48 protein-coding genes and 2 pseudogenes (1 of these 50 running past the window's edge) are annotated in these 57,671 nt (G+C 62.5%); 28 read left to right on the plus strand and 22 right to left on the minus strand.

Annotation, left to right across the window (positions count from 1 at the left end; translation table 11 throughout):
• The first annotated feature begins 115 nt into the window (after window positions 1-115).
• From F4Y38_07905 to F4Y38_07915, 3 genes are all read left to right on the plus strand, one after another.
• Window positions 116-529 (plus strand): hypothetical protein, encoded by a 414-nt coding sequence (locus tag F4Y38_07905; GenBank protein ID MXY49213.1) that lies wholly within the window; start codon window positions 116-118, stop codon window positions 527-529.
• A gap of 85 nt (window positions 530-614) precedes the next feature.
• Window positions 615-1,460, plus strand: coding sequence for a radical SAM protein (locus F4Y38_07910; GenBank protein MXY49214.1), 846 nt, complete (start codon window positions 615-617; stop codon window positions 1,458-1,460).
• Between the two features lie 174 nt (window positions 1,461-1,634).
• The gene (locus tag F4Y38_07915; GenBank protein ID MXY49215.1) at window positions 1,635-2,057 is read left to right on the plus strand and encodes a PaaI family thioesterase; all 423 of its coding nucleotides are present in this window, start codon (window positions 1,635-1,637) and stop codon (window positions 2,055-2,057) included.
• Between the two features lie 77 nt (window positions 2,058-2,134).
• Here F4Y38_07915 and solA read toward each other — a convergent pair whose 3' ends face one another.
• Window positions 2,135-3,274, minus strand: a complete 1,140-nt coding sequence (gene solA, locus F4Y38_07920; protein MXY49216.1) for an N-methyl-L-tryptophan oxidase — start codon at window positions 3,272-3,274, stop codon at window positions 2,135-2,137.
• Window positions 3,275-3,504: 230 nt separating this feature from the next.
• On the opposite strand from solA, the gene purB reads away from it, so the two are divergent.
• Both purB and F4Y38_07930 read left to right on the plus strand, forming a co-directional pair.
• On the plus strand, window positions 3,505-4,941 hold the full coding sequence (gene purB / locus F4Y38_07925) for an adenylosuccinate lyase (protein MXY49217.1): 1,437 nt from the start codon (window positions 3,505-3,507) through the stop codon (window positions 4,939-4,941).
• A gap of 112 nt (window positions 4,942-5,053) precedes the next feature.
• On the plus strand, window positions 5,054-6,658 hold the full coding sequence (locus F4Y38_07930; protein MXY49218.1) for a sodium:solute symporter family protein: 1,605 nt from the start codon (window positions 5,054-5,056) through the stop codon (window positions 6,656-6,658).
• A gap of 186 nt (window positions 6,659-6,844) precedes the next feature.
• Here the strand turns inward: F4Y38_07930 and F4Y38_07935 are convergent, their stop codons facing one another.
• A complete protein-coding gene (locus F4Y38_07935; protein ID MXY49219.1) occupies window positions 6,845-7,240 on the minus strand; it encodes a rhodanese-like domain-containing protein in 396 nt (131 codons plus the stop codon).
• A 277-nt stretch (window positions 7,241-7,517) separates the two neighbouring features.
• On the opposite strand from F4Y38_07935, the gene F4Y38_07940 reads away from it, so the two are divergent.
• Window positions 7,518-9,023, plus strand: coding sequence for an SLC13 family permease (locus F4Y38_07940; GenBank protein ID MXY49220.1), 1,506 nt, complete (start codon window positions 7,518-7,520; stop codon window positions 9,021-9,023).
• Window positions 9,024-9,026: 3 nt separating this feature from the next.
• A complete protein-coding gene (locus F4Y38_07945) occupies window positions 9,027-11,450 on the plus strand; it encodes an FtsX-like permease family protein (protein ID MXY49221.1) in 2,424 nt (807 codons plus the stop codon).
• A 56-nt stretch (window positions 11,451-11,506) separates the two neighbouring features.
• Here the strand turns inward: F4Y38_07945 and F4Y38_07950 are convergent, their stop codons facing one another.
• Entirely contained in the window at window positions 11,507-12,514 is a 1,008-nt protein-coding gene (locus F4Y38_07950; GenBank protein MXY49222.1) for a cobalamin-independent methionine synthase II family protein, read from the minus strand.
• A 169-nt stretch (window positions 12,515-12,683) separates the two neighbouring features.
• Between F4Y38_07950 and F4Y38_07955 the strand changes: the two genes are divergently transcribed.
• From F4Y38_07955 to F4Y38_07980, 6 genes are all read left to right on the plus strand, one after another.
• Window positions 12,684-15,059, plus strand: a complete 2,376-nt coding sequence (locus tag F4Y38_07955; protein ID MXY49223.1) for an FtsX-like permease family protein — start codon at window positions 12,684-12,686, stop codon at window positions 15,057-15,059.
• 69 nt (window positions 15,060-15,128) lie between these two features.
• The gene (locus F4Y38_07960) at window positions 15,129-16,517 is read left to right on the plus strand and encodes an NAD(P)/FAD-dependent oxidoreductase (protein ID MXY49224.1); all 1,389 of its coding nucleotides are present in this window, start codon (window positions 15,129-15,131) and stop codon (window positions 16,515-16,517) included.
• Window positions 16,514-18,907, plus strand: a complete 2,394-nt coding sequence (locus tag F4Y38_07965; protein MXY49225.1) for an FtsX-like permease family protein — start codon at window positions 16,514-16,516, stop codon at window positions 18,905-18,907. The genes F4Y38_07960 and F4Y38_07965 overlap by 4 nt, the downstream gene beginning before the upstream one ends.
• A gap of 94 nt (window positions 18,908-19,001) precedes the next feature.
• Complete coding sequence (locus F4Y38_07970) at window positions 19,002-19,769, plus strand: methyltransferase domain-containing protein (protein MXY49226.1); 768 nt, start codon at window positions 19,002-19,004, stop codon at window positions 19,767-19,769.
• A gap of 102 nt (window positions 19,770-19,871) precedes the next feature.
• A complete protein-coding gene (locus tag F4Y38_07975) occupies window positions 19,872-20,282 on the plus strand; it encodes an ankyrin repeat domain-containing protein (GenBank protein ID MXY49227.1) in 411 nt (136 codons plus the stop codon).
• A gap of 15 nt (window positions 20,283-20,297) precedes the next feature.
• Window positions 20,298-20,660, plus strand: a complete 363-nt coding sequence (locus F4Y38_07980) for a chromosome partitioning protein ParB (protein MXY49228.1) — start codon at window positions 20,298-20,300, stop codon at window positions 20,658-20,660.
• 24 nt (window positions 20,661-20,684) lie between these two features.
• Here the strand turns inward: F4Y38_07980 and F4Y38_07985 are convergent, their stop codons facing one another.
• The 3 genes from F4Y38_07985 to F4Y38_07995 all read right to left on the minus strand — a co-directional run bounded on the left by F4Y38_07985 (window position 20,685) and on the right by F4Y38_07995 (window position 23,747).
• A complete protein-coding gene (locus F4Y38_07985) occupies window positions 20,685-22,223 on the minus strand; it encodes a Fic family protein (protein ID MXY49229.1) in 1,539 nt (512 codons plus the stop codon).
• A gap of 120 nt (window positions 22,224-22,343) precedes the next feature.
• Window positions 22,344-23,426 carry a Gfo/Idh/MocA family oxidoreductase gene (locus tag F4Y38_07990; GenBank protein MXY49230.1) on the minus strand — a complete coding sequence of 361 codons (1,083 nt, stop codon included), beginning with the start codon at window positions 23,424-23,426 and terminating at the stop codon, window positions 22,344-22,346.
• A gap of 21 nt (window positions 23,427-23,447) precedes the next feature.
• Window positions 23,448-23,747, minus strand: coding sequence for a hypothetical protein (locus F4Y38_07995; GenBank protein MXY49231.1), 300 nt, complete (start codon window positions 23,745-23,747; stop codon window positions 23,448-23,450).
• 1,481 nt (window positions 23,748-25,228) lie between these two features.
• On the opposite strand from F4Y38_07995, the pseudogene F4Y38_08000 reads away from it, so the two are divergent.
• Window positions 25,229-25,309 (plus strand): annotated as a pseudogene (locus F4Y38_08000) (collagen-like protein).
• 113 nt (window positions 25,310-25,422) lie between these two features.
• Here the strand turns inward: F4Y38_08000 and F4Y38_08005 are convergent.
• From F4Y38_08005 to F4Y38_08020, 4 genes are read right to left on the minus strand one after another with little or no spacing between them, the layout of a single operon-like run.
• On the minus strand, window positions 25,423-25,803 hold the full coding sequence (locus F4Y38_08005) for a nitrile hydratase accessory protein (protein ID MXY49232.1): 381 nt from the start codon (window positions 25,801-25,803) through the stop codon (window positions 25,423-25,425).
• Window positions 25,800-26,471, minus strand: coding sequence for a nitrile hydratase subunit beta (gene nthB, locus F4Y38_08010; protein MXY49233.1), 672 nt, complete (start codon window positions 26,469-26,471; stop codon window positions 25,800-25,802). Before nthB ends, F4Y38_08005 begins: the two co-directional genes overlap by 4 nt.
• Window positions 26,468-27,103 (minus strand): nitrile hydratase subunit alpha, encoded by a 636-nt coding sequence (gene nthA, locus F4Y38_08015; GenBank protein ID MXY49234.1) that lies wholly within the window; start codon window positions 27,101-27,103, stop codon window positions 26,468-26,470. The genes nthB and nthA overlap by 4 nt, the downstream gene beginning before the upstream one ends.
• A gap of 49 nt (window positions 27,104-27,152) precedes the next feature.
• Window positions 27,153-28,490 carry a 2-oxo acid dehydrogenase subunit E2 gene (locus F4Y38_08020; GenBank protein MXY49235.1) on the minus strand — a complete coding sequence of 446 codons (1,338 nt, stop codon included), beginning with the start codon at window positions 28,488-28,490 and terminating at the stop codon, window positions 27,153-27,155.
• A 329-nt stretch (window positions 28,491-28,819) separates the two neighbouring features.
• Here F4Y38_08020 and F4Y38_08025 point away from each other — a divergent pair, with 329 nt between their 5' ends.
• The 5 genes from F4Y38_08025 to F4Y38_08045 all read left to right on the plus strand — a co-directional run bounded on the left by F4Y38_08025 (window position 28,820) and on the right by F4Y38_08045 (window position 32,230).
• On the plus strand, window positions 28,820-29,110 hold the full coding sequence (locus tag F4Y38_08025) for a hypothetical protein (GenBank protein ID MXY49236.1): 291 nt from the start codon (window positions 28,820-28,822) through the stop codon (window positions 29,108-29,110).
• 64 nt (window positions 29,111-29,174) lie between these two features.
• Window positions 29,175-29,786 carry a nucleotidyltransferase family protein gene (locus F4Y38_08030; GenBank protein MXY49237.1) on the plus strand — a complete coding sequence of 204 codons (612 nt, stop codon included), beginning with the start codon at window positions 29,175-29,177 and terminating at the stop codon, window positions 29,784-29,786.
• Window positions 29,698-30,771, plus strand: a complete 1,074-nt coding sequence (locus F4Y38_08035; protein ID MXY49238.1) for a D-glycerate dehydrogenase — start codon at window positions 29,698-29,700, stop codon at window positions 30,769-30,771. Before F4Y38_08030 ends, F4Y38_08035 begins: the two co-directional genes overlap by 89 nt.
• Window positions 30,772-30,790: 19 nt before the next feature.
• On the plus strand, window positions 30,791-31,636 hold the full coding sequence (locus tag F4Y38_08040; GenBank protein MXY49239.1) for a fumarylacetoacetate hydrolase family protein: 846 nt from the start codon (window positions 30,791-30,793) through the stop codon (window positions 31,634-31,636).
• Window positions 31,637-31,645: 9 nt separating this feature from the next.
• Window positions 31,646-32,230, plus strand: coding sequence for a pentapeptide repeat-containing protein (locus F4Y38_08045; protein ID MXY49240.1), 585 nt, complete (start codon window positions 31,646-31,648; stop codon window positions 32,228-32,230).
• Window positions 32,231-32,292: 62 nt separating this feature from the next.
• Here F4Y38_08045 and rfbA read toward each other — a convergent pair whose 3' ends face one another.
• Genes rfbA through F4Y38_08060 form a run of 3 tightly spaced genes read right to left on the minus strand, consistent with a single transcriptional unit; the run spans window position 32,293 to window position 36,264 of the window.
• The gene (gene rfbA, locus F4Y38_08050; protein MXY49241.1) at window positions 32,293-33,183 is read right to left on the minus strand and encodes a glucose-1-phosphate thymidylyltransferase RfbA; all 891 of its coding nucleotides are present in this window, start codon (window positions 33,181-33,183) and stop codon (window positions 32,293-32,295) included.
• A 30-nt stretch (window positions 33,184-33,213) separates the two neighbouring features.
• Window positions 33,214-34,263, minus strand: a complete 1,050-nt coding sequence (locus tag F4Y38_08055) for an exo-alpha-sialidase (protein MXY49242.1) — start codon at window positions 34,261-34,263, stop codon at window positions 33,214-33,216.
• 45 nt (window positions 34,264-34,308) lie between these two features.
• Complete coding sequence (locus F4Y38_08060; GenBank protein MXY49243.1) at window positions 34,309-36,264, minus strand: hypothetical protein; 1,956 nt, start codon at window positions 36,262-36,264, stop codon at window positions 34,309-34,311.
• Between the two features lie 209 nt (window positions 36,265-36,473).
• Between F4Y38_08060 and F4Y38_08065 the strand changes: the two genes are divergently transcribed.
• On the plus strand, window positions 36,474-37,316 hold the full coding sequence (locus tag F4Y38_08065; protein MXY49244.1) for an RNA methyltransferase: 843 nt from the start codon (window positions 36,474-36,476) through the stop codon (window positions 37,314-37,316).
• A 7-nt stretch (window positions 37,317-37,323) separates the two neighbouring features.
• Here F4Y38_08065 and F4Y38_08070 read toward each other — a convergent pair whose 3' ends face one another.
• Window positions 37,324-38,271, minus strand: a complete 948-nt coding sequence (locus tag F4Y38_08070) for a formylglycine-generating enzyme family protein (protein ID MXY49245.1) — start codon at window positions 38,269-38,271, stop codon at window positions 37,324-37,326.
• A gap of 189 nt (window positions 38,272-38,460) precedes the next feature.
• Between F4Y38_08070 and F4Y38_08075 the strand changes: the two genes are divergently transcribed.
• The gene (locus F4Y38_08075; protein MXY49246.1) at window positions 38,461-39,612 is read left to right on the plus strand and encodes a N(4)-(beta-N-acetylglucosaminyl)-L-asparaginase; all 1,152 of its coding nucleotides are present in this window, start codon (window positions 38,461-38,463) and stop codon (window positions 39,610-39,612) included.
• A 63-nt stretch (window positions 39,613-39,675) separates the two neighbouring features.
• A complete protein-coding gene (locus tag F4Y38_08080; protein ID MXY49247.1) occupies window positions 39,676-40,491 on the plus strand; it encodes a proline hydroxylase in 816 nt (271 codons plus the stop codon).
• A 55-nt stretch (window positions 40,492-40,546) separates the two neighbouring features.
• On the opposite strand, the gene F4Y38_08085 is transcribed toward F4Y38_08080, so the two are convergent.
• Both F4Y38_08085 and F4Y38_08090 read right to left on the minus strand, forming a co-directional pair.
• A complete protein-coding gene (locus F4Y38_08085; protein MXY49248.1) occupies window positions 40,547-41,533 on the minus strand; it encodes a TIM barrel protein in 987 nt (328 codons plus the stop codon).
• 95 nt (window positions 41,534-41,628) lie between these two features.
• Window positions 41,629-42,930 (minus strand): annotated as a pseudogene (locus tag F4Y38_08090) (AmpG family muropeptide MFS transporter).
• Between the two features lie 280 nt (window positions 42,931-43,210).
• Here F4Y38_08090 and F4Y38_08095 point away from each other — a divergent pair.
• Genes F4Y38_08095 through F4Y38_08105 form a run of 3 tightly spaced genes read left to right on the plus strand, consistent with a single transcriptional unit; the run spans window position 43,211 to window position 44,903 of the window.
• Window positions 43,211-43,765 (plus strand): cytochrome c, encoded by a 555-nt coding sequence (locus F4Y38_08095; protein MXY49249.1) that lies wholly within the window; start codon window positions 43,211-43,213, stop codon window positions 43,763-43,765.
• Between the two features lie 8 nt (window positions 43,766-43,773).
• Window positions 43,774-44,223, plus strand: coding sequence for a copper chaperone PCu(A)C (locus tag F4Y38_08100; protein ID MXY49250.1), 450 nt, complete (start codon window positions 43,774-43,776; stop codon window positions 44,221-44,223).
• A gap of 38 nt (window positions 44,224-44,261) precedes the next feature.
• The gene (locus F4Y38_08105) at window positions 44,262-44,903 is read left to right on the plus strand and encodes an SCO family protein (GenBank protein MXY49251.1); all 642 of its coding nucleotides are present in this window, start codon (window positions 44,262-44,264) and stop codon (window positions 44,901-44,903) included.
• Window positions 44,904-44,961: 58 nt separating this feature from the next.
• Here F4Y38_08105 and F4Y38_08110 read toward each other — a convergent pair whose 3' ends face one another.
• The 6 genes from F4Y38_08110 to F4Y38_08135 form a co-directional block, all read right to left on the minus strand.
• Complete coding sequence (locus tag F4Y38_08110) at window positions 44,962-47,364, minus strand: FtsX-like permease family protein (GenBank protein ID MXY49252.1); 2,403 nt, start codon at window positions 47,362-47,364, stop codon at window positions 44,962-44,964.
• A 7-nt stretch (window positions 47,365-47,371) separates the two neighbouring features.
• A complete protein-coding gene (locus tag F4Y38_08115) occupies window positions 47,372-48,478 on the minus strand; it encodes an exo-alpha-sialidase (protein ID MXY49253.1) in 1,107 nt (368 codons plus the stop codon).
• Between the two features lie 144 nt (window positions 48,479-48,622).
• Complete coding sequence (locus F4Y38_08120; GenBank protein MXY49254.1) at window positions 48,623-50,608, minus strand: phospho-sugar mutase; 1,986 nt, start codon at window positions 50,606-50,608, stop codon at window positions 48,623-48,625.
• A 152-nt stretch (window positions 50,609-50,760) separates the two neighbouring features.
• Window positions 50,761-52,716 (minus strand): hypothetical protein, encoded by a 1,956-nt coding sequence (locus F4Y38_08125; protein MXY49255.1) that lies wholly within the window; start codon window positions 52,714-52,716, stop codon window positions 50,761-50,763.
• A complete protein-coding gene (locus tag F4Y38_08130; GenBank protein MXY49256.1) occupies window positions 52,713-54,182 on the minus strand; it encodes a carboxypeptidase M32 in 1,470 nt (489 codons plus the stop codon). The genes F4Y38_08125 and F4Y38_08130 overlap by 4 nt, the downstream gene beginning before the upstream one ends.
• 81 nt (window positions 54,183-54,263) lie before the next feature.
• The gene (locus F4Y38_08135) at window positions 54,264-55,601 is read right to left on the minus strand and encodes an ATP-grasp domain-containing protein (protein MXY49257.1); all 1,338 of its coding nucleotides are present in this window, start codon (window positions 55,599-55,601) and stop codon (window positions 54,264-54,266) included.
• A gap of 239 nt (window positions 55,602-55,840) precedes the next feature.
• Here F4Y38_08135 and F4Y38_08140 point away from each other — a divergent pair, with 239 nt between their 5' ends.
• The 3 genes from F4Y38_08140 to F4Y38_08150 all read left to right on the plus strand — a co-directional run.
• Window positions 55,841-56,113, plus strand: a complete 273-nt coding sequence (locus F4Y38_08140; protein MXY49258.1) for an HU family DNA-binding protein — start codon at window positions 55,841-55,843, stop codon at window positions 56,111-56,113.
• A gap of 204 nt (window positions 56,114-56,317) precedes the next feature.
• On the plus strand, window positions 56,318-56,977 hold the full coding sequence (locus F4Y38_08145; protein ID MXY49259.1) for a hypothetical protein: 660 nt from the start codon (window positions 56,318-56,320) through the stop codon (window positions 56,975-56,977).
• An 11-nt stretch (window positions 56,978-56,988) separates the two neighbouring features.
• On the plus strand, window positions 56,989-57,671 hold the 5' portion of the coding sequence (locus F4Y38_08150) for a hypothetical protein (GenBank protein MXY49260.1). Its footprint extends 685 nt past the window's final position; only the first 683 of its 1,368 coding nucleotides appear in the window; the start codon lies at window positions 56,989-56,991; its stop codon lies beyond the right edge, outside the window.

The following is a 57,671-nucleotide window of genomic DNA, read 5'->3' on the forward strand; positions in this document are numbered from 1 at the left end:
CCCCCACCTTTTTTTTAATTAAACGGCCCCCCCCGTTTACAACCCCGCTTATTCGGTGCGCCCGGTCCTTTTTTTAATATAGCCCGGGACGGGGCGGGGAGAGCTGGGCGGGGAGGTGATCGTCCAGACCTATTCGCAGGGCCATCACAGCGTCGCCAGCGCGCAGGCGCACGACTACGCGTCCTTTTACGCCCGGGAAATCAACGACCGCAAGGAACTGGGTTATCCGCCGTTCGGTCGCATGGTCGGGATCCTGTTCCAGGGGGAACGGGACGAATACGTGATGCGGGAGGCGCGCCGGTTCGCCGAGCTCATGCGGAAACAACCGGGAGGGATCAATATCCTGGGGCCCGCGCCCCCGGTGATTGCCCGGGTGCGCAACCAGTACCGCTGGCAGATCATCGCGCGGAGCAGCCATTCCGCGCGCCTGCGCGACGCCGTGCGGCAAGCCCGGATGCACTGGGAGCGCGCCGCCGACAGCCGGCGCGTTCATTTGAAAGTCGACGTGGATCCCGTGGGGCTGGTGTGATCGGAACTGGTCCGGCGGGAAGCCCCGGCGTAACGGGAAGCTCCGGCATAATGGGAAGCCCCTGCCGGCGGAGGGTGAAGGGCAGATGGCAACCAGTGTACGCGAAATAACCTGCAAGACGATCCTGACCCGAACGGGCGGCTTCCTGGAAGGCTATACCCACACCCTGCAGCCCTACGTCGGCTGCGTGTACCGGTGCCCCTACTGCTACGTGCAGGCCCTGCCCGTCCACCTCTACCACGGAGGGGCCTGGGGCGACTACGTGGACGTCAAGATCAACGCGCCCGAACGGCTCGAGGTCGAAATGGCCCGTCTGAAGAAGCGGGGCAAACCGGTGCGGATCTTCCTGAGTTCCGCCACGGACCCCTACCAGGGCGCCGAGTCCAAATACCGGATCACGCGCCAGTGCCTGGAGGTGTTCGCCGGCCTGCATCCGGACCGGCTCGTCGTGCAGACCCGAAGCCCCATGGTCCGCCGGGACTTCGACGTGTTGAAGCGTATCGAAGGGGTCGAATTGAACCTGACGCTCGAAACCCACGACGAGACCGTCCGCCGAAACCTCACGCCCCATGCCCCCACCGTGGCCTCGCGGCTCAAGACCCTCGACGCCGCCATGGAAACCGGGCTACCGGTCCGGGTCACGATCAGTCCCATGCTGCCCAACGACCCGGATACCTTCGTGGAAACGCTCCGGGACCGCTGCCACTCCGTGGTCGTGGATACGTATTTCGACGGGGACGGATCGGGCGGCATGCGGACCGAACGCCTCCAGGTGCAGGAGATGTACGAGCGGTTCGGTTACGGGGAATGGTACCGCCTCGGCGCCCATCACGCCTTGGTGGACGCGCTGGCGGCTTCCCTCGGCGCCGAACGCGTCGTGTACAGCAAGGAAGGGTTCAACCGGGCGGTCCGGGCCGCATCGACGGCCTGATCCGCATGGACCGCTCGATCCGGCCGGAACGTGACGGCAGGGTGGTCCGCATCGTCCGGGCCGCCGGCCGATCCACATTGTGATGGACAGACGAGGGTGTTCTGGTTATCATCTAACCTGCGATTTCGACTTCGTCACGTTCCCGCAGGAAGCTAAAGCAGGCCACCCCGACCCATGCCCAAGGTAACCGTAGCCGAGTTGCAGGACTTCATAGATGGCGTGCCCTACGTCCATGATCTCGGATTGCGGATCGTCGAGGTGGAGGACGGGATCTGCCGCGGCCGTCTGCCCTACCAACCCAGGTTCGCCCAGTCCTACAACCTCGTGCACGGCGGGGTGACGGCCTCCCTGGCCGATACCATGGCGTACATGGCCCACGCCACGCTGAACGGGATCACGCGGGACACGGTGACCACCAACCTGACGGTCACCTACCTCCATGCCGCCAGCGAGGAAGCCCTCAACGCCGAGGCCCGCGTCATCAAGAACGGCCGCAAGGTCCTTTACGGCGAAGTGGTGATCACCAACGACGCCGGGACCCGGGTCGCCCATGCCACGGTCACCTATCTCAGGCTGGATTACGAGCCGCGGAAGTAGGCGCCGCGACTGCATTACGAGCCGGGCGGACAGGCGCCGTTGCTACATTACGAACCGGTCGGACAGGCATCAACGCCTTACGCGAACCGGGCCAGTCCGTGCAGGGCGATGTCGTGCGAAGTTTCCCCCGTGGTGGCCAGGTCGGCCATGATCTCACCGATAACGCTGCAGAACTTGAACCCGTGGCCGGAGCAGGGCGAGGCGACGAATACGTTCTCATACTCCGGATGGGCGTCCAGGATGAAGTGGCCGTCGGCGGTGTTGGTGAAGGCGCAGACCTGCAGGCTCGTGGTGGGGCCCGACCCGTCGGGGAAGTAGCGTTCGGTGAATGACCGGAGCACGGCTTCGTCGCGGGGGTGGGTGGACCGGCCGATGCGGTCCATGTCGACATGCTCGTCCAGGTGATGATAGCGGCCGACCTTGAACCCCGGTACCCCGTGTACGGGTAGTCCGTAGTACCGGCCCTCGGCAACCTGGAGATTGAACACCGGGAACCGGTCCGGCTGAAAAAGTTCGAGTCGCTTCGGCTGAAACCAGCCCAGGACCTGGCGTTCCGGCTGTACCAGCCCATCCAGAGGTTTCACCACCTTGCCGATCCACGCGCCCGCGGTGATCACCAGCCGTTCCGCCGTGTAGGTCGATTTACCGGTCTTTACCGTGATGCCACGCCCGTCGGACGTCCAGTCCAGCACTGGTTCGCATCCGTGGATCTCGGCGCCCGTTTCCTGGGCCGCTACCACGTGGGCGACAATGCAGCGCTCGGGAAGGAGATAGCCGCCGTCCGTTTGAAACACGGCCATGATGTCCTCCGGCAACCGGTAGCCCGGAAACCGCCGGTTCACTTCCGCGCCCGTGAGAATCTCGTGGGGCAGGCCGTGCTCCTCGCAGGACGCCTTCGAGCCCTGGAAGACCCAGTCGTCCGCGGGGCCCGCGTCCAGCGCCCCCGTGATATGCAGCAGCCGCTCACTCGCCCTGTCCTCGATCTCACGCCACAACGCGTAGGCGCGCCGGAGCAGCGGTACGTAGGAAGGGTGTTCGGAGTAAGCCAGGCGGATGATGCGCGTCTGACCGTGGGAAGATCCGAGGTCGTGGGGGATGTTGAACTGTTCGAGTCCCAGTACCCGACAACCGCGGCGGGCAAGGTGCCAGGCCGTGGCGCTGCCCATGCCGCCCACGCCGATCACGATGACGTCGTATGAGGAGGATGGATGGGTCACGGATCAGACGCTCCAGGGCACACGCGCGGAGTCACGAAGGTGGGCTGAATATAGAGGCCGGTGCGTACCGAATCAAGTGGATCAAGGTCCACGAAACGACGGTTTCACCTGCCGCCGGGATAAAGAGCCTTGCCGATTCCCGTGGTCGTAAAGTATACTGAAACCGCAGGAACGCGAAGGGAATGCGAAGGGAATGCGAGAACAGGCAGGTTCCGGATTCGGGGCGACTTATGTCTCTGCGATCACTATCTCCCCTGGACGGCCGATATGGCGACCGGCTGCAGGGCCTTTCCTCCTACTTCTCCGAATGGGCGCTGATCAAGTACCGGCTGCACGTGGAGATCGAATGGCTGATCACCATGGCGGAGCGGCCCGAGATCGGGCACTTGCGCGCCTTTTCCGAAGAAGAGACCGGTTTCCTGCGGTCGCTGGTCCTGGATTTCACCGACGCGCAGGCCGAGCGGATCAAGGAAATCGAGCAGGAGACCCGCCATGACGTCAAGGCGGTGGAGTACTACGTACGGGAAGCCATTGCCGGGACCTCCGTGGAGGACGTCACCGAATCGGTCCATTTCTGTTGTACTTCCGAAGACATCAACAACCTCGCCTACGCCCTTATGCTCAGGGACGGGATCCAGCAGGAGTGGCTGCCCGGGAGCCAGGACCTGATCTCCGTCGCGGCCGCCCTCGTTGGCGAAACGGCGGACATACCGATGCTAAGCCACACCCACGGGCAGTCCGCCACGCCCACCACCGTCGGCAAGGAACTCGCCGTGTTCGTCGCCCGCTGGCGGCGCCAGCTCGACCAGGTCGCCCATAGTGAATACCTCGGCAAGTTCAACGGGGCGGTGGGAAACTACAACGCCCACCTCGTCGTGTATCCCGATGTGCCGTGGGAGGCCGTCGCGCGGCACTTCGTCGAGGACCGCCTCGGACTGACCTTCAATCCGATCACCATACAGATCGAGCCACACGACTACCTGGCGGAGCTTTTTCACCGGCTGATGCGCTTCAATACCGTGTTGCTCGACTTCGACCGGGACATGTGGTCGTACATTTCCCTGGGCTACTTTCGCCAGAAGGTGGTGGGGACCGAGACGGGTTCCTCGGTCATGCCCCACAAGGTGAACCCCATCGATTTCGAAAATTCAGAGGCCAACGTGGGCGTCAGCAACGCGCTGCTCGAACACCTGGCCGGGAAGCTGCAGATCTCGCGGCAGCAGCGCGACCTGAGCGACTCCTCCGCCCTGCGGAACGTCGGCGTGGCCATCGGCCACTCGCTGCTGGCGATCCATTCGGCCATCCAGGGCATGGGCCGCGTGGACGTGGATCGGGACGTGGTGAGCGCCGACCTCGACGGGGCCTGGGAGGTGCTGGCGGAAGCGGTGCAGATGGTCATGCGCAAGGCCGGCCACGAGAACCCCTACGAGCGGATGAAGGCGCTGACCCGGGGACAGGTCATTACGCAGGAGATCATGGAGGACCTGATCCGCGACCTGGACCTGCCGGACGACGACAAGCTTCGCCTGCTCGCCCTGACGCCCCCGGACTACGTCGGTCTCGCGCCGGTACTGGCCCGGCACATCGCCCGGGAGGGCGAGGACATCGTACCGGAAGGCGCGGCAGGCAAACAGGATGCTCCGGGCGCCGACGGAGAAGACGCCTGATCCCGATGCGCGTCTGTGAAACGTGCGCCCGCGAAATGCGCGTCTTCGAAACGCGCGCCTGCGAAAGCGATTCCTCAAGGTAATCCAGAACCCATCTCGGCTCCACCAATCCATGCCGTCTCTCCCCACGAATTTCGGTACCCTGGACTGGCTGATCGTCGCCGTGTACATGGCGGCCACCGTCGGCGTAGGCCTGTACATGAACCGGTACATCCGGGACATGGGGGACTACATCGTGGCGGGCCGGTCGCTCAAGTCGCGCCTGGCCGTGGCGACCATGATCGGGAGCGAGCTCGGGCTGGTGACGGTCATGTACTCGGCCCAGAAGGGGTTCACGGGCGGGTTCGCCGCCTTCCACATCGCGGTGATCGCCGGCGTCGTGACCTTCATCGTGGGCATGACGGGCTTCATCGTGGTGCCCCTGCGCCGCCTCGGCGTGATGACCATCCCGGAGTTCTATGAAAAGCGGTTCAGCCGGGGCGTGCGGGTCTTCGGCGGCCTGCTCCTCGCCTTCGCCGGCATCCTGAACATGGGCCTGTTCCTCAAGGCGGGCGCCCTGTTCGTGACGGGGCTGACCGGGCTGACCGATCCGGGCTCCGTCGCCGTGGTCATGACCGTCATGCTCGCGCTGGTGATCGCCTACACCATCATGGGCGGCATGGTCTCGGTGGTGATCACCGACTACATCCAGTTCGTGGTTCTCTCCTTCGGCATGATCCTCACCTGCGGCATGGCGGTATACGCCCTCGGCTGGCCGACCATCGTCGAAACCGTGGCTTCCGTCCACGGCGAGTCCGGCTTCAACCCCCTGCTCGAAGGCAGAGGCTTCGGCCCCTCCTACATCATGTGGATGATCTTCACGGCGGGCCTAGTATCCTGCGCCGTGTGGCAGACCTCGGTCATGCGCGCCTGCGCCGCCGAAAGCGTGGAAGTGGTGCGCCGGCTGTACCGGTGGTCTTCCATCGGCTTTCTCATCCGGTTCATGATCCCCCAGTTCCTCGGCATCTGCGCCCTCACGTTTTTCTTCAACAACCCCGAGTTCCGCGGGTTCTTCTTCGATGAAACCGGGTCGCCCACGGCCGACCCCACGATGACGCTGCAGGCCATGCCCCTCTTCCTGTCGCAGATACTGCCCACCGGCATCATCGGCCTCGTCGGCGCGGGGCTTCTGGCCGCCTTCATGTCGACCCACGACAGCTACCTGCTCTGCTGGGCGTCGGTGCTGACCCACGATGTCGTGGCACCCGCCACGAACGAGCGCCTGACCACCCGGTGGCGCCTGGCGCTGTCGCGCGTCTTCATCCTGGTGATCGGCTTGTTCCTTCTTGTATGGGGGCTCTGGTACGACCTGGGGCAGGACCTGTGGGACTACATGGCCGTGAGCGGCGCCATCTACTTCACCGGCGCCTTCACGCTGTTGCTGGCTGGACTGTACTGGAAACGGGCGAGCACTGTGGGAGCCTACCTGGCGCTTATCGCGGGCATCGGCGCCGTGGCGGGCCTCGGACCCGTGAACCAGGCGCTGGGGCTGGGCATGTACAAGAGTGACGAGATCGGGCTGGCCATCACCGCGCTGGCCCTGGTCCTCATGTTCGCCGGGTCGCTGGTGTTTCCGGATCGCCCCGACCGTCCGGACGGCTTGGACCGATTAGCCCGTCTTGAGCACCCGGCCCGCACGGACAATCCGGCTCGCCCGGCCCGGAAGGAGGAGACGTGATGGAATTCTGGAGCACGCTCTGGGCGGTGGTGTTTGTGCTTTGCCTACTGCTGTTCGCGGTAGTGGCCGTGTATGTCAGCGTAGGCGCCTTGGGAGATATCAGGGCGCTGTTTCGGAGGATGGGGAGGCGGGATGAAGAGGCGTAGACCATCCGGCCAGGCTGAGTGATACCTCAAAGGGGGTGTGCTAACCGCAGCCGCAGACCAGCGCCTTGCCCTCGGTGGCCTGCAGGCCTTCGGTTTCGTAGCCGTCTCTGATCCACCAGTCCAGACCGCCCATGAGTTCCTTCACGTTGAAACCCAGTCGCGCCATGTTGAGCGCGCCCTTGGTCGACGCGTTGCACCCGATGCCGTCGCAATAGGTCACGTAAAGGGTGCTTTTGTCCAGGTGGCCCGTGGTCTCCGGATCCATGGTCCGGTGAGGTATATTGACGGCACCGGGGATATGGCGTTCCGCATAGGCTTCCTCGGACCGTGCGTCCACTAAGACGACGTCCTTGCCCAGGGTGATGGATTCCCACAGGTCATAGGAATCGGTCTCGTATTTCAGCTTGTTCTCATAGTGTGCGATCTGGTCTTTCATGGGTCCTCCAGTAGGCTTGGGCCGTGGGGCCGGTTTTCCGACTTTCCAAAAATAGAAGTATCAAAATAGTCCCGGCACTACCAGTCTGCAAGCATTTCCGCCTGCCATCCTGGTCGGGCGGACAGGTCGTTCCAGCATGTCATATTTCTTGACTAATCTTCGTGATCGTTCCTTTAGTAACCCATGCTTGCCGTGCAGGCATGTCCGTTCCTTCGGTGTGCCCTCACCATCGATTCCTTAGTCGTTCAAGTCCACTTAGACATGGAGGCGGTCTAAGATTACCGCGAATACCAAAACCCTCAAAACCACCATCCAGTGGATCGGGCTGATCGCGGGTCCGCTGCTCGCGATCCTGCTCTACAGCCTGCTGCCCCACGCGTATCCGAACAGCGCGGGCGAGACGGTCGAGTTCTCGAACGCGGGCCGGGCCACGACGGCCCTGGCGGTGTGGATGGCGGTCTGGTGGATGACGGAGGCCGTTGAGCTATACGCCACGGCGCTCCTGCCGCTGGTTGCCCTTCCGATGACTGGCGCAGCGCCGGTGCGCGCGGCGGCCGCGCCTTACGCCCACGAGCTGATCTTCCTCTTCATGGGCGGCTTTCTCATTGCCCTGGCCATGCAGCGCTGGGGACTTCATCGGCGCATGGCCCTCAGGGCGCTGCGTGCGGCCGGCGACCATCCGGCGGGCATCGTGGCGTGCTTCATGGGTGTGACAGCCTTCTTCAGCATGTGGGTGTCCAACACGGCCACCGCGGTCATGATGCTGCCCATCGCGCTCAGCATTATCAGCCTGGTGGAGCAGGTGGAGCCCGGGACAAAGACGCGGCCTCATTTCGCCCTGTGCCTGCTCCTGGGCATCGCATACGCGGCGTCCATCGGCGGCATCGGCACGATCATCGGCACGCCCCCCAACGTCTTCCTCGCCTCCTTCATCCAGTCCAACCTCGGCCAGGAGATCAGCTTCGTGCGGTGGATGGGCGTGGGGCTTCCCCTGGTGGCCGTCTTCCTGCCGCTGGCCTGGCTGATGCTGACCCGGGTCCTGTATCCGCTGCGGGGCGAACGCATCGAAGGGAGCAGGGCAGTGACGGAAAGGGCCTACCAGGAACTGGGCGCCATGTCGCGGGGGGAAAGGATCGTCCTGGCGGTGTTCCTGCTCGCGGCCCTGTCGTGGATTACGAGGCCGCTGCTGGTGAACGTCCGGATCGGGGATATGCACCCGATGGCGGGCCTGTCCGATCCGGTCATCGCCATGGTCGCGGCCCTGATCCTGTTCGTCGTGCCGGTGGACGTGAAACGGCGGGTGTTCGTGATGAACTGGGAAACGGCATTGAAGCTCCCCTGGGGAATCCTCCTGCTCTTCGGAGGCGGACTCAGCCTGGCGGCGGCCATCCGGGTCAACGGCGTGGGGGAGTACATCGGGCACCAGCTGGGGATCCTGTCCGGCATCCCAGTTTTGCTGCTCGTCATGGCCGTCATCGCGCTGGTGATCTTCCTCACGGAACTGACCAGCAACACGGCCACCACGGCCACGTTCATCCCCATCCTGGCCGCCCTGGCGCCGGTATTCGACCTGCATCCCTTCATGCTGATCGTTCCCGCCGCCATCGCCGCCAGTTGCGCCTTCATGCTGCCGGTCGCCACGCCGCCCAACGCCATCGTCTTCGGGTCCGGCCACGTCACCATCCAGCAGATGATCCGAGCCGGGTTCTGGCTGAACCTGGCCGGCGTCGTCCTAATTACCCTACTCGTATATACGGTGATGATACGGATGTTGGGTGTTTGACACATGTTCAACAACATGACCATCGCACTACGGCACTTGAGCCGGCACAGGGGTTATACGACGGTCAACGTCCTGGGCCTGGCGGTCGGACTGGCCTGCGCCATCCTGATCTTCCTCTATGTCGGCCACGAACTGAGCTACGACCGCTACCACGAGCAGGCCGACCGGATATACCGGGTCGTGTTTAACGACAGCGCCAAGACGCCCCGCAGCGTGGGACCGGCGTTGCAGGCCGACTTCCCCGAAGTCCAAAGCTTCTTGCGCATGCACCCCACGACCGGCACCTGGGTCATGAAGTACGAAGACCGCATCTACTACGAAAGAGGGGTTTACTGGGCGAACAAAACGCTGTTCGACTTCTTCGCGCTGCCCCTGGTCCAGGGAGATCCGGACCGCGCGCTCGAGGCGCCGTACACCGTGGTCATCAGCGAGGATACGGCCCGCAAGTATTTCGGCGACGAAGATCCGATGGGCAAGACGATCGTCGCCGACAACGGTTTCCTGCTGCTGACCGTCACCGGGGTCATGGAGAACATGCCGGCCAACACCCATTTCCAGGCCGATTTCTTCATTTCCCTGGCGTCGGGGTTCGAGGTGTACAAGGTCCGGTGGTCCCGGGAGAATTGGGACTCGTTTTTCTTCTACACCTACATCATGCTGGGCGACGGGCAGTCTCCGGCGGCACTGGCGGCGAAGTTCCCCGATTTCGTGGACCGGCACGTCGGGGAGCAGCTCCAGGTGCGCGGCGGCCGGTACGAGTTCTCGCTTCAACCGGTCACCGACATTCACCTCTATTCCCACCTTGAGAACGAGCCCGGCGTCAATACCGACGTCAGCTATGTCTATATCCTGTCGGCCATGGGGCTCTTCATCCTGGTGATCGTCTGCATCAACTACGTGAACCTGTCCACGGCGCAATTCGCCCACCGGGTGCGGGAGATCGGCATGCGAAAGGTCCTCGGCGCGACGCGTCTGCACCTGGTCCGCCAGTACCTGGGCGAATCGGTGCTGCTGACCGTCGCGGCCCTGCTGATCGCCCTGCTGGCGGTCTGGCTGGTATCTCCCTGGTTCGATGGGCTGACGGGCATGCCGGCATCGGCCGGGTTCATGGGTCATTTTTGGTGGTGGATCGCCCTGCCGGCCGTGGCGATCTTCATCGGCCTGCTGGCCGGAGGATATCCGGCCCTCAAGCTCTCGTCTCCCGGGGCGATTCCCGGCCTCAATGAGGGGCAGACCGGTCGGCCAGACCGATCAAGCCGGCCAAGCCGACCGCACGAAACGGACCGGGCGTATACGAGGAAGCTGCTCGTCGTCGTCCAGTTTGCCATTTCCATTGCGCTGATCATCGGCACGGGCGTCCTGTTCATTCAGATCAGCTACATCCAGAACAAGCACCTGGGTTTCGACAGGGAGCAGGTAATCGCCATTCCCTCGATCGCCGAGGTGGCCTACCAATACCAACCCTGGAAGGACGAACTGCTCAGGCACAGCGGGGTGGTGGACGCGAGCCAGGGCATCTACCTGCCCGGCCTGGCGGGGAATATCGGGAATATCACCACCGAGACGGCCTGGCGGGTCGATGACCCGGACCAGGTCAAGCACGACTTGCAGGGCATCATCGTTGCAGCGGGTTACGTAGAAACGCTGGGCCTGGAACTATTGGTGGGAAGGTCGTTCAGCGGTCCGTTGGACAGCCGGGCCGAATCCGATAAGATTCTGATCAACGAGACCAGTATGCGCCTTCTGGGCTGGGATACGCCCGAAGCGGCCCTGGGAGAACAGGTTGGGTTCGGCATTGGCATGACGCAGACCGTCATCGGGGTGGTTCGGGATTTTCACCTTCGTTCACTGCACCTGCCCATCGAACCCCTCGTGATCCTTTACGGCCGTGGACAACTCGTCGCGGTCAGGATCCAACCAGAGGACACAAAAACAACGCTGGCGTTCATTGAGCAGGCATGGACGCGTCATTTTCCCGATTTTCCCTTCGCCTTCTCTTTTATCGACGAGGATATCGACAGGCTGTACCGGGCGGAACAGCGCATCGGGTACGTCTTCGCGGTTTTCGCGGTGGTAGGGGTCCTGCTTGCCTGTATGGGCCTCTTCGCGCTGGTCTCCTACACGGTCGAGCGCAGGACGCGGGAGATCGGCATCCGCAAGACTCTGGGCGCTTCCGTGCGCCGCATGCTTGCCATGCTGGCCGCCGAGTTCGTGGGTCTCGTGCTCCTTGCCAATGCCATTGCCTGGCCGGCCGCGTGGCTGATCATGAGCCGCTGGCTCGAGTCCTTCGCCTACCGGTTCGAGCTGGGGTGGGGGGTCTTCTTCGCCTCCGGGATCGTGGCCCTGCTGATCACGGTGCTGACCATCGGATACCACGTGGCCCGGACCGCGCTGGCCAATCCCGCCGAAGTGCTGCGCGGCGAGTGAGCAAGGGTTAAAGCCTGTGCCGGATCTCGCGTCCCGTGTCCGAGCGCGGGCAAGAGTTACGCCCGGCCCAGCACCAGGTCCCGCCCCGCCACCAGGCTGGCCATCTTGCGGTCCGCCACGCTCCGGGGAAGCATCCAGAAGCCGCAGTCGGGGTGCACCCAGCGCACGCGCTCCGGTCCGAGAACGTCGACGGCGTGTTCGATGCGGCGGGCGACCTCGTCCGGCGATTCCACGCCGTTGTCCTTGATGTCGACCACGCCCACGCCCAGCGCGATGTCTTCGCGCAGATCCCTGAACATCGGCAGTTCGTCGTAACCCCTGCGGGCGAACTCAAGGACGAGATGGTCGACGTCCAGGTTGTTCAGGAATCCCATCAGGTTGTTCCACAGGCCGGACTGGATGCTCTGCCCGCCGTAGTTGCCGAAGCAGAGGTGCAGCCCCTTCTCGCCCTGCACGGCGCCGAGAACGTGGTTGACGGGCTCGTGGGCCCAGTCTGCGTCCTCGGGATGGCCGGTCAGGTTGGCCTCGTCCACCTGCAGGATCGGCGCGTCGATCTCGGCGACCTGCCTGCGCAACACCTCGGCGATGTCCATCGTCATAGCGCGCAGATCGCCGTAGTGCTCGTCCAGGAGCGTCTTGGCCAGCATGTAAGGCGAGGTGACGGTGAACTTGAGTGGCCGGTCGGTGAGCGTTCGCATGGTCTGCCACGCGGCCGGCAGGTTGAGCGCGCCTTCCCCGATCTTCCCGCGTACGATGCCGCCGGGTGTGCTCCGGAAAGCCATGCCCACGCGCTTCCGAAAATCGGCGAGGACCTCTCGGGAGACCTCCGTCGTGATCCCGGACATGGGCCGTATGAAGTACTCGATCATCCCGTTGGTCTCCGGGTGGCCGACGTCGAAGCGGGAAAGCTCCCCGTCGGTGAGCACGTCGATCCCGGCCAGTTCCTGGGTCTTCAGGATCACCTTGGCCGCGTCGATCAGGTTGGGCGTGGTGGGATAGGCCGCCAGCCAGTCCGGGATGGGATAGCTGCCGACCACGGTGGTCTTGATAGAGACTTCTGACATTTCTGGTACTCCCTGGTGCGTGGCGACTGTCTGATACACGTTCATTTCGTTCACGAGATTAAATCAAATAGATCAATGGCGAAATGAAATATACATTGTGCATCTCGAATCCGGTATCATTACCGACTCAAATGACATTCAACCGCTACTCTGTCGGCGGGGCCTTCGAATGCTTAAAAGCTACATAACCATAGCGATTCGCCATATGGCCAGGGAGAAGGGCTATACGGCCATAAATGTCCTCGGCCTGGCCGTCGGGTTGGTCTGCGCCATGCTGATCTTCCTCTATGTCAGCTTCGAACTCAGTTACGACCGCTATCATGAGAAGGCGGACCGCCTGTACAGGGTGGCGGTCAACAACGACGCCCGTACGCCTCCAGCCCTGGGCCCGGCGCTGCAGGCAGACTTCCCCGAGATCACGGGTTTAGTCCGATTGCTCCCGACGACCGGTACGTGGATCATGAAACACGACGAGAAGATCTACTATGAAAACCGGGTCTACTGGGCGGACAACGCCCTGTTCGACATCTTTACCGTTCCGTTGATCCGCGGCGATTCCCGAACGGCCCTGGAGGCGCCCTACTCGGTCGTAATCAGCGAAGATACGGCCCGGAAATACTTCGGCGAAGAAGATCCGATGGGCAAAACGATTATCGCCGACAACGGCTTCATGATGCTGACCGTTACCGGGGTCATGGAAAATACGCCGCAAAATACCCACTTCCAGGCCGACTTCTTCATTTCGCTGACCTCCGCGTCTCAGGAGGATCTCGGATACTGGTCGTGGATCAATTTCTACACGTACATCGCGCTGTCTGTGGATCATTCCCAGGCCGCGATCGAGGAGAGGCTTCCTGGTTTCGTCAACAGGCACATCGGGGAAGGGCTCAGGGAACGGGGCGGCAGCTTCGAACTCTTTCTGCAACCGGTGACAGACATCCATCTCCATTCCAATCTCGAACACGAGACCGGCGCCAACAGCGATATCACCTATGTCTACATCCTTTCGGCCATAGCGCTTTTCATCCTGTCCGTCGCCTGTATCAATTTCATCAACCTGTCAATCGCCCGGTTTGCCGGCCGGACCAGAGAAGTGGGCTTGCGCAAGGTGTTTGGCGCGTATCGTTTCCAGTTGATCCGGCAGTTCCTGGGAGAATCGGTCCTGGTAACCGCCATGGCCCTGGTGATCGCACTGGCGGCCATTTTATTGATCTCCCCGTATTTCGACAGCTTTGCGGGGAAACCGGTAACGACGCAATTCGCGGGCTCCGGATTCTGGTGGCTCGTCCTTCCAGCCGGTGCGCTGTTCGTGGGTTTGTTGTCCGGAAGCTACCCGGCGATGCTGCTTTCCGCCCCGCAGCCGGTTCAGAGCGTGAAGGGAGGGCCGCAACTCGCTGCGGCCGGAGGACTTTCGCGGAAAATCCTGGTGGTCATCCAGTTTACGATTTCCATCGCGATGATCATCAGCACGGGCATTCTGTTTAATCAGATGGCATACCTCCAGAGCAAGCATCCGGGTTTCGATAAAGATCGGGTAATCGTGATACCGACTTTTAATGACGTCTTGGATAACTTCCAGCCCTGGAAAGAAGCCTTACTGCAACACACCGGCGTGGCCGGGGTGACCCATAGCAATTCCTTGCCGGGGCTGGCCGGCAACATTGGCCAGGTATCGACCGGCACGATACAGCGGGTCGATGATCCAGGCAATGTCCGGCATGACGTGCAAGGCCTGAACGTCGCGCTGGATTTCGTGGAAACCCTGGGCATGGAATTGCTCGCCGGCCGGTCGCATAGCGGTGCGATGTCCAGGGATTCAGAAGCGCTGAACATCGTAATCAACGAAACCGCGCAGCGGGTGTTGGGTTGGAACACGCCGGAGGAGGCCATTGGCCAGGAAGTCCTTTTCGGTAGAGGCTGGACCGGAACGGTTATCGGTGTGGTCAGGGATTTTCATTTTCGATCGATGCATCTGAAGATAGAGCCGCTCGTGCTGTTTCTGGGCGGCGGTCTCCATCTGGCCGTCCGGCTTCACCCCGGTGATCCGGGACGAACGCTGGATTACATAGAAAACCAGTGGTTGCGGATGTTCCCGGACTTTCCTTTTGCTTACACGTTTCTCGACGAGAACATCGAACGCCTGTACCGGTCGGAAGTGCGAATCGGTTACGTTTTCGGCGTGTTCGCTCTGGTGGCTGTTTTCCTTGCCTGCCTGGGCCTGTTCGCGTTGGTTTCCTTCACGATGGAACGAAGAACCAGGGAGATCGGCGTACGCAAAGCGTTGGGCGCTTCCGTCCAACAGGTGTTGGCGTTGCTGTCCGGTGAATTCGTGGGGCTCGTGCTCATCGCCAATGTCTTGGCCTGGCCGGCGGCCTGGCTGACCATGCAGCGCTGGCTGGAGTCCTTCGCCTATCGAACGGAGATCGGCTGGGAGATCTTTTTTCTTTCCGGCGTCACCGCCCTGCTGATCACGCTGGTCACCATCGGCTATCGCGTGGTTCGGACTGCACTCGCCAATCCGGCGGACGTGCTACGGAACGAGTGAAGCAACGCCCTCCGGCCCAGGATGCAAGTGAGGGTGCCGGAAGCAATACGTTACAGGATGGTCCACCCCATGAAACACGTCGTCATCGTCGGAGGGGGCTTCGCCGGTCTTAACGCGGCCAAGAAACTTGGCGGCTTGCGCGACGTCCGCGTTACCCTGGTCGACCGGCAGAACTACCACCTGTTCCAGCCGCTGCTCTACCAGGTGGCCATGGCGGGCCTGTCGCCCGCCGACATTGCCACGCCCATACGGAGCGTGCTCGCCCGCTGCCGAAACATCTCGGTGCTTCAGGGATCGGTCGAGGGGGTCGACCTGCAGGCGCGGGCCGTATCGGCGGATTTCGGCCGGCTGGAGTTCGATTACCTGCTGCTCTGCTGCGGGTCGATGCCGAGTTACTTCGGCCACGGAGACTGGGAGGAAAACGCGCCCAGCCTGAAGACGATCCCGCAGGCCACGGAGATTCGCCGGCGCCTGCTAAGTGCTTTCGAAACGGCGGAACGGACCAACGATCCCGAAACTCGCCGTCAACTGCTGACCTTCGTCGTCATCGGCGGCGGGCCCACCGGCGTCGAGCTTGCGGGCGCCATAGGGGAAATGAGCCGGTTCACGCTCGCTCGGGACTTCCGCAACATCGACACCCGGCTTACGCGGGTCATCCTGATCGAGTCCGGTCCGCGCATCCTCTCGATGTTCTCCGAGCAGCAGGCGGCCCGGGCGGCCCGGGACCTGGAAAAGCTCGGCGTGCAGGTCTGGCCGAACACCCTGGCGACGGACATCGACGAACTCGGCGTGCAGGCGGGCCCGGAGCGCATTGCGTCCTCAACGGTGCTCTGGGCGGCGGGTGTACGGGGCGTTGAAGTCGCGGGCCTGATCGGCCGACCTGGACAACAACCGGAACGCGCTCAAACAAACCGCGGGAGCGGCGTCGAGACGGACCGGAGTGAAAGCGTGACGTTAGACCGCGGCGGCCGCGTGGTGGTCGATGAAGACTTGAGCATACCCGGCCACCCGAACGTGTTTGTCGCGGGCGATCAGGCCTGTTTCACCCACCAGACCGGCAATCCCCTTCCCGGCACGGCGCCCGTGGCGATCCAGCAGGGCCGGTTCGTGGCGCAAACGATATGCCGCGACCTCGCGGGCAAGCCGCGGGAGGCCTTCCTGTTCGTCGACCGGGGCCAGATGGCGACCATCGGACGCAGCCGCGCCGTCGCGGAAATCGGCAGGCTCAGGTTCTCCGGATGGATTGCGTGGATCACGTGGCTGGTAGTTCACGTCTATTTCCTCGTGGGTTTCAAGAACCGATTGCTCGTCGTGCTGCATTGGGCCTGGTCCTACGTGACGTTCCGGCGCGGCGCCCGGCTGATCGTCGAGCGCGAGTGGCGTTTCGGCGGGCGCGGTGGGCGCAAGGACAAGACCGTGCCCGCCCGGGACGAAACCAGGACGGACGGGGAGGTATGATGCCAGGGAACCACATCGCCATAGCCTTGCGGCACATGGTCCGGTACAGGGGTTACACGGCCATCAACGTCCTCGGTCTGGCCGTCGGGATGATATGCGCCATCCTGATCTTCCTTTACGTGCGCTACGAACTCAGCTACGACCGCTACCACGACAAGGCCGACCGCATCTACCGGATAGCGCTCAACGACAGTGCCCGGTCGCCCCGTGAACTGGGTCCGATGCTCCAGGCCGACTTCCCCGAAATCCAGCACTTCGCCCGGATGCTTCCCACGATCGGCACCTGGATCATGAAGCACGAAGACCGGATCTACTACGAAAAGAGCGTGTACTGGGTAAACAATGAACTGTTCGACGTCTTTACCTTTCCCCTCGTGAGAGGCGATCCGGATCACGCCCTCGAAGCGCCGTACACGGTGGTCATCAGCGAAGACACCGCCCGAAAATACTTTGGCGATGAAGATCCCATGGGGAAGACCATTATTGCCGACAACGGCTACATGCTGCTCACCGTATCCGGCGTCATGGAGAACATCCCGGAAAACGCCCATTTCCACGCCGACTTCCTGATTTCCCTGGCTTCGGCATACGACAAGTTCGAATGGAACAGGTCTGCGGGGATCTGGTTCTCCACGCTGTTCTACAACTACATCGTCTTGCCGGAAGGCCATCCACCGGAGGAGACCCAGCGTAAACTGCCCGGTTTCGTGGAGAGACACGTCGACGCGAGTTACCTGGAAGACCTCGACCGTTACGAATTGACGCTGCAGCCCGTCACCGACATCCACCTTTATTCCCATCTCGAGAACGAGCACGGCGCCAACACGGATGTGGCCTACGTGTACATCCTGATCGCCATCGGGCTGTTCATCCTGGTCATCGCCTCGGTGAATTATGTAAACCTGTCCACCGCACAGTTCGTGCACCGGGCACGCGAGATCGGCATGCGCAAAGTACTCGGCGCGTCCCGGGGACAGTTGATACGGCAGTGCCTGGGGGAATCGGTCCTGATGACCGTCATGGCCCTGTTGGTTGCCCTGGCGGCCGTCTATTTCATCGCACCGTATTTCGACGCACTGTTGGGCCAGCCGATCGCCTCGGCCCATGGGCTGCACCCCCTGTGGTGGCTCGCCCTGCCGATCACCGCGATCCTCATCGGGCTCCTGTCGGGCGCATACCCGGCCCTCGTGTTTTCCTCCGTGCGGGCCATTCCGGGGCTCAAGGAAGGACGGCCGTATCTGCCCGGCGGAGCGTGGTCCCGAAAGATCCTGGTCGTTTTTCAATTTGCCATTTCCACCGCGCTGATCATCGGCACCGGCATCCTGTTCAGCCAGTTGAACTTCATTCAGCACAAGAATCTGGGCTTCGAAAAGGACCAGGTGATCGTGATTCCGACGGTCGAACAAGTGGCGACAAACTACCAGCCGTGGAAGGATGCCCTGTTGCAGCACCCCCGTGTGGAGGGTGTGAGCCAGGCCATCACCCTGCCCGGCCTTTTCGGCACCGTCGGCCGGCCGTCGACGGGCACGATGCAGCGTGCAGAGGACCCGGACCACGTCAGGCATGCCGTCCATGGTTTCCAGGCCTCCGTGGACTTCGTGGAGACGATGGGCATGGAACTGCTCGCGGGCCGGTCCCATCGCGGGGCTTTCAGAAACGACACGGAGTGGGAGCACATCGTGATCAACGAGGCGGCGCTGCGCGTCCTGGGCTGGGAAAGGCCCGAAGAGGCCGTCGGGCAGCAGATCCGGTTCGCCAGTGGATACACGCACACGGTGGTCGGCGTGGTCCGGGACTTCCACTTTCGCACCCTGCACCAGGAAATCGAACCGCTGGTGCTCTTTCACGGCACCGGCCTTCACCTGGTGGTCCGGATCCGGCCGGAGGATATCAGGAGCACCCTGGATAACATAGAAGCGGCATGGTCGGATTTCTTCCCCGATTTCCCCTTTGCCTATACGTTTCTCGACGAAGACATCGACCAACTTTACAGAAACGAATTGCGTATCGGCTACTTCTTCGGCGTGTTCGCCCTGGTGGCGGTTTTCCTGACCGGCCTGGGTCTGGTCGCCCTGGTCTCGTTCACGGCCGAGCGGCGCACCCGGGAGGTCGGCATTCGAAAGGCGCTGGGTGCTTCCGCGCGCCGCCTGCTCGCCATGCTGTCCGCCGAATTCGTCGTTCTCGTGCTCGTGGCCAACATCGTTGCCTGGCCGGCGGCCTGGCTGATCATGGGGCGCTGGCTGGAGAACTTCGCCTATCGAATCGAGATGGGCTGGGGGATTTTCTTTGCTTCCGCCGGCGCCGCGCTGTTGATTTCGTTGGCCACCATCGGCTATCACGTGACCAGGGCCGTGCTGGCCAATCCCGCGGTAGTGCTGCGCAGTGAGTGACGCGAGCCTGTAGACCGCGTCGGCCGTCCCGGGGAACTGAGATTGCCTGCGACATAAGAGAAAAGAATGGTTCGAAGAGATGATGGAGGACAGGATGGAAGGCCCCATTGAATCTGCGCAGTCTTGGGACCCGGAACGCTACGCCCGCAACGCCCGGTTCGTCGCCGACCTGGGCATGCCGGTGGTCGAGTTGCTGGATCCGCAACCCGGTGAACGCATCCTGGACCTGGGATGCGGCGACGGCGCGCTGACGGCGAAACTCGTCGATATGGGCTGCAGCGTCGTCGGCGTGGACAGCAGTGCGGAGCAGATCGAGGCGGCGCGGAACCTGGGCCTCGAGGCCCACGTCACAGATGGGCATGCGCTGGATTTTGAAGGTGAATTCGACGCGGTGTTCAGCAACGCCGCCCTGCACTGGATGGGCCATCCCGACGAGGTGATCGCGGGCGTGCGCCGCGCGCTCAAGCCAGGCGGACGTTTCGTGGCCGAATGCGGCGGCCACGGGTGCGTGGACACCATCGTCAAAGCGCTTACCGGGGCGCTGAAACGTCGCGGCCTGTGGAAGGAGGGCATCAATCCCTGGTATTTCCCCACCGACGAAGAGTACCGGCGCCGGCTGGTCCGGAAGGGGTTCGACGTGCAATATATCGCGCTGATTCCCCGGCCCACCCCGCTGCCCGGCGATATCGGCGGCTGGCTCGAGACCTTCGCCGAAAGCTTCACGTCCCGGGTGCCGGTCGTTGATCGCCCGGAATTCCTCGACGAGGTCCGGGAAGCCATGCGGCCAAACCTGTGTGATGCGGACGGCGCATGGACGGCAGACTATATACGGTTGCGGTTTTCGGCAATGAAGGAGGGGTGAGGTAGGGGTGAAGTCGGGGTGAAGTGAAACAAGGTATGTAGACATTGTGCGGGTGAACGGTCCGTCGTACGATACCAACAACGTGAGAAAGGATGCTAGAATATGGCTCCCAAGAAGGCAGCATTAGATTCGGAAACGGTACATCGATTCGTTTACGACGCCCATAGCGATTTCGAGAGCGTCAAGGCATTGCTGGATAACGAGCCTGCGCTGGTCAATGCCTGCTGGGACTGGGGCGGCGGCGACTGGGAAACCGGGCTCGGGGCGGCCGCGCATATGGGGCGCAGGGACATCGCGGAATACCTGCTGCAGCATGGGGCGCGCATCGACCTCTATGCCGCGGCCATGTTGGGGAAGCTGAGCATCGTGCAGGCCGTTCTCGCCGACAATCTATCTGAAAAAGACAAGCCGGGTCCCCACGGGATTTCGCTTATGGCCCACGCGAGAAAGGGAGGAAAGGAAGCCGCGGAAGTCGTTAAGCTGCTGAGGTCCCTGGACAAGAAGCCGAAGTAAACGGAGAAATAGCGAATGCGGAGACCCATCCAAACCCATTCGACAGAGCGCGACGGCAAGCGTTACATCTGGTACACCGAACGGCTGTGGGAGCTGGCGAAGGATCTGCCGGAATACGATGCCGACGTCGAACGTTTCGAGGAGCTCGACCGGGACTGCTGGTTCGGCGAGGGCAGGACGCCGAACATACGAGAGGTGGCCGACCACTGCCGGCGAATCAACGAGGCCGACCCTCGAATCCCGGTGATCATAAACGACAACGGGCGACTGATGGACGGTGGTCATCGGCTTGCGCGGGCGCTGCTCGAGGGCAGGAAAACGGTCAAGGCGGTGCGGTTCGAAGAAATGCCGGAGCCGGATGAGATCGAGGAGTTGTAGTTTTCGAACCAGTCCTCTGCCAATTCACTCCATCTGCTCCATAGCCCGCGTTACCTGCTCCGCCAAAAACCGTGCAAATGGTTCAATGTCTTGATCAATGCTCGCGCTTTCGAGCGCGGCAAGGTAGTCGGTGCGATCCTGGACGTGAATGACCGTCCACGGGTAGCCGCCCGAGGCCAACATGACATTCATGACAAAACGTGCCATACGCCCGTTGCCGTCGGGATAGGGATGGATGTATCCGAACAGCCAGTGTCCCAGCACGACGCGCACTGAAGGCACAGTTTCATTCTCAAGCAAGTCGAACAAGGTTGGCATGGCGTCGCGGACGGCCTCGCTGCGTGGCGGTACATGACGTGATCCACGGAGAAACACGGCTTCGTTGCGATAACCGGCGAGAACCGAAGCTGTGATCAGTCCAGCGGCAACAGAAGGCTGGAACAACTCGCGATACCAGTCCCGATGGCCCTCTCGGACCAAGACACCTGGATTGGCAGCGTCGATCACTTCTCCGACTGCCTCGCGGACCAGCTGAAAGGCCTGCCAGTAACCACGCGCGGCAAGCGCATCGCGGCTTTGCCGGTCGGCTTCATTTACGTCTGGATCCCAATTTCCCGATCGAACTCTTTCAATCAGTTCCGGGGTCACAAAATAGCCTTCAATCGACAAAGAGTGATAAGCGTCGTTGTGGTAGATGCCATCGACAAAAGATAGATAAGCGCTCGGACCTTGAGGTAGTGCAGGAGCCTTCGGAAATGTCGCAATTACCGGCTCCCGAAAAGTCTCCCACAGGGATTGCAGTCGCATGGCAATCGGCTCCTGCGTCCTCTTTAACGCACCGAAAGCCTGGGCTGGCTCAAACGGGTCGGACTCGCGCACATCGTAACCGGCGATTTTCATGACTTTGAGCATCTCGTCAGCCATTGCTGTCCGTCCGATCCTGCGGTAGGCACCGGCAAGCCGACCGGCCACTGCTGAATGGCCGCCATCGAGAAGCCGGCCAAGCACGTCGCCCGCATCACGGACACCGGAAAGTACGATCTGAGCTTCAACCGGGTTGCGGACAAAGAACGCTTCGGTGACCTTGACAAGCGCGGCTTCGGGTACAAAGAGCTTAAGCCCGTCTCGCGTCGTGACGTCCTCGTCGGCCGGTTTGTCTTTTTGTTTGAGATCGTATAGCGACGTACCGAATAGCAACTCGACCGAGTTGTTGGTTCCTTTAGGCGTATAGATAATGATCTGCCGAGGGATGGCGGTACGTTCAGCATGAAGCAACAAGGATTGTTCGGGGGAAAGATTCCAGGCGTCGCCGAATCGTGCTGTGCAGTATGAAACGCAGAATTCCCAGAACGAGGCGTACCACGAAGTCGTATCACCCGGAGAAGCATCGGGATTGGACGAGATCAGCCAGTCCTTCATGACCTCCTGAATGTAACCGTTTTTTAGCAGGCGTTCGCGGTGGACGCGCGTAAGTTCGGTGGATCGGAAAACCCGTCTTCCTCCCTTCTGGAGTTTTTCGAGCTGTGCCAGCGACGTGGCGAGTTTTTCGTTGGGTTTGGCCATGCTGGAATACCGCAGACTCTTGCAGGATCAAGTGGCTGTGCAATCACAAGTATATAATGACGTGCAATCACAAGTCAACAATGTTGTGAGATTACAAGTCTTTAATGCTTCGCACGGCACCTACCCCATCCGCAGGCCCCGGTCTTCAAGCGGCAAATCGACCCGCACGTTGCCCAGGCGGTGGGATTCCCTTAAGGCAATGGCGATTTCGAGGGCTTCGCGGCCGAACTCGCCCGGGCAAATTGTCTCCTTTCCCGCTTCAATGGATCGGCAGACACCCTCTATCGCATCGACCATGGAACTCCGGGGATGCCAGGGCCCGGGCAGGTGAGTCTGGGCAGGCGCGCCAGTTACTGGATTAGGCGCCCACAACTCGAACTGTGCGTGGGAGTTTCGGGAAACGATACGGCCGGTTTCGCCGATGAACTCGAGGGACCAGGAGTAGACATGCGATTCGGACCGGGAATTCAGGATCGTGCGAATCCCGTTTTCGTACACGACGATCCCCGATCCCGGGATATCGGCATTGGTTCGCGCCTGCTCGTCCGTGTCGATCAGGCCGACGACCCACTGCGCGGGGGCACCGGCGAAGAGCCGCAGCAGGGCCAGGGTGTGGCTTTGGATGTTGGACAGCGTCGACGGGCTGTGGCAGACCATGGTCTTCAGGGGACCGATGGCGCCTTCGGCGATGAGCCTGCGTGCCGTCGTATAGTAGCCGTACCAGTTGAGATGGCAGGCCATGGCGAGGATGACGCCGTGCCTCGCGCAGGCTTCGATCATGGCATCGGCCTCGGCCAGCGTGCGGCACATGGGCTTCGTGGCGAAGATGGCCTTCACGCCCAGTTCGGCCAGTCCCAACGTGATCTCCGCGCGCGGCTTGGGCCGGGTGGTCAGGCAGACCACGTCGATCGCTTCCTTCTCAACCATCTCGCGGTAGTCGGTGTACAGGGCCGCACATTCCCAGCGCCGCCTGAAATCCGCGAGCTTGGCGGGGTCTTCATCCGCGGCGGCCACGAGATCGATCCCCCGGGCTTCGATCATGGCCGGTGCGTGCGCCCATGGCCACGGGTAGTGGGGCTGACCGACGTGCTCGTCGTCGATGGTGCTGCCCATCCTCCCGCAACCGACCACGGCGCCGCGATAGGTATGCTCCGGTGCGGTGGCTCGCACGGTTTGAAAGGCTTCGTCTCCGGAGTCCGTCAACGGGGTTCTCCCATAACGTAATCAGCGGTCCACCTGATGGTCGTCGGAAATCCGAAGATGACCCTCAACCCGACCCAGGCGGGTATTCACCCCATCCATGCGGGTGTTCACCCGATCCAGGCGGGTGTTTATATCGTGTATTTCGGTCCGAACCTCTGAAAACTTGATGTTCATTTCGGTCCGTAGTCCTTTGATATCCTCCCGCAAAATCCCGATGTCCTCCCGCAGTACATTCGTCGAACGCCCCAGGAAGGTCAGTATCGCCACGACGAGGACGCCGACGGCCGTGGTTCCCTGAATGAATATGCCGATGGTTTCCATGGTCAGGTCCTTTCATTGAGGTTGAATGAGCACTCCGCTTAATGGATTAGTGTGCGTCGTCTCACCAAACCTCGTAACTGAACTTCTCCTGACCTGGATGGGTTGCGTGACCTGGATGGAACACAGGTTCTGGCACGGGCGCGTATAGTGACTATTTCGATCCACCGAAGTCCGCTACAGGGAAAACGTCATACCTGCGCCAAGCCGAAGCCCGCTTAGTGTGATCGAACGATTCGAATCCTGGTCGTCGCCGCTCATGCGATGGTACTTCAAATCCAGTCGAACGCCAAGAAGCCCGGTATCGTTGGCGAAAAACCATACGTCGCATCCCCCGCCGACGAACCCTCCGATCGACGTGCTCCTGTGGGCCATTAACCTCGGCGGGCGTTCGATGTTTCCCAGGAGGACGCTCGGGAAACTCGCGTTATAGCGACCCGCCCCGGCCTGCAGATACATTCGGGTTGTCCGCGAGACCATGGTGGAGGTTTCTGCAAAGAAGGACAGTGCCGAAATGTGCGCACCCGATACCCTGGGGGTGTGGTCCAGGTTGTTCAACGTGAATTCGGCATGGGGCGTAACCATGAACTGCGACCAACTGGCGCCCACCCAGAGTAAACCCGTTATACGGACCGAAACGCCCAGGTCGCCGCCCAGATAGGACCTGGCCGCCATCTTGAGATTCGGCAGCGGCACGCGGGCCTGGTTGGCACCGGTTGGCGCCAGTCTCGTGGCCTCCAGGCCCAGTTCGCCGAACTGTGCCATCCAGTTTCCGGTATACCACACCGCCAATCGCGCGTCCTTCGAACGGGTAACGAACCGGGCGGACCGTTCTGTTTCGTTCCGGTATATGGCGTCGGCCAGGTACTGCCGGATGCTGCCGGCGTTCGGACGGTAGAATTCCTCGTAACCGATCTGGTTCGGCCTTATCTCGATCAACATCATGAACAGGTCTGCTGCTTCACCGTATGTTCCCTGGTTGAAGAGTTCAACCGCACTATCGTAAATCGCCTGCAGCTTTGCGATCTCCGACGCGACGTAGGCCGCTTTTTGGCTTTGGGCCAGCAGGTAGTTGTTGCGGGCTGCCTGCTCATCACCCCGCTCAAGAAATGCCAGGAACGTAAGGAAGGAGGATTCCCCTGCGGGTCCGGCCTTTTCCTGCGTGAACTCATCCCGTTTCCGGGCGGCTTCGTCCAGGTCTATGCCGTAGGCCGCGCTCGCCTGTGGGTGGTCCGGATCTATTTCGAGGCATTTCCGGTAGTATTCTGCGGCGGTCTCCCCATCCTCCCGCAACGCCGCAAACACGGCCTGCTGGTACAGGTATTCCGCCAACGCCAGGCGCACGTTCTCCCAGTTGTCCCATTCCTCCAGGTATCTGCCGGCGGAATAGGGCGACCGGGCGTCGACTTCTTCGGAGGTCGGCTGACGTTCCAACAGGTGCCAGAGATCATAGTACGCGTTGAGCAGCGCTTCCGGCGAGTCCGCCTGGGCCTGCGCGGCCTGGCCCTGTACGGCCCCTGCGGCCTGCGGGACCTGTGTGGTCCGCGGGTCCTGCGCGGCCTGCGTGTTCCAGCACAGACTGGCCATGCAGCATACCGCTATAACTCGAATCACAATCCGCTACCTCCCGCATGAGGCGGTGAGGGTTCATTCCGTGGTCCGGTGCAGCGCAGTACCGTCATATCAGTTCGACCGGTTTTCCGTGCGGGGTGTTGAGATACGCCCTTTGCCACGCGTCCTTGCGGTCCGACGCCTCCTCCTGCGACACGAGCCCGCGCTCTCTGCAGAGGCGCTCAAGGGCCCGGAGCCAGTGCTTGTAATAGGTATCACCCAGGTCGGGATCGCCCTCACGCTGTGCCGCGCGTATCTCCTCGCTCAGCGTGGCGGTCCACTCGTCCCACGTGAAGAAACCCTGGGCGGAGAGCCGCACCGTGATCGCAAACGCCGATGCCTCCCATGGCGCGGCGAACACCGGCGAGCCATCGTCCCCCATCGGGATGTCCCCCATCGGGATGTCCCCCGGCCCATTCGTACCGCCGGACAGTTGCGGGTCGGTCATGGTGCAGGCTCCAGGTACGTCTCCCAGAGGTCGACGTATACGGCGCTGTTCGCGTTGGCCGATTCCCCCCACAAATCACGGCTCTCGAAGCGTACGTTGTAGAGGTGCCTACCCTCTTCCACGCCCTGGGCGCTCAGGTCCGGATACACCTGCGATCCGTAGTGCTCAAGCACGATCCCCGTGTGGCCTCGAACATAGTCCGGTACCCGGGTGTGCCCGGTTGGATAGCAATTGATCGCGTGCACACGGTCACCCGGAGAGAACCGGGGCGATGAGGACGCAGGCCGGGCGTAGCTCGTAGTCATGTAAGGGGCCGCACGCACCTGTTCGGCATGCGCAACCTTCTCCATGATGTGCTCCGGTACGGGGGCCGTTGCCCTGCCCGTCCGCAGTTCCTCCTTCGAAACGAGACCGGACCTGACCAGTTGCTGCCTGATCCCCGCGAACCAATTCTCATAGTAGGAGTTGGCGAGATAGTCGGCGGGAGGCAACTGTTCCCTGTTGTGGCGTGACATGTCGATGTTCCACAGTCCCAGAAGTCCTATGAGCCGGACGATTCCGTACACCCGGCCCTCCCATTCTTCGTGGAAGACCGGCTCCTCGGACTCCGGTTCCGGCCGCACCGGCCCGAACCCCCGCATCCCGCCCATATCGTGTACACCGCTCATGCTTTGCGGACCTCCGATTCCGGACGGCGCGCCTCTTCGACCCCGATCATGGCGTTGCGGGTTACGAGTTCCATGAGTTCTTCCTCACTCCATCCCTCCGTGCCTTCGGGACGCTGCGGCAGCACGAGGTAGCGCATTTCGGAAGTGGAATCCCACACGCGCACCTCTTTCCGCTCGGCAACCTCCGTACCGAACTGTGCCATCACGCCGCGCGGATCCACGACGGCCTTTGCTCTGTAGGGCGCCGACTTGTACCAGACGGGGGGCAGGCCGAGGAGCGGCCACGGGTAGCAGGAGCAGAGCGTACAGACCACGAGGTTTTGCACGTCGTCCGTGTTCTCCACGACACGCATCTGCTCGCCCTGCGCCCCTACGTAGCCCATCGATGCGATGGCGGCATTCGGATCGTCAAGCAGCCGGCGTTTGAACGCTTCATCCGTCCATGCACGCGCCACGACGTGTTTCCCGTTCGCCGGGCCGATCTTGTCCTGGTACAGGTCGATGAGTGCGTCCAGCGCTTCCGGATCGACGAGGCCTTTCTCCACAAGCAGCGATTCGAGCGATTTCACGCGCAACTCGATATCCGGGGGCGGGTCCGTGTGGTCTTGATCGTGCCGGTGGTCGTTGGGCATGCGGTACTTCTTTACTATCGCTTTTACAATCGCTCGCCGCGGAAGTGGCTTACGCGCCGTCCTGCCCGATCAGCAGTTCGAGCGGCTGCTCGAGGATTTCCCTGAGGTGGGAGAGGAAGCGGCCGGCGACCGCGCCGTCGATGAGCCGGTGGTCGGAGGACAGGGTTATCGACATCATGGCCTTGATTTCGACCTTTCCGTCCACCACGACCGGGGTGTCCTTGACCCGCCCCACGGCGAGAATGGCCGCTTCCGGCGGGTTGATGATGGCGGTGAACTGGTCCACGCCGTACATGCCGAGATTGGAGATGGTGAAGGTGCCGTAGCCGTAGTCTTCGGGACCCAGGCCCTTTCCGCGGGCCTTCTCGCCCAGATACCGGGTCGTCGCGGCGATGTCGAAGACCGATTTCTGATCGGCGGCTGCCACCACGGGCACGACCAGTCCGTCATCGAGGGCGACGGCGAAGCCCACGTTCACGTCGGCGTATTCCACGACCTCCCCGCCCTCGAGGGAGGCGTTGACGGCCGGAAAGGACCGCAAGGCGATGCCGGCGGCCTTGATGATCAGGTCGTTCACGGAAACCCTGGCCAGGCCGCGCTTCTCACCATAGGCGATAAGTTGTTCGCGAAGCCCGGTTAGGCGGGACATGTCCACGTCCATGGTGAGGTAGAAGTGGGGAACGGTCGACGCGCTTTCGGCCAGTCGCGTCGCGGCGACCTTGCGCAGTCCGCTGAGCGGGGCGCGGCGCTGGACGCGTTTCGAACCCGGGCCGGCACCGCGTCCGGGGGCCGGGGCGGGAGCCGGGGCCGGCGCGGGAGCCGGGGCCGGCGCGGGGGCCGCTGCGGCGGTCCGGGCGGCGAAGGCCTCCACGTCTGAGAATACGATCCGCCCTCCGGGGCCCGTCCCCGCGATGTGCTCGATGGCGATGCCGAGGTCGCGGGCGTATCGCCGCGCCTTCGGGGAAATCTTCACGCGGCCGGATGGTCCGGGCGTTGCGGCGCCGGCGGCCGCAGCATCATCCTGGCCACCTGTGGTGCCGTCCGCTGCGCCGTCGGTTGGGGTGGCCGCTGTACCGGCCGTTGTGCCGTTGGTTGCCGCGTCGCCGTCGCCGGGGGCACTCGTGTCGACCGCTTCAGCAATGGCCTCGCCCGCTTCGCCGATGTAACCGATGACCTGCTGAATGGGCACGTCGTCGCCCGGGCCGTGCAGAATCTTGAGCAGCGTACCGGAAGCCTTGGCCTCCACCTCCATCACGCTCTTGTCCGTTTCGACGTTGAAGAGCACCTCGCCTTCCGCGACGGAATCGCCTTCCTCTTTCATCCACTCCACGATGATTCCGGATTCCATGGTCATGCCGAGAACGGGCATGATGATTTCAGTGGCCATTACGGGCTCCCCGGGGTATTCTGCAACACACGGACCAGTTCGGTTTGCGTCGTGCTAAACCCTATGTATGTAACTGACTTACAACGCGGTCAAAAGTGCGTAGAGCATACACTTCCATGTGGTTGGCGTCAAGCATTTTTTGATTGACTTGGACCGTCGCAAAGGGATAGATTCACCCCGATTCTGCATTCGAAAATCGTGGGAGGAAAACCGTCCCGAGGTACGGCATCTTCTCCGCGGAACGAATGTATGAACAGGTGCTCGGAACGCCTTGATCGGAGGCCCTGTTCAGCTGTTGTTCACCTACCTGCGTGGAGGATCCAAGCCACATGGAAATCAAAGTCGATCGATACACGAAAGTGGTGTTGACGCTGATCGCCGTCGGCCTGCTGGCAAATGTATTCAAGGATGAACTGTCCAGCGTGTCCACGCCGTTGAATCCCCGGCCGGTCATGGCCAAGAACATCGTCATGGGATCCACGATCACGAATATGGGACAGCGTTTCATCACGGCCAGCCCCGACGGGAAGACCGTCTACACCTGGTTCCGGGAAGAGGACCAGCAATGGTACGATCGCGACAAGGTGTATTTCATAGACGCCGCACACGCGGACGATTGATGAACGGGTCGCGGGTCAAGCATTCTCTGAATAGCGGGCCGCGGGCGACGGTCCCGCAGACCCGATGATTACGGGTCTCGTTCTCGCCGCCGGCCGGTCCGAGCGCATGGGGACGCCGAAACAGCTGCTGCCCTTCGGCGGCGTCACGCTGATCGAACACGTGGTCCGCACGCTGACGCGTTCGCGCCTGGGAAAGGACGTAGTCGTCGTGCTGGGCGACCGCGCCATGGACATCGTAAAGCGGATCTCGGGGCTGCCGGTCCGCCTCGCGTACAACCCGGACCCGGAAGGCGACATGGTCTCGTCGATCCGATGCGGCCTGGCGTACATCGAACCCGATCAGGCCATCATGATCGCCCTCGGCGATCAGCCCCTGGTCACGACCGGGATCGTGAACCGTTTGTTCGACGAATACGAGGGGCGACCTGAGGGCATGGTACTCCCTGTGCACGACGGGAAGCGGGGACATCCCATGATCCTGTCGCCCGCGTACCGCGAGGAAATCCTGTTCGAATCCATGCCGGGCGGATTGAAGGCGCTTCGCGACCGGCACTCAGGCAGCGTCCGCACGGTACCGGTGGACACGGATGCGGTACTCGTCGACCTGGACTACCGAAGCGATTACGAAGAGGCTCTGCGAAGATGGAAAGAGGATTCCGAATCCGGTGAGTGCTAACGTACTCGTTACCCGGCGCATTCCCGACGAATCCATCCGGATGCTGGATGCGGCCTGCGGCGTGGTGGACGTCAACCCCCATGACCGGGCGATGACCCGCGGGGAATTCCTCGAGGCGGTCCGTGGGCGCGATGGGCTGCTCTGCCTGCTGACCGAGGACATTGACGACGAGGTCCTGGACATCGCTCCGGGCCTGAAGGGCATAGCCATGTACGCGGTCGGGTACAACAACGTCGACGTGGACGCCTGCACGCGGCGCGGCATTCCGGTGTCCAACACGCCGGGCGTGCTGACCGACACGACCGCCGATGTCGCCTGGGCCCTGATATTCGCCACGGCCCGCCGGGTCGCGGAAGGCGACCGGTTTGTGCGGGAGGGACGCTTTGTGGGATGGGGTCCCCTGCTGATGCTGGGCAGCGATGTCACGGGCAAGACGCTGGGCATCATCGGCGGGGGACGCATCGGCACGGCAACGGCCCGGCGAGCGGCCGGTTTTTCCATGCCCGTCGTCTATACGAGCCGCAGGCGCAACGCGACCATCGAATGCACGGGCGCAAGGTATCTCCCGCTGGACGACCTGCTCCGGGAATCGGATTTCGTGTCGCTGCACGTGCCGCTCACGTCCGAGACTACCCACCTCATCGGCGAACGCGAACTGGACCTGATGAAGCCCACGGCCTACCTCATCAATACGACCCGCGGACCCGTGGTCGACGAGAAGGCCCTGGTACGGGCACTGCGCGAAGGCGCTATCGCCGGCGCCGGACTCGACGTCTTCGAGCGGGAGCCGGAACTGGAACCGGGCCTGGCGGACCTGGAGAACGCGGTCCTGCTGCCCCACGTCGGCAGCGGGACGGTCGCCACGCGCATCAAGATGGGCAACACGGCCGCGGCCAACCTGATCGCCATGGTCAGCGGGGAGGACCCGCCGAACTGTGTGAACCCGGAATGGAAGCGATATAAACCCTCAACACCATCTGAATGATCTGATACAGGAGCCGGATATGAAGCTTGTGACCTTTGGAGAAAGCGGACAGGAACGGATTGGTGCCGTCGTCGGCGACGAGATCGTAGATCTGGGGTCCGCCGACGCATCGCTGCCCGGCACCGTGCTGGGCGTGCTGGAAGCGGACGCCGTCGGAGCGGTCGCCCGTGCGGTGGAGAGCGGCGCCGGTACGCGGACGCCCCTGGAAGGCGCGCGGCTGGCGTCTCCCCTACCCCGTCCGCCCAAGATCGTGTGCGTCGGGCTCAACTACCTCGATCACGCGACGGAGCAGAACGTGCCGCTGCCCGAACACCCGCTGCTCTTCTCCAAGGCCACCTCGTCCGTGGTGGGTCCCTGCGACGACGTGGTGCTGCCGGCGGAAAGCGAGCAGGTGGACTACGAGGTGGAGCTCGCCGTGGTCATCGGCAAAACCGCCACTGCCGTGTCCGAAGCGGACGCCTACGACTACATCGCCGGGTACACCGTGGCCAACGACGTCAGCGCCCGCGACATCCAGTTCCGGCAGCAGCAGTGGCACCAGGGCAAAAGCTACGACACGTTCTGTCCCATGGGCCCGTGGCTGGTGACGAAGGACGAGATCCCCGATCCGAACGCGCTCGCCGTGAAACTGACGCTGAACGGGACGGTGCTGCAGGACAGCAACACGGACAACCTCATCTTCGACGTGCCCACGCTGGTATCGCGCATATCGAGCGCCATGACCCTGCTGCCTGGCGACGTGATCTCGACCGGTACGCCCGCGGGCGTGGGCGTGTTCCGCGATCCGAAGATCCTGCTCAAGGACGGCGACTACATGGAAACCTGGGTGGAAGGCATCGGCACGCTGAAGAACCACGTGCGATAGAGGAAAATCATGGAGAAACTGAACAGGGAACAGGCGCTGGCCCGGGCGGCGGACACGGGCGACCTCACGGGGGTGGACCTGGGCGGCCTGGATCTGTCGGAGGCCATTCTGCCCCGGGTCGATTTCAGGGACGCCAACCTCGAAGGAACGGATTTCACCAACGCCGATCTGACCGAATCCGAGTTCCGCGACGCGAAGATGAACGGTGCGGATCTTTCGGGCGCGAAGCTCGAGCGGGCGGTGCTGATCGGCGCCCACATCGTGGGAGCCCGGTTCGACGGCGCCCACATGGTCGGCGCCTTTCTCAACGGCGCGACCGCGTCGGGCGCCAGTTTCAGGAAGGCGGACCTGCGCGCGGCCCGGATCGGCGTGCCCAGGTTCCAGTCCGACGATCCCTTCGCCGCGGCCACGTGTTTCGAAGGCGCGGATATGACCTGGTGTCTCTTCGGGGAGGCGGACCTGACGGGGGTGGACCTGCGAAACGCCAACTTGTCCCATGCCCACATGTACGAGACGGAGATGCGTAGCGCCCTGCTCGACGGCGCGGTCCTGACCGGCGTCCGGCTGAAGCGACAGACGGTCCAGGCAGAGTAGCCGGGACTGCTCGGGACGGGCGCGGGTCGCTCGGGACGATCAGGCGCGGGCTGCCCGGCCCCCTACTCGGCCGGACCGCCAGGACTGTCCGTACCGCATAACCGCCTCAGGTACTCGCAGTACGGGTTGTCTTCCACCAGGTTGCCGATCCTCAGCACCTGGTCCCGGTCGATGAAGCCCTTTCGGTAGGCGATCTCCTCCACGCATCCGATCTTCAGCCCCTGCCGGTGCTCGACGGCCTGGACAAAATTGCTCGCCTCCAGCAGGCTTTCCGGCGTACCGGTATCCATCCAGAAGATCCCTTCGTCGAAGCGTTCCACCTTCAGCATGCCCCTGCGCAGATAGATGTTGTTCACGTCGGTGATCTCGAGCTCACCGCGTCCCGATGGGCGCAGGGTCTTCGCGATGGACACGACTTCGTTGTCGTAGAAGTACATGCCCGTAACGGCGTAGTTGGACCGGGGATGGCGGGGCTTCTCCTCGATATTGACGGCCCGTTGACGCTCGTCGAATTCGACCACGCCGTACCGTTCGGGCTCCTTGACGTAGCAGGCGAAGACGAGTCCTCCTTCCCTGTGCTGCGCGGCGCGCTCGACCAGTTCCGGCAGGCTGCTTCCGTAGAAGAAGTTGTCGCCGAAAATCAGCGCGCAGGGATCATTCCCGATAAACGACTCACCGATCAGGAAGGCCTGCGCCACCCCCTCCGGCGCGGGTTGCACGGCATAGTCGAAACGCATGCCAAGTGCGCTCCCGTCACCGAACAGCCGCCGGTACAGGTCGATGTGTTCGGGGGATGAGATGACCAGGATGTCCCGGATGCCCGCCATCATGAGGACGGACAGCGGGTAATAGATCATCGGCTTGTCGAAGATGGGGATGATCTGCTTGGATATGGCCAGGGTCTGCGGGTAGAGCCGCAACCCGTGGCCGCCCGCGAGGATGATGCCCTTCATGTACGGTCTCCGGTTATCGGTTGTGTGCATTCAACCATCCATCATCCACTCCAGGTCGAACCGGGCCAGCGTGATCGTCTCGTAGGGATGGTCTTCCCCGCGCTCGTACAGGCAGGCGGCGGTCCCGTCCGGAAGCACGGCCAGGGATGAATAGGCGGCCGGTCCCGGATGCAGCACCCGCTCGTGGAGCCAGGATCTGCCGCCGTTGCCGGAGAGACGCACGGTCAGGTTGCGCCGCTCCTCCCTGCTGGCCGGGTTCGAGAATAGCAGCCGGTCGCCCTTGTCGGGATACCGGACGAGGGCTGCCTGGCAGATCGGTTCGATCAGGGTTTCGACGTGGCGCTGGTCCCGCCAGGTCATCCCGCCGTCGCTGCTGACGGTGACCTGCCGGGTGCGCCGGGTCCGGTCGTAATTCCGTGTGTTGAGCAGCATGTCTCCGTTCTCCAGCTCGACGACGCAGCATTCGTTGACCTGGTCGACCAGAGTGGAACCGCCCAGTGCCCAGGTTTCCCCGTGGTCGTCGCTGTAGACGACATGGGAGTAGTAGCGCTTCGTGCCGGCCTCGATATGATCGCAGGGAATCAAAAGCCGGCCCGAAGAAAGCTGGATGCCGTTGCCCGGTCCGGTGGCGTACCAGGTCCAGTCCGGTCGCTTGGCGGTGGCGGTGATGTCCCGCGGCTCGCGCCACGTGCGGCCGTCGTCCTCGCTCGCCGTGACCCACACGGTCCGCGTGCCCTCGCTCGTCCCGTCGATGATCCGGGGTTCGTGGTCGATGCCCCGGTTGTGGGTCATCGGCAGCCAGACCGTCCCGGTCTCACGGTCGACCAGGGGACAGGGATTGCCGCAGGTGTTCCCCGCGTCCCCCCATACCACCTTCTGGTCCGACCAAGTGCGCCCGCCGTCCGCGCTGCGCTTCACCAGCATATCAATGTCGCCCGTATCGCTCCGGCTGTTCCTCCGGCCTTCGCAGAAGGCGAGGACCGTTCCCCGCTTCGTCACGATGATTGCGGGAATGCGGTAGGTATCGTAACCATCTGTGCCACTGGTCCACAGGACGGACTGTTCACAGGTGCCGATCATGCGATGCTCCCGGTTTGCGTCGATTTGCGTCGATTCACCCGGTTCTCAGTTGAATATGATGTGCCCCGTTACCCCCGTCAATCCATCTATGATGACCCATAAACCGGCGCTGACGAACTCTCCGAGGATAAGGCCCAGGAAGAAGGGCAGCATCTTTCGGTAGATGTCGATCCCACCGAACTTGAGGATGAGCCCCTTGACCATCCAGGCCAGGAATATGGAAAACCAGGCGGTGAGGAGCGGTGCGGAAGCGCCCACGGGAAACCCGATGAAATGCAGGGGCCACCAGATGAACTTCTGCCGCAGGAACATCAGGGCCCACATGATGGCGGCGCCCAGTCCGAAGAAGAACCACCGGCCGGCGGGTTCGGACGTGGCGGTGATGGTCGTCGCGTAGTAGTTGAACCGGTTTTGCTGGAGCTCCCCGAAGAACTGCCAGTTGAGATTGATGCCCCCGTATTCGTAGGCCAGGTACATGACCGTGTAGATCGAACTGGCCAGGCTGCAGAGAATGGCCAGGCCGATGGCCGCGGTGAGCCAGCGCTGGTTCCTGAGCCCCGCGGTATCGGCCAGCTTCAGTCCGTTGGCCATGGAGGGCATGATGAGCGTGCGGGTGTGGGTGAACCAGAACTTGGTCAGCCCGATGGCGACCAGGTTGCGCGCACCGAGGACGGGTCCTGTGAACCCGTGGATCATGAACTCCTGGGGATTGAAGGTCTCCGCGAAGAGGACGCCTCCTTCGGCTACGATCCGCGCGAAACCGACGTAGACCGCCAGCACGAGGATCAGCAGAATGATGGCCAGCCAGGCGGATAGGCCGATCATCCACAGCCATCCGAGCAGGAACAGGACGCCCAGTCCGCCGCCGATCACGGCGAACCGGTAGGAGAGGGGTTCGTTGGCATCGTCCGGGGTGTCTCCGCCGCGAAACGCCTTGCCCAGGATCTCACGGATATGCGACCGGGCCAGCCAGAGGCTGAAGAGGGCGAGGACCAGCAGGGCGCCGAACATCTGGTACTCGCCGGGCAACGTCGTACTGCCCGCCAGGTCGATGCCAAAGCTCGCGTTCGCCAGGTTCTGGAGCCGGCCGATGAGGAAGAAGAGCCAGAGGCTGAAGGAGATCTCGAGACTGAGCAGATAGGCGAAACCCACCAGCGGGAAAGACAGGTTTATGGGCAGCACCAACTGGTTGCCGAAGAGACTGATCGTCTCCTGGAAGTAGATAGTGGGGAAAAAGTAGATGTAGTTGTGTACGGCGTTCCAGGCGTTGATCAGGAAGGGAATGGCGAAACCCGCCCACATCATCCGGTTGCGGAAGAACGGCGCTAGGCGGGACCGGTCGCCGTCTTCTCCCGGATCGATCATCTCGGCCGGCAGCTTGACCAGGGGAAAGACCAGGCGTTCCCGTTCCACCCACTGCTTGCGCAGGATGACCGTGATGCAGAACACGACGAAGTACAGCACCAGGACGAAGCCGAGCCAGGCAGCGAGAGGTCCGGCCCACTCGCCCCACGGGATGGCTCCGCCCCGGGGAAGGCCTTCGAAGAACGATCGTACGGCCTCGGAATCCTGGGGCAGCAGCCAGGGCTCGACGTGGGGGGTGATGGTCTCGACCCAGCGGTTTTCCGGCGTGGCGTAGTACATGGACGCCATGGCTGGGAGCAGGACCTCGGTCAGTCCGTACGACGGGATGGCCGACGCGATGAGCGACATGATGTAGACGACGGCCAGTTCGCCCTGCGTGAGGGCGTAGGCCGGCGACCATGTGCGCAGCAGCGTGTTGACGATGCCGACGAGGACGGCGAAGAGGAAGACCACCCCGATGGGCGTGAAGTTGCTGCCCAGGTACGATCCCTGGATGATCATGTTGGAGTAGGGGTCGGCGATGCCCAGGATCAGCGAGCAGGCCATGCCGACGGCCACGGCGCGGGGCGTGACCATCTCCCTTGGCGTAGATACGCGATGTGCTTCCCGGGCCGTTTCCGGCGGGGTGACCGACATGGGGAGCCTTTCGGGCCGGCGCAAAGCGCACGATTTGCAGTCGGTCATGGGGAACGACCGGTGAAGGGAAAGGGTATAGCCGGTCGAAAGCCTGTGTCAAGGTGATTGTCTGCGGCCCGGGTGCGCGGCGCCGCGACGCCGCGTACGGCGCCTGGAGGTCCGGAAGATAGGCTTGACGCTGTTCAAGTCCTCCTGTACGGTTGTCAATCATGACCATTACCAGTCTGCAGAACCCCCGGATCAAGGCGATCCGCGCGCTCTCACAGCGCAAACGGCGGCAGGAGAACGGATTGTTCTTCGCGGAAGGCATCCGGCTCGTCGACGAGGCGGTGCAGACCGGAGCGGACGTCGAAACCCTCGTCGTTGCGCCGGAACTGCTTCGAAGCGATTTCGGTCGGGACACGGTACGCCGGGCGAGGGAAGAAGGCGTCGAAATCCTGGAGGTCGGCGCCGACGTCTTTCGATCGTTGTCGGGGAAGGACGGACCGGCGGGCATCGGGGTGGTCGCCAGGCAGCGATGGACCGCCCTGGACGACGCGGGTGTGGGGCGGGGAAGCGGCGATGCTGCCGCAGACGATGCCGCCGCAGCCGCCACCCTGGGCTGGGTGGTCCTCGAGGACGTGGGCAACCCGGGCAACCTCGGTTCGATCCTTCGGACGAGCGAGGCGGTGGGCGCGTCTGGCATCATCCTGCTGGGGGAGACGGTGGATCCCTACGATCCCGCGTCCGTGCGGGGCAGCATGGGCGCGATATTCTCGCAGCGGGTCGTCCGTTCGTCGCTCGAAGCGCTGATCCCCTGGAAGCGCCGGACTGGAATCCCGATGGTTGGCACGTCGGACGCCGCGTCGGCCGACTTCAGGTCCGTGACCTACGACCTACCCCTCCTCCTGTGCCTGGGTGGCGAGCAGCACGGTCTCTCCAGAGCAGTCATGGATGCCTGCGATACCGTGGTACGCATTCCCATGGCCGGCCGGGCCGATTCCCTGAATCTGGCTGTGGCCGCGGGCGTAATGCTGTACGAGGTGTTGAGCCGGGTGCGGGGTGAGGTCTGATCCTTTCCTACACATCAATAACACATCGAATACCGTGATCGTTCGTATTTCGTGTATCTGGTGGATAGAATAGACGTTGTGCGCCTCTGCACTGATACGCGGCACAGAGCCACGCTCCGCCCCGCATGGCGCGACAGGGATGTTTCGGCGGATTCTCCGGTCCTTGTGGATTCTTACTGGGGCTTTCGGGATAGTAGTCGGGATCGTACCAGTCGCTGCACCACTCACGTACAAGCCCCGCCATGCCTGAAACGCCACACCAACTTCGGTCGCTGGGATAGTCCCGGGCAGGCCTGGGACCTTCAAGCTGCGCGACGTGATCGGAAAGCCAACAGGGATTGTCATACGAGCCATCCTCGTTACGGGACCCACCGCCGTTTAGCCATTCCCTCCATGCATCGAGATCGGTGAAATGACGGCCGGCAATTTCGTTGGCGCAACGACATATATCCTCGATCCACGCGTTTCCCCATGGGAAGACGTATCCTTCAGGACCCCGCGCCGCGTATTCCCATTCTGCTTCCGTAGGCAGACGGCCTCTCGCCCAAGCGCAATAGGCGGATGCGTCTTCCCAACTCACCGAACTGACCGGAAGAGGTTCACTTCCGGGTATAGGCAACCCTTCAGTCCACGCACTGTTCCATGACCTATGGATATCTTGATCAACCGGAGGCTCTCTTCCCGAATCTTCAATGAAGGCGTGGTATTGTCCGATCGTGACCGGTTCTTCATACATCCAGCACGCACTGATCTCGACTTCGTGCTCGTGTAATTCGCCAATCCAGTGCTTCCCGCCAACGGTATGATCCAACCACCTCTGGTCCCATCCCATCTCCTTCCAGAGCGCCAGTACGGCCTTACGGTCAGATCCCATCGTAAATCTACCTTCGGGGACTAGTACTAGGGACGCACCGTCTACATCGTTCGTCGCCCTTCCGAGGGAAGCGGCATTCATTCAATATCCTCCTTCCGCAAAACTTCATTGGATTCGGCATCGACATGGCTGCACGACCATCGGTATTGCGGCTGGTTGTTTTAGATCGGAAAACTACTTTTCCTTGTCTTGGATGCACCGGTCGGCTTATAATACCGGTCTGACTTCGGCAATCCCTGCACCATAAATCTATAACAAAGAGGTACGCCCATGCCAGTTACCCGCCGCGCTTTTCTGGAAACCTCCGCCCTCGCGCTGACCGGCCTTGCCGCTGGTCACGCGGCGTCCGCGAAGGCCCACGCCGCACCGGTACCCACCAACCACGGCGCCCCCGCGCCGCCGACCATTGTTTCGTCTCGCAACGGGATCCGCGGTGTCAGGAAGGCCTACGAGATGATGACGAAGGACCAGGCCGACCCGCTCGACGCGGTCATCGCCGGCGTGAACATACAGGAGCTGGATCCGAATGACCAATCCGTGGGGTTGGGCGGGCGTCCGAACGCGGACGGCGTCGTCACCCTGGACGCCTCGGTCATGCACGGACCCACCCGGCGGGCCGGTTCCGTCGCCGCGCTGGAGGATATCGCCTCGGCGTCGCTGGTGGCCAAGGCGATCATGGATTATACCGATCACATCATGCTGGTCGGCAAGGGCGCGAAGCGCTTCGCCCTGGGCATGGGTTTCAAGGAGCAGAACCTGCTGTCCGAAGAGAGCAGGCAGGACTGGCTGCGCTGGCGGTCCCAGCTCAACCCGGACGACGACTGGCTCGACCACGAGGACGACATCGTGATCGACCGTCCGGGCGGCACGATCAACATGTGCGGCGTGGACGCCAACGGAGATATCGGCAGCGTGACGACCACGAGCGGCCTTTCCTGGAAGATCCCGGGCCGCGTGGGCGACAGCCCCATCATCGGCACGGGGCAGTACTGCGACAACGAAGTGGGCGCCGCCGGTTCCACGGGCCGTGGAGAAGCGAACATCAAGGTTTGCGGCGCATTTCTCATCGTGGAATTCATGCGGCAGGGCAAATCACCCCAGGAAGCCTGCCTGGCTACGCTCGAACGGGCCGTGGCCATGACGGAGGACCGCCTGCTGACGGACGACGGCCGGCCCATGTTCAGCCTGAACTTCTACGCCGTGGCCAAGGACGGCCGGTTCGGCGGGGCGACCATGTACCAGATGCCGGATGAATACCTGGAGTACTTCCCGGGACGGGACAGCTACGCCGTGGCCAACGCCGACGGCGCCCGGCTGGTACCCCTGGCCTACGTCTTTGACAAATCGAAGATCCCCGCGCCGACGATGGAACGGTTGATGGAACGGGTGGAAGAAAGGAAGTTGGAGCGGCAGCAGAGATAAACCTGTTGGCCCGACCTGGTGTACTGGTAGGAATCCGGTCAACAGGAAACTCCGAGGTAGTGAATGACGCTGAATGAACAGCAGATCGCCGCGTTCCACGAATCGGGATACCTGTTCTTCGCGGGATTGCTCGACGAAGAGGAAGTGAGGACGCTTAAGAACGCGGTGCCGGACGTGCTCAGCCGGGAGGGACCGGAGGTAGTGCGGGAGAAGGAAGACCCCACGGCCGCCCGGTTGGCCTTCGGAGCGCATACTTACTCCGAGCCCTTCGAACGGTTGGCGCGGCTTCCTCGCCTGATGGACCCGGTCCGCCAGTTGCTGGGGGACGAGGTCTACCTGCACCAGACCCGCATGAACCCCAAGCAGGGCTTCGGGAGCGGGGCGTCGTGGACCTGGCACCAGGATTACCCGTCATGGTACAAGGTCGACGGCATGCCCGAGCCGAATTGCATCATGGCGTCGGTGTTCATCGATGATTGCACGCCGGTCACCTCGCCGCTCCTGATCATTCCGGGTTCCCACCGGTGGGGCCTGCTGGACTCGGAACTGCACGAGGACGCGAAAGGCCGCGGCTACGATCTTTTCCACATCGACCAGCCGACGCTTCAGCAACTGGCCGACGAGAACGGCATCGAACCGCTGATCGGTCCGGCGGGCTCGGTCGCCCTGATCCACTGCAATATCGTCCACGGATCTGCGGACAACGTCTCCCCTTGGCGCCGGGCTATCTTCTACCTGATCTATAACGCTACGAGTAACGGTTGCACGCGCGAGGTCAGGCCCTGGTACCAGAACAACCGGGACTTCACGCCCCTGGAACCGATCGGGGATGACGGGCTGCGGGCGTACAATACCGCGCAGGCCCCCCCGGCTCGCTAATCCCGCCTGATCCAATCTAAACCGGGCCAGTCCAATCTAGTCCACGCCACGCCACCTAATCCGCGGCATTCGCCGCCTGGATCGCCGCGTGGATGTACCCGTAGGCGTAGGCGAATCCCACCTGGCCCGCTTCGGGCCCCGAAATGCCGGGTACGTGGTCCGGCATGATCATGTACTCGTATCCCACTTCCTTGTAGGTGCGCATTGCTTTCAGCATGTCGACGTCGCCCTCGTCCGGGAAGACCTCCACGAATTTGTTCAGCCGTCCCTTGATGTTCCGGAAGTGGACGTTGAAGATCTTCTTCCGGGTGCCGAAATAGCGGATCACGTCATAGATCTCTTCCGAGGGGTTCTCCAGGCTTTCCGACATGCAACCCTGGCAGAAGTTCAGCCCGTTGTAGGGACTGTCGTACAGGTCGATGAGCTTCTTGAAACCGTCCGACATGCCCAGCACCCGGGCAACGCCGCGGTACGTGCGGCCGTGCCCGATGCCCGGGTCCGACGGGTGGCACGCCATCTGTACCTTGTATTCCTCGGCCACGGGGATGATCGTCTTCAGCCAGTGGTCGATGCGTTCCCACATCTCGTCCTCGTCGGCGGGACCCCCTTCGAATTCGGGCCGGGACTGGTCCAGCTTGTCGTAGTCGAAGGTCGACAGCTTCGCGCCGCCGCGGCCGTAACTGGGTTCGGTACGCAGGTGGCCCAGCAGGGTGATGTTGTAGTTCAGTCCCCTTATCCCGGCCTCCGAAGCCATGCGCACGGTCTCGCACATGCGGTCCAGCGCGCGGTCCCGCGCATCGCTCTTGCCCAGGAATATGGCGCCGGCCTCGTTGTGGAAGGCACTCGTGGAGCCCAGGGGGATATGGATCATCTCGAGGTTGATCCCGTACCGGTCGAACCGCTCGCGCTGGGCTTTCAGCAGGTCGGTCGTCCACTCGGCCCAGGGCTCCGCCGGCGTCTGGTCCACGTTGAACACGCCGAGTTGGGCCAGGACCTCGATGTCCGTGTCATTTCTGCAACGGGTCTGCGTTCCGATGTACATGTATGGCCTCCATGGTTCGGTGATCAGGTCGCTTCTTCGGGTTCTTCTTGCATGGTCTTGCCGAAAATCCGCACGCGCTTGCCGGAGAGCAGGTCCCTCAGCTTGCTCCGGATGGCCCAGAGACACGCGAGAGACGGGATCACCATCAGCGCCGTGATAATGAAAAAGGTCCCCCAGTCGCCATCGAGCCAGTCGACCATCGCGCCCGAGGACGCCGCGAAGAGAGTTCGCCCCGCCGTTCCGATCGAGGCCATCAGCGCGTATTGCGTGGCCGTATAGGTCCGGTCGACGAGCATCGAGATAAAGGCGACGAATATGACTGTCGCAAAGGCACCCGTAATGTCGTCCGCCACGACCGCCGTCGCGAACATCAACTCGGACTTGCCCGTCCAGGCCAGGGTGGCGAACAGCAGATTGGTGGCCGCCATGGCGATCCCCGCCGCGAACATGGCCGGTATCAGTCCGACCCGAATGGCGAAGAAACCGCCCAGCACGGTGAAGGCCACGGTGACGACCCATCCCAGCCCCTTTGAATAGAGGGCGATGTCCGACAGGGTGAATCCGATCTCCCGGTAGAAGATGAGGGACATGCGGCCCAGGAACGCTTCGCCGATCTTGAACAGGAAGACGAATCCGAGCACGGCGGCGGCGATGGCGATTCCGTTGCGCCGGAAGAAGCTCGTCAACGGATTGGCCACGGTACCCGCGAACCAGGCGACGACGCGGCCGAATCCACTCGGCAGCGCCAGGCCGGAGGCGATTCGTTCGTCGTCCTCGGCCTGTGCCGCGATGCGATCGGCGGCGGTGGGCTCGCGAACGAAGGCGAGCCCGATGTTACAGAGAATAACCACCGTCCCGAGACAGAGGAAGGTGGTCTGCCAGTAGTCTTCGACGCCGGCGTTCTGCAGGGCCTGCGCGGTCTCCAGGGCGATCACGCCGCCGAGTTTGAACCCCGTCCACCACCCGACGACGGCCGTGGCCGCGCCGGCGGCCATGGATTCGGATTCCGAGGTGCCAATCTGCTCGATGCGCAGCGCGTCGATCGCGATGTCCTGGGAGGCGGACGCGATGGCGATGACGAGTCCGATCGCTACGACAACGCTGAGGTCCGCTGTAGGTTGGGCGAGACTCCAGAGCACCAGGCAGGCCAGGATGACGGCCTGAAGTGTAACGATCCAGGCCCGCCGGTGACCGAGCCATCCGGTCAACAGCGGCAACCGTATGCGGTCGATCAGCGGCGCCCAGAGGAAGTTGAAGGCGTACACGCCGAAGATCAGGCTGGCCCAGCCAATGGCCGTGCGGGAAAGCCCGTCTTCTTTCAACCAGAGATTGAGGCAGCTGCCGATGAGCACCCAGGGGAATCCGCTGATGATCCCGAGCAGCAGAATGCGGGCCATGCGGCGCTCGAAGTAGATCGATAGCGATTCCCTGAAGCTACGCAAGGTCTCTCCCCGGTTGCGGTTCGTTCCCGAGCCGGCCGTGGTTGGGATGGGGTGTAGAAGACGACGGGAATGTATGCACCCCCACAGGCATCGTCAATTGAATTGCAGGTGTCCGGACCATCGCCTGACGGCGCCCCGGACCGTCGCCTGCCAGCGCCCCGGATCGCCCGATCCGGTGGTGAATGCGAAGGCGGTAGTCGTTGACAGGAAGGCGGGATTCCCATAGGATAGAACCATGTTTTCGGCTGGGACAACGTGGTTGAAGCCGGCCCGGGCGCATCGACGATCGGACGGCCTGTGGTTCGTCTGCGTCATAGGGTTCGTCGGCGTGCTGGTGCTTATTCTCACCGGTTGCGGCTCGTCCGGTTCGGACGCGGAGTCAACGGACCCAGACAACAAGGAGGCCGTTGCCCGGGCGTTCATGGTCCAGTTGGTCGAAGGCACGATTACGCCGGGGACGATCGGCTTCCACGAGATCCCCGAGGAGTTCGTGCAGGATGGAAAGGCGTTGTATGCCCGGTACGGCTGTACCGTGTGCCACGGTCTGGACGGTCATGGCGACGGACCGATTTCCTACACGCTGAAACCCCCTCCCCGCGATTTCCGGGACCCGGGGGCTTACCGCATCGGCCGTGACGTGGTCACGATCGCCGGCATGCTGAAAGACGGCATCCCCGACAGCCCGTCCATGGTGCCCTTTCCCCATATCAAGGACGAAGAGCGCTTCAAGATCGCCATGTACGTGGCTTCGCTTCAGCCGTCTGCGGACGCGCCTTCATCCGAACCATAGTACTCAACATGACGAACAAGAATCTTCAAGGGTATGTTTTCTGTATCTGGACTTTGATGGTGCTCGTCACGGCCGCCTGCCAGCCGGCGGACGACCTGGAAATCGACGGGGCCTGGATTCGGGCTACACCGCCGAACAGGGACGTCACCGCCGCCTACCTGGTGATCACGAACCGGTCGGACCAGCCCAGGGAACTGCGGTCCGTGGAGACGCCGGCCGCGGCGTACACGGAACTACATGCCATGCGCCAAGTTGACGATATGATGGAGATGGAGAAGATCGAAGGCGTGGTGGTTCCGGCGCAAGGCGAGGCCGTACTGGAACCCGGCGGCAACCACATCATGTTGTTCGGTGTAAGCAATCCGCTGGCGGAAGGGGAAGTGGTTGCTCTTACGCTGCGCTTCGACGATCAATCGGCACGGACCGTCACGGCCGAGGTGCTGAAGAGCCGTCCGTAGGCGCGTTCATTTTGCGCAGTTGATCTAAAGGTATTCCATTGGGTTCAAAGACGCCTGGTTATCATTCGACGATTACGATCCTCAGCGGTCTGGCCACCCTGGTCGCCGCGGGCCTGCTGCTCTTCCCCGGATGCCGCGCCGAACCGCCGCCACCGCCGCAGATCGACATCCCCGAACTGCTGGACTACGGCGAACGGTTTGGCGGTGATTTCATGCTGACCGACCAGGACGGGGAGCGGTTCGACCTGTCCGAGCACCGCGGCGACGCCTTCCTGATCTTCTTCGGCTATACCTACTGCCCCGACGCCTGTCCGCTCATGCTCTCCAAGCTGGCGGCCGTCTACGACGTGCTGGATCTCGAACCTGGACAGCGCGTGCGTACGATATACGTCACGGTCGATCCCAGGCGCGACACGCCGAAGCAGCTCGGGGATTACCTGGCCTACTTTTCCACGGTGGACGTCCGCGGCCTCACGGGATCGCGGGAGGAGATCGACGCGGTCGCCGAACGGTACGGCGTGCTGTACAAGTTGCAGCAGCCGAACGAGGCGGGGCATTACCTGGTAGCCCATACGACCACCCTGTTCCTCGTGGACCGGGAGGGCCGGCTGCGCTACCGGTTCCATCCGAGCGACACCCCGGAATACATCGCGGCAGGTATCAAACTGCTCTTCGAATAGACTGTAGAACATGCCTCGCGAGATCGATCGTGGATTGCGGAACCGGCGTGCTGGCGGCTTAGAGTTCTCGGCGCAGGGCGTCGACCGGGTTCATGGCGGCGGTCCGCAGCGTCTGCGTACTGACCGTCAGCCACGCGATCAACAGCCCGAGCAGACCGGCCGCGGGGAACAACAGCAGCGAGACATCGGAATGATAGGCGTACTGCCGCAGCCACTGCTGCATGACGAAGTAGGCCACCGGCCAGGCGATGACGTTCGCGATGACCACGAGGACGGTGTACTCCCTGGACAGCAGCAGGACGAGTTGACGTGCCGATGCGCCCAGGGCCTTTCGAATGCCCACCTCCCGCGTACGCTGTTTCGCCGTGAATACCGCCAGTCCGAACAGGCCGAGGCACGCGGTGAATACCGCCAGTCCGGCGAACATGGTGACGAGCCGGCCCAGCAGGTTATCCGACCGGTAGGACCGCTCAACGTCCTGGTCGAGGAACGAATAAACGAAGGGGATCTCCGGAGTGGAGGCCTTCCACATGGCTTCCAGGTCCCGCAGGGTTTCTCCCGGGTCGCCGGGAACGAACCGAACGGCATAGTATCCGGAGCCACCGATCGTGATGAATACCGGTTCGATTCTTTCGTGGAGGGACCTCAGGTGAAAGTCCCGCACGACCCCGACCACCTGCATTTCGTCGTCCACGAGCTTCACGTATCGGTCCATGGCTTCATCCGGTGAAGTCCAGCCCAGGCGCCGGACCGCCTCCTCGTTGAGTATGCATCCGGTCGAATAGCCCCTCCCGCCACCATCCGGGGTCTCTACCCATTTGAAGTCTCTTTCAAAGGATACGTCGCGTCCACGAAGCAACTCAAACCCGAAGGTTTCGACGAAACCGCCTTCGGTGTGTATGTACTGCATATCGACGACGGGCGATGCCGGATCATCGACACGTTCCACCGGAAAGATCGGCAGTCTTCCCCTACCCGCAGCCCGGCCGGGAATGTAACTTGCCCCGGTGACGCTGACCACCCCGGCGTGGCGGGGATATTCCTCCCGGATCATTCGGAAATCCATGCCCTGTATATCGGGCAGGATTACGACGTTTTCCTGGTCGAATCCCAGGTGCTTGTTTCTCATGAAGTCCAGTTGCTGGAACACGGTGCCCGTTCCGATAAGCAACAGTATGGCCATGGCGAACTGAATGACAACGAGCGCCTTGCGCAGCGTCACCGCGCCCGTATCCGAGGCTCCCCTGAAAATCACGGCGGGATTGATCCGAGACAGCAGTAGGGCGGGATAGGCCCCGGCGAGAAGACCGGCCCCTGCGATGATGCACGCGCCGCCCAGGAGGGTCCACGGTTCCAGTGAAGGCATTGAAAGCGCGTGGCCCGTCATGGACCTGAATACGGGCAGGACCACCCAGACCGCGGAGAGGGCGATGAGAAACGCCACGGCGCTCAACAGGATCGTTTCTCCCAGGAACTGGCGGACGATCTGACCTCTGGCGGCACCGGCGACCTTGCGCATGCCGATTTCACGGGCCCTTGTTATGGATCGTACGACGGCCAGGTTCGTGAAATTTATGCAGGCGATCAGCAGAATCAATACGCCGATGGCGGTCATCATCCAGATGAAAGACACGTCGCCGTTGGTTTCCATCTCGAGTTCGAGCCTGGAATGAAGATGTATGTCGAACAGTGGCTGCAGGTCGTAGATGTCGGTAAAGGCCGTCGCACGGAGCTGCGCGTCGAGATGATCTCCGATGCGAGTTCGCAGCACGGATCCAATCTCTTCAGGCGTCGCGCCTTCCGGCAGTAGCAGGTACGTGTAATACTGGCTGTTGGCCCAGTTCTGCAGCAACCTGTGCGGATCGCCCCTCCCCGACGTGGTGGCGATCGAAACGTAGAAATCCGGATGGTAATGGGCGTAGTCCGGCGGATCTTCCATGACGGCGGTTATCGTAAAGGTGAACTGGTGGTCTCCGGTGATGGTTTTTCCGGTAGGGTCGGCATCCCCGAAGTACTTCCTCGCCATCGTGGAACTGATCACCATGGTGTTCGGGGCCGTGAGCGCATTGGCGGGACTGCCCTGTACGAGCGGGACGTCGAACACGTCGAAGAGGTTGCCGTCGGCCCAGTAGACACGCTGTTCATAGAATTGCCTGTCCTCGGTGGTAAAAAGCCAGGTACCTATCGTTCCCCTGAGTCGGAGTACTTCCTCCACCTCCGGCACCTGGGCCTTGATGAATTCACCCAGCACGCCCGGCGTCCGCGCCGTGCGGTCCGTCACCACCCGGTAGATGCGGTCTCCCCGCGTGTTGTGGCGGTCGTAGCTCAACTCGTCGCGGATGTACAGGAGGATTACCAGGCAGCAGGCCATGCCGATGGCGAACCCAATGACGTTGATCGCGGCGTGGGACCTGGACGCCAGGATGTTCCGCCAGGCGGTGAGGAGGTAGTGTCCGATCATGGTCGCCTCAGGGGGCCAGTCGGGCCCAGTGGATGTCCATGGCGTCCTCGGTGCCCGCGTAATATACCACCAGGGCCGTGCTGTCGGACAGGGCTTCCGCGTAGGGCAGGCCGAAGGACCAAACCGAGAAGCCCAGGGCGCCCTTGGGATCGTCTGCCGGCGCTTCGTGGGTGTACAGGGTCACCTCGGATTCCGGATCGAACGGCCCGTCGATGGACGGCGCGACGCGGGCCTTGATGGACTGGTCTCTGAAGCGGTCCACCCAGGGAAGGACGACGCGCCCGTCCGGCAGCACCGCGGGATGAGCCGCCTGGTCGGTGACGCCGATATCCTCCGGGTCCGACCAGGTCCGGCCGCCGTCGGAACTGATGCGGCGGTGGATGTTCAGGTAGGATTCCGTTTCGGTGTTGTAGGTCCACGCGAAAGCGCCGATGCGTCCGTCCGGCGCCACGGCCGACCGCAGGTCCCAGTTGAAGATCAGGCCGGTCGGATCGTACCCGATGTTTATCGGTTCGCTCCAAGTCCTTCCCTCGTCCGTGGAGTGAAAGGCCACAACCCGCTGGTACCACTTCGACGCGTCGAGGTAGTGCTTGTTGGTTTCGATGGTCATGACCAGGGTGCCGTCCGGAAGCTGCATGACCGGGTTGGTCAGGCTCGCGGGCCCGATTTCCTCCGGCATGGGCACCTCTCGCCAGGCCGTCCAGGTGTTTCCGCCGTCCACAGAGTTCGCCAGGAGGATCGACATGGGCACGCATCCCTCGGTCTCCGGGTTGAAGAGTCCCGGGGCGTCGGGATAGGTCTCGCGGTCGATCCACATGGACGCGGCGATGATCCGGCCGGGCGCCAGTTCCGTCAGGTAGACGATCTTGACCGATCCGCGCACGCCACGGAGGACCGGGGACTTGAAGGGTCTTTCCGGTGCGCTCCAGGTCTTCCCCAGATCGGAGGACCGGCTGACTTCAATCACTTCGTCCGCGCAGTCCTTGGTCGTGCCGCTGTGCCAGGTGGCGATCAACGTACCGTCGGACTTGCATAGGACGGCTGGAAATGTAAGGTTTGCGCAGTCGGTGCCGGATACGCTACGGCTGAGTACGCCAGAGTCGATGATGCGCATGGATCGATGCCTTTCGAGATGGGTTGTTTATCCTGTTCGGGGCCGGGTGCTGCCCCGGGAGGTAACAGGTTTCGGCCGGGTCCGTGCGCGGCTAAGCGCGGCCAAGCGTGACCAAGCGGGACCAAGCGGGACCAAGCGGGACCGTTACATTCCTTCGCACCATTCGATCATTGTGTCGAGCACGGATTCCGCCAGGCTGTCGATCGATCCCCGGGTACAGTCCATGTCGCGCGTCGAGATATCGGTACCGTCCATGTCGCGCGATGACGCCGAAACATAATACTTGATCGTGGGTTCCGTGCCCGATGGGCGCACGATCACCCGGGTGTGGCCGGCTTCCGAGAAGGTGAAGATCAGGATATTCACCCGTTCGCCTGCGACGGGGCCGGCCGTACCCGTCCGCAAGTCACGCGCCTGGCCGTTCTGTCGGTCGATCACGCGGCATACGGCCCATTCGCCTATGTGCTCCGGCGGTGCTTCACGCAGTGCGGCCATGATGCCTTTGATCCTGCCGGCACCCTCCGCGCCGGGCAAGGCGACTGACCGCTGGACTTCCCTGAAATAACCGTACTTTCGGTAGATGTCATCCAGTTCGTCGCGCAGGGTACGGGTTTCTCGCTTCACCAGGGCGGCGTACTCGGCAAGAAGGATGCCGGTGGCAGCCTCTTTGTCCCGGATCCGCGCGTCCGCCAGGTAACCGTGGCTTTCCTCCGTGCCGAACACGAAAGTCATGTCCGCCGGCATTCGATCGATTGCCGCGCCGACGTGCTTGAAACCGACAGGTAGGTCGTCCACGACTTCCAGGCCGTAGGACCGGGCGATGATCGCGGCCAGGTCCGATGTGACCACGGTCTTGCAGAACAGCCCCCGCTCGGGCAGCGTGCCGGCCGCCTGTTTACGGTGGAGTATGTAGTGGCAGAGGAGCACGCCGATCTGGTGCCCATTCAGCACCAGTTCTTCCGACGGGGCCTTCCAGCTCCGGTCCGGCAAAGGAAGTGCGCATCCGATCCGGTCGGCGTCGGGGTCGCTGGCCAGCACGAGGTCGGCCCCGGTTTCCGAGGCTTTTTTAATGCCCAGCCGAAACGACGAGGGTTTTTCAGGGTTGGCGATGCCTTCTTCCAGGGTGGAGAACGCGTGGTCGGGCACGACCTGTTTTTCCACGTAGTGTACGTTCCCGTATCCCATTCTGTCCAGTGCCTCGGCCACGGAAGTCATGCCCACGCCGTGCAGCGGCGTATACACCAGGCGGATATCTCGTGCGCCGGCCAGTGTCATTTCGGTGAGGACGTCGATGTACTTCTCGTCCTGGTCCTTCGCGATTGTCCGGATCAGGCCGCGCCTGACGCCGTCCTCATAGGCGATTCGCCTGATTTCGGCTACACGGCGCATTTCCTCCGTGATGCCGGCGTCAAGGGGCGCGACGACCTGTCCGCCGTCGGGTCCGTATACCTTGAATCCGTTGTCGCCGGGCGGGTTGTGACTGGCACTGATCATCACGCCGGCCGCGGCCTCGAGTTCCCGTACGGCGAATGACAGGGCGGGGGTGGACCGGCAGCCGTCGAAGATACGCACCGGGACACCGTTGGCGGCGAGCACCCTGGCCGTCTCTTTCGCGAACTCCTCCGAGTTGCGCCGGGTGTCCCACGCCACGACGACGCCCGCGCCGGCCCGGTCGCCGAACCTCGGGTTGAGCTTGCCGGCCCGGTCGCCGAGCCTCGGGTTGAGCTTGCCCGCCCGGTCGCCGAGACTCGTGTTGTGCCAGCCTTCCGGACCGCTGCCGAAGTCCCGACGGTGCCTGCCGTCTGGTCCATTGCCGTCCGGCTCGTCCCCGGCGCCGGCTATAAACTGCGCCAGGCCCTGGGCGGCCACGCCCACGGTGCGGGTGTTGAACCGGTTCGGACCCGGACCCATCCTGCCGCGGATACCGCCCGTTCCGAAGGCCATATCGGAACCGAACGCGTCTTCAAGTTCACCGGTGTTCCCGCCTTCGACCCGTGCCCGGATCTCTCCATGGAACGCCGCGAACTCCGCGTCCGTCAGCCATCGTACCAGGGCGTCGCCCGCGTGGCGCGACAGGACGCCTTCGTCGATCCAGTCTTTAATCCGTTGGATGCAGCAGGGATCGCTCATGCCTGGTCCGTTTGGGTGAAAGACCGAAGTGACCGCACGTCGATCGATGTGCGTAGACGGCCGCCGTGGCCGCGTGCAGGTCAACGGGCGTCAACGGCCATTAGTGACCTCACGCCGGATCATGGGGAAACGCGGCAGTTCGCGCATTCACGCTAGAAGAACTGCAGTTCGTGTATGGTCCCACGAAAATACCAATAATCCACCAGGACCGCAATGGCGGCGCCGAGGACGTATCCGACGATGATGCCGATCATCAGGGGCTGAACGGAGAGGTAAAGACGCACGCCGCCGATCCGGATCAGGATCGTCTTCAACAGCCAGGCGAGAAAGACGGGGAAGAAAGCGTGGCGGGCGGGCCCTCCGGCGGCCACCACGAATCCAATGGGCGATATGGGCCACCAGCTGAAGTAGTACCGGGCCAGGGTCATCCCCGTGACCATCAGCATGCCGGCGACCAGGAAGAAGACTTCCGAGCCCGAGATCGTGGTGCTGTTCTTCATCCAGGTGACGATCAGGCCGTAGAAACCGGGGTCGCCGGCGACATTGGCGTAGTAGTTTGCCGCGCCGCCCATCCTGTAACCGGTGTAGGCAGAGTAGCCGATGGCCGTGACCGCACTGACGGCGAAGGTGACGGCGGACCAGAAGAAGAGCACGCGTCCCGACATGCCCAGGATGGACTGCAGCCGCGCGACATGCGAGGGCGTGATCATCGTGAACGTCTTCCAGTTTCGGGCGAAGGCACTTCCCAGGCCGAGACCCGTAAGGTTCTGGGGAGACAGCGAGGCGGAACCCAGCATGGCGACGGTGAATTGGTGGGCATTGATGGGCAGGTCCAGGAAGACCAGGCCTGATTCCGCCATGACCCGGCACAACGCGAAGTAGAAGAGGAACAGCAGCGTGAGGAAAACGGCGATCACGGGGAAGGACATACCCGCCGTGTGCAGCCACCAGACGATGTAGGCCATGCCGCAGGCGCCCGAAACCAGGGCGGCCCGGTAGGAGAAGAACTCGTCGTCGTCCCGCAGGTTCGTTTCCTTCCCCATAACGTGCCGCCAGACCATGGCCAGGTGCCGGCGAGCGATCCAGAATCCCCATAACGCGAAGGCGATCATGCCGCCGATGAACTGGACCGCGACCAGGCCGCCGGGGACGGCGGTACCCGAGTCCGCGGTAATCCCGACACGAGCCAGGATGCCCTGTTCCAGCGTATTGATAATCTGAAAGAACCAGACGCTGAACAGGATGTCCAAGTTGATGAAATAGGAGAAGGCAAAGGTGATGACGTTCATCCTGATCGCGTGTGCCGGAAAGGCGCGGCCGAGTTCGACGTTAAGCAGGGCATTGGCATCGATCGGAAAGGAAAACCACTGGGTCCAGTACGCCGTGGTGTTCCAGAGCATGATGGAAAAGGTGGCCAAGGCGCCGATGAGGAACAGGCGGTGCCGCATGATCGTAGGCACGACGAAGTGTTCTTCGTCGGTGGTCTCCGTCATCACGACCGCCGTCTGCACGAGGGGATAGGATAGACGCTCGTGCTCCACCCACTGCCTGCGCATCAGGATAACGAAGCAGACCCCGACGGCCAGGAGTCCGCCGAAAAAAGACAGCCACCAGAAGCTCGGGATGATCCAGGCCGCCCAGGGTATCGGGTAGTTTTCGGACAGTCCCCAGTAGTAGTCCCTGTTTGCGTTCAGTTCGTTGGTGACGACCAACCAGTCCGGGAGATAGGGAAAGAACAGCTCGCGCCATTGGTTCTCGGGGGAGGCGTAGTATTCGGCCGACGCCATGATGCCGACTACGTAGTTGGACATCCCCCAGGTCGGTACCATGAAGCCGACCCAGCCCAGGATGAAGACGAAAAGCAGTTCCCGCGACCGCAGGCCCCAGGCGGGACGGTATGCCTTCAGCAGTATATTGGGTCCCATAACGCCCAGGAGAAACGGGATCAGCAGGGCGAGATCGATATGGGCGAAGGTGAGGTGGGTGTATCCAAGGAGGTAGTGGCTCGTCAGCGAAAAGATATTGACGACCACGGCCAGCGCCAGGCCCAGGGCCACGGCCCGCGGTGTCGCTACTTGCTGAATGGATGGGGCACCCGTGACGTTCATAGGCGGTACAGGGACCGGTATTTCTCATCAACGTAGGCCAGGAAGCAGTCCGCGGTGAGCGGCTCGCCGGTGACGTGCCGCACAAGGTCACCCGCGCGATAGGTCATGCCGGGCCGATGGATGTGTTCCCTGAGCCAGTCCCGCAGCGGCAGCAGTTCCCCGCGGGCGATTTGGTCCGACAGGCCGGGCAGGTCGCGCTCGGCGGCGCGGTAGAACTGGGCGGCGTACAGATTGCCGAGGGTGTAGGTGGGGAAATAGCCGAAACTCCCGTGCGACCAGTGGATGTCCTGCAGCACGCCGTCCCGGTCGTCCGGCGGTTCGATACCGAGAAAGGCCTTCATCTTTTCGTTCCAGACCGCGGAGAGGTCGCCTGCCGTGAATTCGTCCGTGAACAGGCCGCGCTCTATTTCGAACCGGAGCAGGATGTGCAGGTTGTAGGTGATCTCATCCGCTTCGACCCGGATGAGCGAGGGCTTTACCTCGTTGACCGCGGCGTAGACCTCCTCTTCGGTCACGTCCGCGGCCTGGTCCGGGAACACGGCGGAGAATTCGGGGAAGAAGTAACGCCAGAAGGCCCTGCTCCGGCCGACCATGTTCTCCCACAGGCGGGACTGGGATTCATGGATGCCGAGGGAGACCGACGCGCCGCGGGGTGTGCCTTCGTGTTCCGGGTCATGGCCCTGCTCGTAGAGGCCGTGTCCCGCCTCGTGGATGACACCGTAGAAGGACTGCATGGGCAGGGTCTCGGAATACCGGGTCGTCAGGCGGACGTCCTGCACGCCCATGTGCGTACAGAAGGGATGGGGGGAGATATCCAGGCGGCCGGCCTCGAAGTCGAAGCCCATGCGCTCGGCGGCCGTGACGCCCAGGCGCCGCTGGTCGTCGATGGGGTAGTTCCGCTCCAGGAAGTCGGTGCGGGGCCTGACCCCGGTGGACGCGATGCGCTGCACCAGGTCCACGAGGGGGCCGCGAATCGAATCGAAGACCGCCGCCGTAACTTTCGTGGTGGCATAGGGTTCGTATTCGTCGAGCAGCGCGTCGTAGGGTTCGTCTTCGTACCCGACCGCTTCGGCGACCTCGCGCTGGAGGGCGACCAGCTTGTCGATCCACGGCGCGAAAGCCTTAAAATCATCTTCCTTCCGGGCCTTGATCCACACCCCGATGGCCGCCGAACTCGTTTCAGCGATGGATTTGACCAGGTCGACGGGAACCTTGACCGCCCGGTCGCTGGAACGGGCGATCTCGCGGATGTTGACCTCCTCGTCGGCCGTCAGCGATTCCGACCGGGCGGCGTCCAGTGCCGCCCGCATTTCATCGGAGGTGATCCGCTCGTGGGCCATCCCGGAGAGGGTGGCGAGTTGCCGCCCCCGGCCGGCCGCGCCCTTGGGGGGCATGTAGGTTTCCTGGTCCCATCCCATCAGGGCCAGGGCGCCGTACAGGTCGCTCACCTCGCGGTACATCTCCATTACCCGTTCGTAGTGCGTTGGCACGGTTGCATCTCCCTTTTTTAATTCTCGCTACGTGGCCAGGACCTACGTGGCCGGGACCTACGTGGCCAGGACCGTCTTGACGCGCATCCGAAGCCTGCCATGAGCCTTTCGAAGGACCTGCTCGACCTGGCACGGTTCATCCCCTTTGGCGAATATGAAACCGGGGTAGCCGGCCCCTTCCGGCAACGGGGTCAGCATGTCGCCTTCCTTCGCGGTGACGACCACGTCCTCCACGCCCGGGGTCTTCTTCGCCTCCTCGACGCCGTCGAATCCCTGGAACAATCCGCCTTCCGGCACCGGCAGCATCATCACGCCCGCGGCCCCCGGTTTGTTCCCAGAGTCGTCCATTCCCTTCGGCTCGCTATCCGTCCCGCGATCTGTGCCGCCGCGGCCCTGCGCCTTGCGGCCGACGCCGTCCACGTGTTGCCCCAGGGCGTGGCGCAGTATAAGTTCCTCCAGGGACACCCCCAGTCCGTATTCCAAAACGCGGGAGCAGAGGCCGCCGATGGACCGGCCCGCGATCTCGATGATCCGGGCCTCGCCGTGGTGGACCCGCAATTCGGCATGGACCGGTCCCTCCGTGAGTCCCACGGCCGTGGAAGCCCGCTGGACGGCATCGAAAGCGACTTGTTGCGTCTCTTCGGGCAAGCGCGAAGGCGTAACATAGATCGTCTCTTCGAAAAAGGGTCCCTCCAGGAGATCGGGCTTGTCGAACAGGGAGAGCACACGCAGGCGGCCGCCGTTCAACAGGCCCTCCAGGGCTACCTCCTGCCCGGGTATATAGGACTCCACCATGATGCGGTGGGCATCGGGATCAAGACTCGGCGGCCGGTCCGACATGCCTTCGAGTATGCGGCCTATCCTGCGGAACGCTTCGATGAAGCCGTCTGGCGAGTCGGCCCGGATTACGCCCCGGCTGCCCGATAGCAGGATGGGCTTGAGTACACATGGATAACGCTGTTCGAGTGCGATTTCCTCGACGGGGACCGAAAGGTCGAACCGGGCGAAAGGGGGGCACCATACCCCCGCGGCCGAGAGCATTTCACGCATGCGGAACTTGTTGCGCGCGGCGATGGCTGCTTCGGGCGTGTTGTGCGGAAGGCCGAGGACCTTACACGCCCGGGCGGCGATTTCGGTGGTATAGTCGTCTACGGGCACGATGGCATCGAGGGGATGTTCACCGGCGTAGTCCACAATTTCATCCACGGCCTGCGACACGTACCGGAGCCTGAGCGAAAGCGGGATGTCCCACTCCGCAGCCAGCACCTGGCAGAAGTCCGATCCCACGACGACCTCAAGGTTCAGGCGGCGCGCCGCTTCCAGAAACGGATCCGCGCGATAGGTCGTCGTCGGCATCAGGAGAAGCAGTCTTTTGGACGGGTTTTCTGCTGGCATGATAAGATTGAAAAATAGAAATTCCATGGACCGAAATCAATGAAATCGCCCGTCCTGTCGCACTACCATACACAGGTATAGCGAAAAAAAACTTGCTTACGAAACTGCGCACGAAATATATTGCACGTACATTTCGCGTAATTCACCCGCAAAGTACAGGACCTTAAAACGTTCTGTCGCGGGTATTCTCGCACTCTATCGGGTGCATTACTCCCATTATTTTATCTGGAGGGTAATCAATGAATCGCACAGAATTGGCCGGTAAGGTTGCGGATGCTACTGGGTTGTCCAAAGCGCAAGCCGACGCCGCAGTCGCCGCAGCACTCGACGCCATAAAGAGCAGTCTGAGCGACGGCGATTCCGTCACGCTGATCGGTTTCGGCACGTTCAGCGTATCGAACCGCGCTGCTCGCCAGGGGCGAAATCCCGGTACGGGCGAGTCCATTACGATCGCGGCGAGAAACGTGGCCAAGTTTACGGCAGGCAAGGCTCTAAAGGACGCCATAGGCTAAATCCGAATCACAGGAGCCGGTCCGGTCGTATCGTACGGTCCGGCTCCTTCCGAAACATCGACTCACGGATGGATCCGAATTACGAGACGTCGAATGTACGTGCGCCTCGAGGTTTTTCCATCCGTCTTCCTGATTGAACCGGGAAGGCCGAGTCGTACTTTTTTTAACCGGTAAAGCACACGTGTGCATATGCGGAGGATCGCCTTGCCGCTCTATGAATTCACACTCACGGATTTCCTGTTTCCCGCGGATCTTCCGAACAACAAGGCCAATTTCCGCTTCGTCGTCGATCTGCGCTTTATCAACCACCGAAGCCAGTTTGCCACCGAACATGCCGTGATGCCCAGTCTCGACACCTTCTGGGAATGTGATACCGGGAGGTCGGGCAAGCCGAATTACGTTCGAAACGCCGGGGAGGAGAGCCTCAGGATCGGCGAAGGCCCGCCCGACCGGTGCGGCCGGTTCGAAATGGAGGCGATAGACGATTGGGACAAGCTGATCCTGTTGGTGCGGGGGAAGCGAATCCATTCCATACAGTTCAAGGTGTTCGACGTAGACCGCAAAGACGCCTGGGACAAGATCAAGGATTTCCTGGGCGGGATCGTCGAAGCCGTCATCGGCAGAATCAAGGGAACGATCCCGGAAAACCTGCCCCTGCACCTGCCCGAATCCCTGGGAGGCGCCGCGGACGACCTGCAGTCCTTTCTCCTGAAGAAAATCGCGGGTGGCGACGCGATCCTCTTCAGGGGATCAACCACGCTCGGGGAATTGACCGATGGTGAAAAGGCCCGCATGACGGTCCACGGCCGGGGCACCGGTGGAACCTACATGATCGGTTTCGACCTCACCCAGCGGGATGGATGACCAGATCCGTCATGATAGTAATCATCAGTGATCTTCACCTTACCGACGGCACGACCGGGCAGACAATCAAGGAAAACGCCTTTCGGATCTTTGCAAGGCGGGTCCGGGACATGGCCTTCGCGGCCTCATGGCGCAAGGGAGGCCGATACCAGCCCATCGAACGTATCGACATCCTCCTTCTCGGAGATATCCTGGACGTCCTAAGGTCCACAGCGTGGCTGGAGCAAGAGTATGGGCCGCGCCCCTGGAGCGATCCCGACGATCTGGCATACATCGGGAAACTGAACGACATAACCACCGCTATCCTGGCGCATAACGAACCGTCGCTGGCATGCCTCAGGAACCTGGCCGAACCCGGTGGTCTCCTGCTGCCACCGCCCGGCGGCGCCAATGGGGATCCACAGCCATCCGAACCCGGCCTGCCGGTCGAGGTCGGCATCCACTACATGGTGGGGAACCACGATTGGTTCTATTGCCTCCCCGGTAGAGCCTTTCAGCTTCTCCGCAGAAAGGTCGCCGCCGCCCTGGGACTGAAAAACGACCCTGAACAGCCCTTCCCCCACGGGCCCGAGGAGTCTACCCGCATTGCCGGGATACTGCATGCGCACGGAGTCCGGGCGTGCCATGGCGATATCTACGATCCGTTCAACTTCTCCGGTTCGCGGGACCAGGCCTCCCTCGGAGACGCGATCGT

The sequence above is a fragment of the Gemmatimonadota bacterium genome (assembly GCA_009838645.1).
Classification (GTDB): Bacteria; JAAXHH01; JAAXHH01; order JAAXHH01; family JAAXHH01; genus JAAXHH01.

Excerpts from the sequence above, each read along its gene's own strand:
- F4Y38_07985 (MXY49229.1), bottom strand. The coding sequence starts at position 22,223 with ATGGCCAAACCCAACGAAAAACTCGCCACGTCGCTGGCACAGCTCGAA.
- nthB (MXY49233.1), bottom strand. The coding sequence starts at position 26,471 with ATGAGCGGTGTACACGATATGGGCGGGATGCGGGGGTTCGGGCCGGTG.
- F4Y38_07960 (MXY49224.1), top strand. The coding sequence starts at position 15,129 with ATGAAACACGTCGTCATCGTCGGAGGGGGCTTCGCCGGTCTTAACGCG.
- F4Y38_08045 (MXY49240.1), top strand. The coding sequence starts at position 31,646 with ATGGAGAAACTGAACAGGGAACAGGCGCTGGCCCGGGCGGCGGACACG.
- F4Y38_08095 (MXY49249.1), top strand. The coding sequence starts at position 43,211 with ATGTTTTCGGCTGGGACAACGTGGTTGAAGCCGGCCCGGGCGCATCGA.
- F4Y38_07995 (MXY49231.1), bottom strand. The coding sequence starts at position 23,747 with ATGGAAACCATCGGCATATTCATTCAGGGAACCACGGCCGTCGGCGTC.
- F4Y38_08135 (MXY49257.1), bottom strand. The coding sequence starts at position 55,601 with ATGCCAGCAGAAAACCCGTCCAAAAGACTGCTTCTCCTGATGCCGACG.
- F4Y38_07915 (MXY49215.1), top strand. The coding sequence starts at position 1,635 with ATGCCCAAGGTAACCGTAGCCGAGTTGCAGGACTTCATAGATGGCGTG.
- F4Y38_08060 (MXY49243.1), bottom strand. The coding sequence starts at position 36,264 with ATGTCGGTCACCCCGCCGGAAACGGCCCGGGAAGCACATCGCGTATCT.
- F4Y38_08085 (MXY49248.1), bottom strand. The coding sequence starts at position 41,533 with ATGTACATCGGAACGCAGACCCGTTGCAGAAATGACACGGACATCGAG.
- rfbA (MXY49241.1), bottom strand. The coding sequence starts at position 33,183 with ATGAAGGGCATCATCCTCGCGGGCGGCCACGGGTTGCGGCTCTACCCG.
- F4Y38_08030 (MXY49237.1), top strand. The coding sequence starts at position 29,175 with ATGATTACGGGTCTCGTTCTCGCCGCCGGCCGGTCCGAGCGCATGGGG.
- F4Y38_08055 (MXY49242.1), bottom strand. The coding sequence starts at position 34,263 with ATGATCGGCACCTGTGAACAGTCCGTCCTGTGGACCAGTGGCACAGAT.
- F4Y38_07910 (MXY49214.1), top strand. The coding sequence starts at position 615 with ATGGCAACCAGTGTACGCGAAATAACCTGCAAGACGATCCTGACCCGA.
- F4Y38_07930 (MXY49218.1), top strand. The coding sequence starts at position 5,054 with ATGCCGTCTCTCCCCACGAATTTCGGTACCCTGGACTGGCTGATCGTC.
- F4Y38_08120 (MXY49254.1), bottom strand. The coding sequence starts at position 50,608 with ATGAGCGATCCCTGCTGCATCCAACGGATTAAAGACTGGATCGACGAA.
- F4Y38_07980 (MXY49228.1), top strand. The coding sequence starts at position 20,298 with ATGCGGAGACCCATCCAAACCCATTCGACAGAGCGCGACGGCAAGCGT.
- F4Y38_07935 (MXY49219.1), bottom strand. The coding sequence starts at position 7,240 with ATGAAAGACCAGATCGCACACTATGAGAACAAGCTGAAATACGAGACC.
- F4Y38_07965 (MXY49225.1), top strand. The coding sequence starts at position 16,514 with ATGATGCCAGGGAACCACATCGCCATAGCCTTGCGGCACATGGTCCGG.
- F4Y38_08100 (MXY49250.1), top strand. The coding sequence starts at position 43,774 with ATGACGAACAAGAATCTTCAAGGGTATGTTTTCTGTATCTGGACTTTG.
- F4Y38_08005 (MXY49232.1), bottom strand. The coding sequence starts at position 25,803 with ATGACCGACCCGCAACTGTCCGGCGGTACGAATGGGCCGGGGGACATC.
- F4Y38_08070 (MXY49245.1), bottom strand. The coding sequence starts at position 38,271 with ATGAATGCCGCTTCCCTCGGAAGGGCGACGAACGATGTAGACGGTGCG.
- F4Y38_08075 (MXY49246.1), top strand. The coding sequence starts at position 38,461 with ATGCCAGTTACCCGCCGCGCTTTTCTGGAAACCTCCGCCCTCGCGCTG.
- F4Y38_07975 (MXY49227.1), top strand. The coding sequence starts at position 19,872 with ATGGCTCCCAAGAAGGCAGCATTAGATTCGGAAACGGTACATCGATTC.
- F4Y38_08035 (MXY49238.1), top strand. The coding sequence starts at position 29,698 with ATGCGGTACTCGTCGACCTGGACTACCGAAGCGATTACGAAGAGGCTC.
- F4Y38_08040 (MXY49239.1), top strand. The coding sequence starts at position 30,791 with ATGAAGCTTGTGACCTTTGGAGAAAGCGGACAGGAACGGATTGGTGCC.
- nthA (MXY49234.1), bottom strand. The coding sequence starts at position 27,103 with ATGCCCAACGACCACCGGCACGATCAAGACCACACGGACCCGCCCCCG.
- F4Y38_08020 (MXY49235.1), bottom strand. The coding sequence starts at position 28,490 with ATGGCCACTGAAATCATCATGCCCGTTCTCGGCATGACCATGGAATCC.
- F4Y38_08065 (MXY49244.1), top strand. The coding sequence starts at position 36,474 with ATGACCATTACCAGTCTGCAGAACCCCCGGATCAAGGCGATCCGCGCG.
- F4Y38_07950 (MXY49222.1), bottom strand. The coding sequence starts at position 12,514 with ATGTCAGAAGTCTCTATCAAGACCACCGTGGTCGGCAGCTATCCCATC.
- purB (MXY49217.1), top strand. The coding sequence starts at position 3,505 with ATGTCTCTGCGATCACTATCTCCCCTGGACGGCCGATATGGCGACCGG.
- F4Y38_08140 (MXY49258.1), top strand. The coding sequence starts at position 55,841 with ATGAATCGCACAGAATTGGCCGGTAAGGTTGCGGATGCTACTGGGTTG.
- F4Y38_07945 (MXY49221.1), top strand. The coding sequence starts at position 9,027 with ATGTTCAACAACATGACCATCGCACTACGGCACTTGAGCCGGCACAGG.
- F4Y38_08125 (MXY49255.1), bottom strand. The coding sequence starts at position 52,716 with ATGAACGTCACGGGTGCCCCATCCATTCAGCAAGTAGCGACACCGCGG.
- F4Y38_07955 (MXY49223.1), top strand. The coding sequence starts at position 12,684 with ATGCTTAAAAGCTACATAACCATAGCGATTCGCCATATGGCCAGGGAG.
- F4Y38_08130 (MXY49256.1), bottom strand. The coding sequence starts at position 54,182 with ATGGAGATGTACCGCGAGGTGAGCGACCTGTACGGCGCCCTGGCCCTG.
- F4Y38_08080 (MXY49247.1), top strand. The coding sequence starts at position 39,676 with ATGACGCTGAATGAACAGCAGATCGCCGCGTTCCACGAATCGGGATAC.
- F4Y38_08110 (MXY49252.1), bottom strand. The coding sequence starts at position 47,364 with ATGATCGGACACTACCTCCTCACCGCCTGGCGGAACATCCTGGCGTCC.
- F4Y38_07970 (MXY49226.1), top strand. The coding sequence starts at position 19,002 with ATGGAAGGCCCCATTGAATCTGCGCAGTCTTGGGACCCGGAACGCTAC.
- F4Y38_08025 (MXY49236.1), top strand. The coding sequence starts at position 28,820 with ATGGAAATCAAAGTCGATCGATACACGAAAGTGGTGTTGACGCTGATC.
- F4Y38_08115 (MXY49253.1), bottom strand. The coding sequence starts at position 48,478 with ATGCGCATCATCGACTCTGGCGTACTCAGCCGTAGCGTATCCGGCACC.